Genomic DNA, 57,671 nt, shown 5'->3' on the forward strand with positions numbered 1-57,671 from the left:
AAGAGACAGGCGATAACGCTGGCTTTTTTGAGCAGTTTTAAACGGAGTGAAAAAGGTGACTAAGCTTTTCCTGTCCAAAAATAGTCCGTTTGAGTCATGCTAAAGCAGTCAACTGACACTAGGGGTCAATATCAGTTGTCTGCCATTTTCGCTTGCATCGCAAGGTATTCTAAACGGCCCAACTCATACTGAGTTTGGAAATCGTCTGACAGTTCGTCACAGATGCCATTGTAAATCTTACCTACCATGCCGACTTTATACGGGTCTTGGCTGCAGTATACTTTTTGGCCAACAACATAACCTTCTTCATAAAGTGCGTAGTCTTCAGCAGTAAACTCATTTTGTTCGATCATAACTTTGCCAGCAACTGCTTGGTCAAAGCCATATTTTTGCCAGTTGTCGACGGTATCCATTGAAGTGCCCGTTGTTGAGCAGCCCGCCAATACGAAACCAGCAATCAACAGTGATAGTTTGGCTTTCATAATTCTTCCTCGTTAAATTCTGTTAAGACACACATAAGAATGCTGCGCCTTTGACTCCGCTATCGTCACCCAGTTGAGCTTTTAAAATCGGGGTGGTGCAGTTACCGCCAAACACATATTTTGACAGTACAGGGGGCAAATCATCATAAATACCCGCTTCATTCGACATTCCACCACCCAACACGATAGCGTATGGGTCGAAAACATTGATCACTTGAGAAAGTGCTCTCGCTAATTGATCAATATAGTGGTTGTAGTGCGTTTTTGCAGACTCAGACTTATTACGCGCAGCCATGATTTGTTGACTTGTTAGATCGGTTCCATGTTGGGCATTGTATCTGGCCGCGAAGCCAGTGCCGGATAGAAACAACTCATTACAAGCCGTGCTTTCGCAATAACACGGTTTCGGAGCAAAATCGCAGTCGGTGTTAAGGTGAGCCAGTTGGTTGTGTCCCCACTCGCCCGCGATGTTGTTTGGGCCTTTGACTAACTGCTTATTGCTCACCACTCCACCACCGCATCCAGTGCCAATAATGGCACCGAAAGCCGATGGATAACCTTTTGCTGCGCCGAACAGAGCTTCACTCAACGCGAAGCAATCTGCATCGTTGGCTAAGAAAATGGTTTTCCCTAAACGCTGCTCTAAGTCTTGCTTGAGCGGCTGACCATTTATCACCAGAATGTTGGAATTCTTGATGTTATCGGTTTTAGGGCAAATTGCACCAGGTAGCCCAATACCAATATTGATGTCTTCTGCGACCTGGCTGATTGCAGTTTCAATGATGTCGATTACGTGACGTAGAAAAGCATCATAGTCATCCTTGATGGTTTCATAACGTTGGTAGTACAGCTGTTCACCATCGTCTTGGAAAAGGGCTGCGGAAATCTTGGTTCCGCCAATATCTAAGCCTAAGTACTGCATAACTCTACCCTTACTTACCCAGTGGTACGTTAATGGTTAGTGTTGCAATGGTTTCCATACGGCTGTAGTTGCCACCCACCCAAATGCTGTCGTTGTAGTGGTAATCATATAGGTCTTGGCCAACTAGGCCGCGCACTGTCACGCCATTTTCAAACGTTTTTCCGTAGCTGGCTTCTAGGCGCGTGTAGAATTCCACAAACTTGTCGCGCAGAACTTCACTTGAATCTTCCATACCGCCGTAGAACTCAAGTTTGTTGTGCCATGTGAACTTGAAGCCGCCGTTGGTGTAGATGTCGTACCAAGTTTCATTTTCAGAGCCGTAGTGGTACTTAATGCCATCTTTCGCCATGGTATCTAGGTAGTTACGGAAACTGAAGATCGAGCGGAAGTTGTCACTCCACTGAGATACTAAGAAGAAGTTCATTACCTGTTGACGATGACCGCGGTAGTTACCACCTTGGTGGAACTTACTGGATTCACCCAATACGATGTACTCGGTCAATAGCGGACGGAAGTTTAGAGTATGCGAACCGCTGTCCCATGGTGTGATGCCGTTAGGGAATGATGTCAGCATGTCAAACTGTAGATAGTAGTCGTTTGAACTCCAGTTCAGGTCACCGCTTGTGTTTTTGAAGTTCCAGTCACCTTCCCATGCGATTGCCGGACGGAATTTCCATTCACGGCCTAGCCATTCAATACCATCGTAGTGGAAGCGTAAGTGGGCTTCGTGATCCCAGTGATAACCATTTTTAAAATAGCCGTCGCCGTTGTCTGTGAAGTAGTCAATGCGGCGTAAATCAAGCCATAAGTCACTATCTTCAGTGAGCTGAAGCATACCTTGCAGTAGCTTCTTGTTAACTTCCACTTCGTCACGACTGTTTGGTGTCGGGGCGTTGTCAAAGTCGTAACTGAACGTTCTAAATTCAGTTTCGTTTTGAATCCAACCACCGCTTGCCATAGCGCCGCTCGCGAATAAGGAACACAGGGATAATGTTAGTAGAGTACGTTTATTATTTTGCATTTTAGTGTGATGTCCTATGAGCAATTTCGCAGCAGATTGTGAGGTATCGGAAATCGAAAATTGCTCCGAGAGGGCTGAATATTTACACAAAGAGAGAATAGTCACGCAAAATTCGTGTTAGCGGGCTAAGAGTTGTGCGCGCAATCACACTGATTAATAGTTTGATATAGTTCACATATCCGATCTGATATATGATTTAATTTGTTTAAAATCAGTAGCTTAAATTGTCTTTTTGCTCATGAAAGGCGTGGTGTCTTAAATCCTTAATCAGGCACTTAAAGTAATTGCTCTCATACCCCTTAAAATCATGTGTGATCTTGATCTTCCAAATGACCAATAATCGAGCATTTGGTGAGACTAAGATCACTCAATTGACAAAATTGGTCATGCTGTGACGTTAATCTGAAAAAAATAATTAATCTAAACCCAACGAAAAAATGCTCATCTTTGAGATTTAAATCAATATAAGTTGATGTATTAAAAAGTATTTTTAGTATTTATAGGGCTTAGATAATGTTAGCGGCACTGAAAGGCGAACTGATAGCTTCGGTACAAGCACTTCCTCACGAACCTCTATTTGGTTCAGAGACGATAGTGAAAATGGCAGCGGCGGTATTGGAAGGCGGCGCACAAGCACTTCGTATTCAGTCAACGGACGACATCAAAGCGGTGAAACAGGCATTTCCTACTGTGCCAGTCATCGGTTTAATCAAACAAGATTACAGTGATTCTGAAATTTTCATCACCCCAACGTCTAAAGAAGTAAAAGCGATCATTGATGCAGGTGCAGACATGATTGCACTTGATATGACAGGGCGCACTCGCCCAAGTGGTGAGACAATTGAAGACCTGATTGGCCAAATTCGTCAGTCTTCTTGCACGATCATGGCAGACATTGCCACGTTCGAGCAGGGCGTCGAAGCGCAAAGATTGGGTGTGGATTGCGTATCAACAACGTTATCGGGTTACACACCAGATACGGCTCACAACGGTGATGCGCCAGATTTCGCTTTGATTCGTCGCTTAAGTCAAGCGTTAACGATTCCAGTCATTGCTGAAGGGCGCGTTTCTACGCCAAACCATGTTTCACAGGCAATGGCAGCCGGTGCTTGGACAGTGGTTGTGGGTTCTGCCATCACGCGTCCACAGCTCATCACTCAAAAGTTCGTCTCTGCTATCCAAGCTGAGAAGGAGTTAGCGTAATGACTGAACTTGCACTTGGCCTAGACCTTGGCGGTACTAAGATTCGTGCAGGTCTGATCGACAGCGAAGGCCGTCTAGTGGTTGCGAATACCTCGGCGACGAATATCAGTGAAGGTCGTGAAGGCATCATGAACAGCATCATTGCGGCGATTGTCCCTTTGATTACCCGTGCACGTCGCGAGAAGAAGCTTCTGCTTGGTATCGGTGTATCGGCTGCGGGTGTTATCAACGTTCGCTCTGGCTCGGTCGTTGATGCGACAGACAGCCTTCCTCAATGGAAGGGCACACGTCTTGGCTACATGCTGGAAGAAGAGTTCGGCATCTTTGTCGGCACCGACAATGACGTAAACTGCGCACTGCTCGGTGAACAGTGGCTAGGCGGCGCGCAAAGCTATAACGATGTCGTGATGCTAACACTAGGTACTGGTCTAGGTGGCGCAATGCTAAGTGGCGGCAAAATGATGCACGGCTCTAGCTATTTGGCGGGTCACTGGGGGCGTATGGAAGTGCCTCATCCTTACCGTCCACAAATGACCGTACCCCTCGAATCTCTGCTATCTGGCACAGGACTTCGCGAAACGTTGTTGTTTCAACTTCCTGACAGCGAACATCACAAATACCCAGATGGGCTTAGCGTGATCCAAGCCTACGCAGAGCGTGATCCTAAGGTGATCGCAACGGTTGAAGATTTCATGCGCTTGCTTGCAACGACGATCAGCAACATTCGTTGGACGGTGGATCCACAATTGGTTCTGCTCGGCGGCGGCATGATCAACTCTCGCGAACATTGGTGGGAGCTAATGCTACAACAACTTCAGCAAAAAGGCGTGATGACGCCAGTTCGCCCAGCAACGCTGAGCAACGATGCCGGTATGTACGGCGCAGCGAAGATGGTGTTCAACCACTTCCAAGAACTTAAACAACAACGCGATGATATCTAACCGCGACAAGCACTAATCCGTATTTAGGGTAAAACTATGTCTAAAAAAATCTGTTCTGTCGTATTTCAAACTCACTGGGATCGCGAGTGGTACTTACCTTTTGAAACGTTTCGAGTTCGCTTGATCCGCGTAATGGAACGCGTGGTATCGGCATTAGAAAACAACGAGTTGGAAAGCTTCCTATTTGATGGTCAAGTTGTGGCTGCGGAAGATCTACTTGAAGCGTGTGAGCCTGAACTGGCTGAAAAACTGCACCGCCTAATGCAAGAAGGCCGCCTAGTGCTAGGCCCTTGGTATGTGATGGCGGATGAATTCCTATGTGGTGGCGAAAGCTTGATTCGTAACCTAGAGATCGGCCGCAAGCTGGCGAACTCTTTGGGTAACTACCAGCAAGTGGGTTACCTGCCGGATACCTTTGGTCATATCGGTCAGATGCCGCAAATTCTTTCTGGTTTCAACATCAACAATACAGTGCTTTGGCGCGGTATTGATGCGAACCAGTCTGAGCTCCGTTGGAAAGGAGTTGATGGTACAGAAATCTTCACTCTGTTCTTAACAGAAGGCTACTACCAACACCCACTAAATACTGACAACTTTGCAGACAACATCGACGTTTACCTAAACAAAATCACTGAACGTGCAACGACCGACGAGCTATTGCTGACTCAAGGTGGTGATCACCTACGCCCAGCACAAGGCAATATGCAAGAACGCATTGCAGAGTTCAACCACGGCCGTGACGACATCGAACTTAAGCAGAGCGATCTGGCGACTTACCTAGAGACGCTGCAAGCGAAATGCGATGACGCACTACCAAGCGTAGAGGGAGAGCTAAGAGGCAATGACCGCGCATTCGTTCTTCCAGATGTTTTATCGACCCGCCGCTACCTAAAAGCACTGAACCAAGAAGCAGAAGATACGCTAACGCGCAAAGTAGAGCCGCTACTGGCGATGGCTCCGGTAGAAAACTACCCGAACCGCCTGCTAGAACAAAGCTGGAAAACACTGCTGACTCAACACGCTCACGATTCAATTTGTGGCTGTTCAGTTGATGAAGTGCACCGCGAGATGGAAACGCGTTACGAAAAGCTAGCTCAGCGCAGCCAAGCGATGATGGACATGGCGCTGTTGTCTCTAGGTTGTATTACTGATGAGGTCAATGGTCAGTCGGGTCCAAGTCCGTTTGCGGATCACTCAGCTATCTCTCTATTCAACCCAAATCCAAAAGCGTTTGATGGTTGGGTAACCGAGCGCATCTTCGTTGCGGGCGATGAAGCATACGGCTTACAGATTAAAGATGAGCAAGGTGAGATCCTGACACCAGTTATTATCAAGACAGAGCCTGGCTTTAACTTTGAATCACCAATCGACGATTTCCCAGATCGCATTGAAGGTCACTGGTACAAGATTGCGCTGCAAGTTCAAATCGAAGGTCTTTCTTACTGTGCATTGAATGTTGAGAAATTAGAAACGGCATCGCCAATTATGGCTCGTTCAGCAGCCGTCATTGCGAATGACACGCTTACTGTTGAGTGGTGCAGCAACGCAACGCTAACGGTGACAATTAACCAAACGGGTGAGACGTTTGATGGCTTAGGTCGCATTGAATCTTCATTGGATTGCGGTGACAGCTACAACTACGCACCTGCAATGAACGATCGCCTAAGCGTCGCGAAATTGGTGGGCCCTGTTCAAACTCGCCAGCACACGGACTTCTCTGAAATGGTGGCACGTGTTGAGCTGATTCAACCAAGCGAGCTTAGCCTAGATCGCCGCAGTGCAAGTGGCGTTGATGTTCGCAGCTATGGCGAAATTACTGTGACGCTGATGCGTGACACAGACTACATCGACGTTGCAATTAACTGGACAAACAATGCGAAAGATCACCGCCTATCCATGCACTTCCCAACGGGTGAGAAGCTAGAAGTGAACGCAAGCGGACAGCGCATTTGAAGTGGCGACTCGCCCTGTTGTTTATCAAGACAACCAACGCGTTCTGCCAAACAAAGAAGCCAAAGTATCGGTGAACCCTAGCCAGTCGTTTGTCACAGCGGGTGCGGTTCAAGTTACCCACCTAGGTGTGACTGAGTACCGTGTGGTTGAAGCTCAAGCTGGTGATGAGCTAGCCATGACCCTGCTTCGTAGTGTGGGCTGGTTATCTCGCCGCGATTTCTCTACCCGTGGCAATGGTGCAGGCCCTGACTTGCCGACGCCAGAAGCACAATGCTTGGGCGAGCACGACTACCGTCTGCGCGTCCACTTAGGTCGCGTTGAAAGTGAAGTTCAGTGTCAGCGAGCTGAAGGTTTACGTTACGCCCCAATGCTAGTGAAAGGCCACAGCAACGCATGGCTAGAGCCTGTGAAACTGGGTAATGCGGCACTGCAAGTGTCTGCGCTACGCAAAGTAGGCAATGAGCTTGAGATGCGTATCTGGAACCCATCTAAGCGTGTTCAAAGCATCGAGCTATCACGCGAATACAAGGTGGTGAACTTCATTGGTGAAGCACAACCAATGCTGACTCAAGTCGAGCCTAATCAGATTGTTACGCTACGTTTGCCAGCTTAATTATTGGTTAGCAATAAGATAGCCAACGCAGCGTCTTTATAAAACTTTATTAATAACAACTACCTACGCCGGCACAGCGTGTCGGCATAACGATCCTACAAAAGTTGAGAATACCCATGAACAATATAGAAATTCTCCGTCTATTACTTATTTCAGGTGGCCTGATATTCTTCGTATACGCCATGATTACGAAGCGTATCTCAACCCTGATTGCACTGCCTTTAATGGGGGCGTTAACAGCGCTTATTGCCAGTGTTGGTGAAATTCCAATGCTTGGTCTATTTGCCCATGAAAATGCCGAAGGCGAAACGGTGCAAGGCATCATGAATGCCGTATTTGGTGACGGCGCACGTATGATGGCATCTACAATCGCAGCCTCGATTTTTGGTGGTGCGTTTGCCGTACTCCTTCGTCGTGTAGGTATCGCAGAAGCGATCATCAAGAAAGCCGCAGAGCTAGCTGGTGACCGCATTCGAGTCATCGCGTTTATCTTCTACGTCGCGACTATGGTGATCTTCTCGGCTATCGGCGGTCTGGGTGCGGTAATCTTGATTGGTTCTGTTGCGCTACCAATTATGATGACTGCGGGTATCTCTGGTGTGGTTGCAGGCGCAATCATCCTATTGGGCCTTACCACTGGTGGTGTAATGAACCCAGCTGGCTTCGCTTTCTTTGCAACCATTCTTGCGCCAGTAATTGATGGTGGCTACGAAGCGGCATACGAAATCGTTGCTCGCATGGCTATCACACTGTTCATTATCTCTATGCTTGTGTCGATTGCTTACATCATGCTGAACGTTAAGAACTCTCAACGTAGCGCATGGCATGCTCGCAAAACTCAGCCAGCTTACGAACTAAGCAACTGGGCACTCATTGCACCAATCGTTCCTGTGGCACTGGTTTTAAGCTCTATCTACATTCTTCCTCAGGTAATCACAGCTGAACTGGCGATCATCGTTGGTATCGCGTACACGGTTTACGTTTGTAAGATCAAAGACAAAATCAACGCTATCGCACAATCATTCGTGCAAGGCACACAAGAAGTGGCGGGTGCAATTGTACTGCTTATCGGCCTTGGTATTTTGATTCGCGGTGTTCAGTTCTACACAGTAACGCCAATCATTGCACCAGCGATTGAAGTACTTGTGTCTATGCTACAAAGCCCAATGACTTACGTTATCGCTTCACACTAGCAACGCCACTTGTTCTTTACCGTGGTCCACTTAACTCTTGGGGTATCGGTGGTTCGCTTCCAGCTATCTTTGCGACAGCAGGTTTCTCACCTATCGCGGTAGTTTGGTACTACGTTCAACGGGTATGATGCAAGGCTTCGGTGACCCAACGAACTCGCAAAACATCTGGATTGCAGACTTCGTTCAAGTTGACCCGAACGACATCACAAAGAGCCTATTCTGGGTAGGTCTAGTGATTACCTTTGTCGCACTTGCTACGCCATCCTTGTAGACCAGATTCCACTGATTTAACCACGGCTGGTGGCCGAATAGGCCACCTCATTTAAGAGTAAAGAATAGGTAAAAAACTATGCGTAAAGTACGAATTGGAATTGACGTTGGCGGTACGTTTACAGATGCCGTGGTTATCGACAACCAAACAGGTGAAGTGATTGCAAAATCGAAAAAACCAACCACTCACCACCACAAAGACGGTGTAGCGCAAGGTATCGTTGAGATCATCAATGAAGTGCTAGACACCAACAACATCTCGCCAGAGCAAGTTGTTTTTATTGCTCACGGTACCACTCAGGCAACGAACGCACTGCTAGAAGGTGATGTAGCGAAAGTTGGCATCATCGGCATGGGTAAAAGTAAAGCTGCCTTTAACGAGTTGAATGTAAAAGATATCGAACTGGCTCCAGGTAAGTTCCTACAAACAGAGTTCACTTACTTTGATGTGGATGAGATCACCAAAGAGAAGGCTGAAGCGGCTATCGATGAGCTAGTAAGCAAAGGCTGCGAAGTGATTGTGGCATCGGAAGCGTACGCGGTCGATGATCCGCACCTAGAGCAGCTAGTGACTGACCTTGCTAAAGAGAAAGGCCTGTACGCAACCAGCGGCCATGAGATCTCTCAGCTTTACGGTCTAAGAATGCGCACACGCACAGCGGTTGTGAATGCGTCTCTGATTCCTAAGATGATTGAAACTGCGAACATGACCGAGCAGGTTGTGAAGAAAGTGGGCATTCCATCTGAGCTGATGATCATGCGTGCCGATGGTGGTGTAATGTCTGTGAACGAAGTACGTCAGCGTCCAATCCTGACTATGCTTTCTGGCCTTGCTGCGGGTGTTGCGGGCGCATTGATGTACGAAAAAATCTCTGACGGCGTGTTCTTCGAAGTCGGCGGTACTTCAATTGATATCTCTGTAATCAAAGACGGCAAAGTTATTGTTAGCAACGCTCAGGTGGGCAAACACAAGACTTACCTTAAAGCGCTAGACGTTCGTACGCTGGGTATTGCGGGTGGCTCTATGATTCGCGTTGCCGATGGCAAGGTCATCGATGTTGGCCCTCGTTCTGCGCACTTAGCAGACAAGCACTATGAGTGTTTTGTGGATGCGCCAGTGACTAACGCGAAAATGAAAACCATCGTGCCAATCGAAGGCGATAGCCCAGACCACGCGATCATTACATCAGACCAAGGCGAGTACGCTTACACGCTAGCAGGCGCGGCCAACATTCTAGGTTACGTGCCAGAAGATGATTACGCTCGTGCAAATGTGGAAGCGGCCATTGTTGCTTGGCAACCACTGGCTGAATACTGCGGTAAAACCGTTGAAGAAGTGGCACGCGATGTCATGGACATTGCTTGTCAAAAGATTTGGAACATTGTTGAGCCAATGATCAAAGAGTACGAAGTGAACCCTGAGTACATCGAATTCGTTGGCGGCGGTGGTAGTGCGGCAATCACGACATTCGCACTGGGTGAGAAGTACGGCTTCAAAGCGAAAACAGCGAAGAACGCACCTTACATCTCAACAATTGGTGTGGCAATGGCGATGGTACGCGAGCAAATTGAACGCTCTGTGGTCGATCCATCGGCATCGGATATCCAAAAGATCCGTTCAGACATCATGGACCAAATCGTGGCTCAAGGTGCGAAAGAAGAGACGGTGGAAATCGCTATCGAAGTCGACAAGCAGCGTAACATTCTTATCGCAACGGCAACGGGCGCAACGGAATTTAGTAACGATGCGTCAACCGAGCAGCTATCAGAAGATGCGCTTATCAGCAAAGTGGGTGACGTATTCTCGGTAGACAAAGCGGCCGTACAAACTCAAGAGTCGGCAGGTGCCTTCCACGTAGTTAAAGCGCGTAAGCAAACTGGTAAGTTCTTCAATCTCTTTAAGAAAGAAGAAGAACACTACGCGATTGTTAAGTCAGACGGCATGATCCCACTGAAGCTGAAAAACGCGCAGCACATCAAGGTGCCACGCAGCGGTTACGGTGAAGCAGTCAACAAGCTGGTGAACGATATGTCTTCATACTCGGATGCGGGTCAGTCTATCCCTAAAGTATTCGCGTTCACGGGCTCTCGTATGTTCGATTACTCAGGCCTGTTTAGCTCGGATCAGCTAACTTCTATGATTGCGATGGATCTAGACCACTTAAACGCAGAACAAGAAGTTCTGCTTGTTGCAGCGAAAAAATAGGTAAAAGAGATGATGAAGAGCGATATTGAATACGCACAAATGCAGCTTGAGCTGGATAAGTACTTTCGAATGATTCCACAAGACGATCAGCAAGACATTATTCGTCGTGCCTTGGAGCTTGGAGAGCGCACCGCTCAGGAATATCGCTCTGAAGATCTCAAGCAAGCCTTTATTGATGCGGGCTATCGCATTGAATACACAAAAAACGTAGACCATGTGGTGAAGCAGGGGCTGTTGATGAGAGCCGAAATCATCGAAGACAATCTTGGCAAGCGTGTCTTGATTTACAAAGACAGCATTGAGCTAGCTCTTGCCGATTTAGCGAAGCAAGGCTTGAACTCAAATGCTGAGCAGATCGAAAACCTCTATTTAGCGCATGAGTTTTTTCATTTGCTAGAGATGGACGAGCACATCACCGATGATGTGCTCCATATCAAGGTTGAGCGTTTGAAGCTTTTGGGTAAGACCTTCTATGGTCGCCTCTCGTCGCCGTCTGAAATCGCGTCGAACCGATTCGCGCAATGTGTATGTCAATGCGACTTTAACCCACTTCTTATTGATGACTTATTTATCGGAGGTTGTGATGACTCCAACTAAAACTTATTCAGGCTACGACGTTGTTGTCGTGGGTGGCGGTACTGCAGGCGTTGCAGCAGCATTGTCTTCAGCAAGACAAGGTTTACGTGTGGCGCTGTTAGAAAAGCGTATCTCTCTTACTGGCACTCAAGCGAATGCAATGGTTACGCCATTCATGCCTTCGCATGTTCACGGCTCAGATACTGCCGATTTTCTAACACAGCGTTACCACGACCACATGCAGGGTAAAGGGAAACTCACTCTGCCGGGTAAGATGGAGCTATTCTCTCCTGAGTCATTCAAACTGCTTAATGAGCAAGTGTTGACGGAATGCGGCGTTGAGATTTTCTACGATGCAACGTTAGTCGCTGTCGACGCAGACAATGGCAATATTGACGCCGTTACTGCATTGATTTTTGATGATTTCTACCGTTTTGAAGGGGCAAACTTTGTTGATGCTTCTGGTGATGCAGTATTGTCACGCTTTGCCGGTGCGACAACCGTGCGTGGCGATACAGACGGGACGCGTCAATCAGTGTCATTCCGTTTTGAAGTGACCAACATTGACTTTGCACGCCTGCGCGAGTTCCTAGCAGAATCCAGCTATACCTTCTGTGACCCAACGGATACGACATTCATGGAGTTTGTCCATGTACCGGGTGTGGCAGCGTGTGGTCGCGTATTAGATGTGTTTGCTCACGGCATTGATTCAGGTGAAATTACCTCTGAGATTGCTCGCTATGTGCAAGGCTTCTCGATGCCGGGCAAGCCAAATACTTTGTCATTCAATAACCCGCAAATGCCAAACCTAGGCAACATTGAAGATCCGCAAATCTTATCTGAGTATGTGCGTTACGGTCGCAATATGCAGCACACGCTGATTGCCTTCCTATCGCGTCATATCCCTGGTTTTGAACACGCCTTCATTTCGCAAGAAGCGAACATGTTGGGTGTACGTGAATCGAACCGCGTAATGGGTAAATACATCATGACGGGTGACGACTACATTGCTCGTCGTAAGTTTGATGATGGCATTGCACGTGGCGATTGGTATATCGATATTCACAGTGACGATCTTGAAGTGGAAGGCGAAACCTTCAAGAAGAAATACGACAAAGGCGAATACTACGAAATTCCATACCGTTCATTGGTATGTGATGAAATTGCGAACCTTATTTTCGTTGGCCGCATTATTTCGTGTGACTTCAAGATGCAATCGAGCATCCGAATTCAGCACACGTGCCGCGACATGGGCGATGCAGCAGGCCGCGCTTGTGCACTAGCAAAAGAGCTTAACATGCCATTAAACGCGGTTGATGGTACCAAGCTTAAGACGCGCGTGAACGAAGAAGGAGCGAACTAGAATGAAAACGCTATTTATTCCTTTAGATGAGCGCCCTTGTAACTACGTTTATCCACAAAATATCGCCCAAACGGCCGATATCGACTTAATTACGCCAGAGATGGCGCTGCTGAGTAGCAAGAAAACACCCGCTAATACCGCGAATCTATGGCAGTTCATGTTCGATAACCTAGAGGGTGTCGATAACGTGATTTTGTCAGTGGATATGATGCTTTATGGCGGTCTGATTCCATCTCGCCTGCATCATCTTGACGAATCTGCGCTAGAAGAGTTTGAAGCTAGCGTTCGCAAACTGAAGCAGCTGAATCCAAACGCTAAGATCTATACTTACAACTGCATCATGCGTTGCCCAAGCTACAGCAGCAGCGATGAAGAGCCAGAGTATTATGATGATTACGGCAGTGAAATCTTCCGCCGTAAGTATCTGCAAGATAAGCAGGCACGTGAGTCGCTAAGCGAAGAAGAAGCACAGAAACTCGAATCACTGATGGATGCCGTGCCGCAGAACGTACTGGACGACTTTGAGTCTCGCCGCGCATTCAATGCCTCTGCAAACCTGCTGGTGGCGAAGTTAGTCAAAGAGAAAGTCATCGATTTTCTCGTTATCCCACAAGATGATTCAAGCCCATTTGGCTATACCGCGATTGACCAAAAGTCGGTGATTCATTACATCGAAAAAGAGTCACTGTCGTTTGATATCGCTATTTACCCGGGCGCGGATGAAGTGGGTGTAACATTGTTATCACGCGCATTTAATGAGTACCAAGGCTATAAGCCGCGCGTATTCCCATTCTACGCGTCGACCCTCGGCCCACAAATTACGCCGCTATACGAAGACCGTCCAATGAACGAGTCAGTGAAAGCGCATATCCGCGCTGCGGGCGCAGTTTGGGCGGATAACAGCGCCGATGCGGATTACATTCTAGCGATTAACTCGCCAGGTAAATTCATGCAAGAAGCGGCGATGCAATCGAAGAAGGATCTGACTTACAGCTCGGGTCGCAATTTACTCGATTTTGCTCAACGTATTGAAGAGTACGTCTCTGTGGGCAAGAAAGTGATGGTGGCAGACAGTGCGTTTGCTAACGGCGGTGACATCGAGCTTATTCGCTTTTTAGACAAGCTCAATGTTCTTGGCAAACTCACGTCTTACAAGGGTTGGAACACCAACTGTAATACGCTGGGAACCACGTTAGGTGCGGGCATGATTGCAGACCTAGCCAATCCAATTACGGTGCAAAACATCAGCTTCCATATTTTAGAAGATGTGTGTTACCAAGCGGTGGTGAGAACCCAATTGCTTGAGCGCTATTTCTCGGATGCTGCCTTTGGCCATACGACTTATCCGGCGGAGCAGTTAGATGAAGCCATGGCGACAGCCAAAGAAGGGTTGTTGAACACCTACCGCTCACTGACGGCCAACTCGTTACCGCAACAATTGGACATTGACGTGTTCTCACCATGGCAGCGCACGTTTGAGATTGGTCTGAACATCAACGGTGTAGGCTAATTATGGAGCCGACAACCGAACTGCTTGCTTCACTTCGGCTCTTGAAACCGAACCTGAGCCCAGCGTTGACGTTACTGGCAGACTTTATCGAAGACAACTTGTCTTCGGTATCAAGAATGACAGTGACCGAACTGGCGGATTTTGCTCAGGTGAGTGTGTCGAGTGTGAGCCGTTTAAGCCGTGAGTTGGGTTATCGCAGCTATGGTGACTTTAAGATGGCGGCGCACTTGTCGTCGCAATCGTCAGAAGTCAGCGCCGAAGACCTAACATTTGCGACTTTAAACGAGGCTGAAGAGCTGATTTCATTTATTCGCGAGCTTCTTAAAGGAGTGAATGTTGAAGAGTTGATCACCTGTTTAAGCCGTTGTAACACCTTGTTTGTCGTGACACCAAATGGCGACAATGTTCAGTATTTTGTGAATGGTTGCCAAGAGCAAGGTAAGCGCGTGGTGCAAATGGCTTCGTTAACTCAATGCGAAGCCTTACTGCCAAGCTTAGGCCACAAAGACGGTGTGCTGTTCGTCTCATCAACTGAAATGAGCGCGCATTGGCAGCAGCAACTTAAAGACATGTTGGAGCTGGATTGTGTGACGGTGTCGATTTGTCCACCAATGGCTGGAACCGACCAAGCAGTGGTCGCCGACTATTGGGTACCCACCATTAAATGTGATACTGACCTCTTTGATGGTTTAAATATTAAATTAGTGCTCGATGTTATTTTGAGAAAACTAGAGCACAAATAATAAATAGCTAACTTTTATTTATTAATAAATAAAACTGAATGTATGAATAACGCCACCTAGTGATAATTAGGTGGCTGGGTTTCTACACCCGAAATTTAATAAAAAAACTATTTTTAATGAAATAAGCGGGCTTGCAAATAAAGTCTGAGGGATTGTTATGTCTGTCGTTAATACTCAATTATCCAATGAACAAGCACCTAAGTTTTTAAAACTCAATAATCCTATTAAGAATTACGCATGGGGTTGCGCCGATCTGCTGCCCGATCTTTTTGATGTTGACAATCAAGCGTCAGAGCCGTTGGCTGAAGTATGGATGGGCGCGCATCCGGGGGGAAGCTCTACTCTAACATTGGGTAACAACGAGTTATCTCTTGCAGACTTTATCGCACTTGATAAGCCAGCCATCTTGTCGCCAGTGACCGAGAAGTACTTTGGTGAGCTGCCTTACCTTTTCAAGATTTTAACCGCGCAAAAAGCGTTGTCGATACAGGTTCACCCAGACAAGTCTACCGCCGAGCAAGGCTTCCAACGTGAGCAAGAGCAGGGGATTGAACTGGGCGATTTTCGTCGTAACTATAAAGATGCGAATCACAAGCCAGAGCTCGTCTACGCGCTTGGTGAATTTCAAGCAATGAACGGTTTTCGAAGCTTTGAAGCGATCATCAATAACGTGCGTGAGGTAAACATTCCTCAATTAGATTCTGCGCTGCAAGCGTTTGAATCTGACCTATCGGCAAACGGTTTGGAGCGCTTTTTCGTTCGTTTGTTAACAATGCAAGGCCAAGAAAAAGAGCTGGCGCTCGCTGCGCTAGTGGCGTATTCGACTCAACATCAACACGATGAAACCCACGCGCTTATTTGTTCTCTTGCAGAGCAATACCCAAATGACATTGGTTTACTGTGTCCGTTACTTCTTAACGTGATCACGCTGCAACCGGGTGACAGCATGTATCTTAGTGCTAGAACACCCCATGCCTATGTAAAAGGGGCTTGTTTGGAGATCATGGCGAACTCAGACAACGTACTTCGCGCGGGTTTAACGGCAAAGCACATTGACATTAATGAGCTGGTTAATGGTACAACGTTTGAACCACGCTCACTGGATTCCTTGTTGCTCCGCCCGAGCGTTGTGGATGGCAGTTGCTATTACTCGATTCCAGTTGAAGACTTCCGATTTGAAGTACACTTACCTGAACGAGGTAAAACTTGCCAAGTGCATAGTGCTGAAATCTTGTTGGCAATTGATACTGATGCAACGTTAACCCATAGCAATGGGGAGTCGATAACGATTGCGAAAGGCGAATCTCTATTTATTCCTGCCTATGCGGAGAATTATACAGTGATGTCTAATGGTCGAGTCGCGCGCGCATTTAGTAGTTAAGGAACTTTTCTTAAAATATACTGCCTGAATAAGCCCAAGAGTAATCTTGGGCTTTTATCTTTTAACAAAAAGTTACCAAGAGACAACTCTATCTATTATTTTTTGATTATTAATACTTATTGGGTATGTTATTAATTTTCAGTTTCTTGAAAGGTTTCATAACCATGAAATATTTCAATATCCCTACCTCACCTTGTGCACAAATGGTCAATAAATTCGTGACCACCACCTTCTAATTTCATGAAATGAAACCGATTTCAAACTGTTAAAAAATCCAAACCTTACTTTAAGTCTATGAAATTTATGGGCTTAGATAATGATGTAATTTTGCTAGAGTTTCATGACGTTTTGTTGCTTTTTCCTGTGTGAACTGGTCGTCCATTTTCAGTTGTTTCATTGCTTATTATTTTTTTCCGAAAGAGATTACCCAAATAAAATAATAGGGATATAACAATGAAAAACTTTAAGTTCTTACCTCTTAGTCTTGCAGTGGCTACTTCGCTTGCTTCTGGCGCTGCATTCGCATCTGACGCAGAAATCTCTGAGTTGGAGCAACGTATTGCTGAACTGGAAAAAGCAGTCGTGACACTCGATTACACAGATGATCAACAGCAGTCAGTGCTAACACCAGATACTGAAGTGCCACTAGGTATTATCTTCTCTGGTTACGCTCGCTACGGCGCACACTACGCAGCTGGTGACAGCGCATACGTTGGTATTGGTAGTACAGGTGCGGCAGTAGGTCGTTTAGGTAACGAAGCGAACGGCGGTGAATTCCAGTTCGGTAAGATCTTCCAATCGGAAAGCGGTGCTAAGTGGAACCTAGCCGTGATGCTTGACCATTGGGCGAGCAGCAACTGGGGATCAACAGACGGTGTAAACCTTAAAAAGTTCTATGCAGGTGTGACGAACGTATTTGAGAGCCAGCCAGAGCTTTACATCTGGGCAGGTCGTGACTTCCACCAACGTCCACAACAAGGTCTGAACGATTACTTCTGGATGTCGCATGATGGCCAGGGTGCAGGTTTCAATAACTTCGACTTCGGTGGTGCTAAGTTCGACTTAGCTGTTGTTGGCCAAGTGGCGTCAAATGACGGCGGTAACTCAGCTCTGGGTAACGATAACGGTCGCTACGCAGTAACGTCAAAGCTTCACGGCATTAATGCGGGCATCGGTAACCTAGACCTATACGCAAACTACGGCTTTGCTTCAGATGAAGCAGATGCGGATGTACAAGACGAGACAGCATGGTTAGTGGGTGCAACACTTGGCCTTGGTAGCGATCACCGTATTGTAATGAAGTATGGTGATGGCGCAGACAATGCGGCATTTGACCTAGCGGGTGATAAGCAAGTTTTCTACGTGAGTTTGGAAGGTGGATTTAATCCAGCTGACCAGTGGTACATTGATTACCTAACGTCATACAAAGACATTTCTGGTGATGACGTATCAAACGAATCAAGCGAGTACTCTGCAATCGTACGTCCAATGTACAACTGGGATGACACTCACTCTACTTGGCTAGAAGCAGGTCTTGCTCAAGTTGATTACGAAGACGATTCAAAACAGCAAGCTTGGAAAGTGACACTATCTCAAAACATCTCGCTAGGTGGTCTACCTTGGAGCCGTCCAATGCTGCGCTTCTACACCACAGTGGGTGATGTTGAAACGAAAGGTACTGGCGTTGAGACAACTAACGTAGATACAGTGAGCTTCGGTGCAATGTTTGAAGCTTGGTGGTAATCAGTTCATAACCTAATTGTCCATATTTGGCTCCGAAAGGCAGAGTAGGAGCCGTTTTATTAGTAACTCCCTTTCTTTGGGCACGATTCGTGCCCATTTTTTTACCTAATTTTCTGTAATTAGGAGCGTGTATGAATTTCAACTCACTGGTTTCTCGGCTCTATATGAGCTTCTCTATTCTGATTGTATTGATGCTAGGTTCCGCTTGGTTCGCTATTAACGGCAATCAAACCATTACTTCCAAGATCCAAACCATTACTCAAGAGTCGACGCCTTTAATGGTCTCTTCCGCAGAACTCACTATTGATTTTCTTAATATCAACCGTAGCTTAACGCCGTTCTTTTCCGCGATGTACATTGATGAACTTGAGCCTTTGGAAGCGGATATCCATAGCAATATTGACCAGTACAAGCTGCGTCAAATTGCGTTAAGTGAACTGGCTGATGATGACCCGTTTGTGGAGCGGTTGATCGAAACGGTGCAAACAACGGATGGTCTAGCTGAGCAAGAGATTGACACTGTTCTCGCTCAGTATGCGCATTATCTTGATAAGAAAGACCAAGATTTGTATCAACAATCTCAGTTTCAATCTCTGGCCTCGCAACTAAACACGCATCTTATCAATGCGTTAACACGTGCAGATACTAGCGCTCAAACGAGAGCCATTGAAGGCCTTCTATCACAAGCTGGTATTTTGATTGGTGAAGTGAGCGAAGTATTTTCTCTTCAAGATATGATTGAGCTTCGCGCCGTTGAGCGTCGATTTGAGAACAGACAGCGCTATTTTAACGAAGCGGTAGCGGCTTATAAAACCGCTGCGCCTAATCTGTATAGGCAAGGTGAGAGAACCATTGAGTTGTTGGCGTCCCAAGCGTTTACTGATAAAGGTGCGGTGAGAGAGCATGTCATTACGGTTGAGCTTTATGAATCACTTCGCGCCCAACGTTTTGAACTTGAGCAGTTGATTGATCAGCAGTTGGTGAACATCGATGCGCTGTCTGATTACGCCCTCGATACGGCGCAAACTTTATACACTCAATCTTATGATCAGTCTCGAAAACTATTGATTGCCCTAATTGTGACCTCTGTGGTTTCAATTTTGTTTACCGTGCTTATTGCGATATCCAGTGCTAACCGAATTCGACGACCAAGCAAGCAACTGCAAGCAGCACTCGCTCGCGTGGCGGAAAAAGATCTCACCGCAAACATCGATAACATGGCGCGTAATGAGTTTGGATTAGTGGGCCAGAAGGTCAATCTGGTGATCGAACATCTCACACACATTGTTGTGCAAATGCGCTCGTCTTCTCAGGCGCTCAATCGTGCGTCTTTAGACAATCAAAGCACCAGTGAGGCTCTAAATACCAGTATCTCAGAGCAGACCAATCAGACTTTGCAGGTGGCGACCGCGATGGAGCAGATAGAAAGCTCAGTCAGTGAAATTGCCAGCTCAGCCAATCTCACTTTGGATATGGTGACTGATGCGGTCGAGAATTCAGCGCAAGGGAAGCAAGTGATGGATGAAAACATTCAGCTATTGAACACCTTGTCTGAAGAGATGGAAAACGCCACAGACACGATACATGATCTCGAAAAAGAGACCGCAAGTATCGAGTCTATATTGGATGTGATTTCACTTATTTCTGAGCAGACGAATTTGCTTGCATTGAACGCGGCAATCGAAGCTGCGAGAGCGGGTGAACACGGACGTGGATTTTCAGTGGTCGCTGATGAAGTTCGTATGTTGGCGGCGAAAACGACGACATCGACTCAAGAGATTCAGAGCAAAATTGAACAGTTGCAATCACGCTCCAAATTGGCGGTTCAACAAATCGTTCAATGTACAGAAGGGGTTAGTCGCTGCGTTTCGCAAACCAATGATGTTGGCCAATCTTTGTCTCAAGTTCATCAGCGCTTGAATCAGATTGAAGATAGCAGTCACCAGATTGCTGCATCCACAACCGAGCATCAGTCTGTAGCCAGCGAAGTGACACAAAACGTCAGTCAAATTCACGATTTGGCTCAGCGTAACTTGAGTCGCTCACAAGCTCTTGCCTCTCACGGAGAGCAACTCGAGAGAATGGCTGAGCAGCAGGCAGGGCTTACAGCAAGTTTCAAACTTACTGATATCGCTGATCGCTAAGCCATTCGATTAAGCTGTGCGTTGCCAATGGGAGATTTTATCTTCAAGTTGGAAGTGCGTAATGATGTCCTCGTCGATTTCTTTGTTGTCGATGAGGCAGCGCGCAATATAGACCGCACACGCAGGGCCAAATGGCACTTCCATCAACTTTTTCGGCTCATTGATGATCAAAATGTTCTCAATGATGGTCAATGGAAAACCCCAAAAATGCAGTAGGTAGCCACCAAGCTGTTCAGAACGAGTATGGAACAGGTGTTTTTCTAAATGGGACTTATCTTGTCCCTTAGTTGCAGGATCTAGGTAGGCTTTCATTAGTTTGGGCGCAATTTTCATTCTTACCACTTCACCAACTTGGTGAAGAATACCGACCAAGAATGTTAAGTCTTTACTTTCATTATCGCCGAGCTTTTGAGCGAGTTTAGCGACCTGTAGACTATGATTTTGAATAGATTCTAATGGTTTACTTGGTTCGTTGAGTGAGACAGCATACACCTCAAGCATGGCGATCAGGTTGGTTACGATTTGACTACCTAAGCGGGTGATGGCCTCATCGATACTGCCAATCTCTTTTGTGCCTCGGAACATAGCGCTGTTGGCAACTTGAAGGACTTTGGCACAGATAGCGGGGTCCTGACTGATCGTTGTCGCAATCTCGTGCATTGATGAATGGCCATCATCAAGGAGGCGTTTGGTTTCAAAAAAGACTCTCGGCGGTGAGGGTAACGTGGTTAATTTTCCTATGGCCTGCTGGATAACTTTGTCGGGGAAGAGAGTGAGAATGTCGTTGATCTTTTTAATTTCGGCGATGATAACCGCTGGCTCACAAGGCTTCATGAAAGATTGGTGAGCGAAGAAGCCGCCTTTTATCGCCACTTTCGGCTCTGAATATCCTGACAAAGAAGCGCGGATTATTCCAGGATACTGTTCGCTGACCGCTTTGAGTAACTGCGAGCCATCCATACCCGGCATCATCATGTCCGAGATTATCATATCGACGCTTTCAACCTTAAGCATATCTAACGCGTCTTCACCGCTAGTCGCTGTCAGTATTTTCCAACCCGTCCCGAATAGAGCGCGTTTAAGCCCGTTAAGGATCATGACTTCATCATCAACCAATAGAATTTTCATGGACTGACTCCTTTTGGTCGACGGGTTGTGCAAGTTCTAACGGCAGACGAATGAAGAATTCGGTACCTTGACCAACGGTACTTTCGGTGTGAATGCTGCCTCCATGTAACTCGACAATGACGGAGTAGGCGAGGCTTAGACCTTGCCCTGTGCCTTTACCGACATCTTTGGTCGTAAAGAAAGGGTCAAAGATGCGGTCGACAATACGCTGAGGCATACCCGTACCATTATCTTTGATTTTAATCAGTGCGTACTGCTGCTCTAGTTGGGTTGAAATAGAGATAACCCCTTGCTCTTCGCCTTTGTACCTTTCTTCGATTGCATGGGCCGCGTTAATCACAAAGTTCAGGACGACTTGGTTGAATTCATCTCTAAAACAAGGGATAGGAGGGAGCATAGTGTCGAAACTAGTTTCTACAGTGGCCACATAACGCCATTCACCACGGGCAATGGTGATAGTAGATTCGATGGCTTCTGCAATATCGACTTTTTGTTTTTCGTGATTGCTTGAATGTGAGAAGGATTTCATTGCGCGTACGATCTTACTTATTCTTTGGAGTCCCTCTAATGACTGATTCAGTGCTAAAGGCACTTCTTGGGCAATAAAGTGAATGTCGTTCTCCTCTAAGATAGAGTTGAGTTTTTTATTGAATATGTCGCTCTCTTCGCTAGATGATAGTTGTTTGATCTGTTCCAAAATAGTGGCGTAGTTAGTGAAGGCATCTTTAAGAAAAATCGCATTGTCGGACACATATTGGGTGGGCGTGTTAATTTCGTGAGCGATACCGGCGGACAGTTGCCCTATCGATTCAAGCTTTTGGGATTGCCTTAGTTGTTGCTCTAGCTCCATTCGAGCTGTGATATCGCGTACCACACAGCAGAACAGACGTTTTTCGTCCTGCCGACTCGATATTGCCGATATGCTGACCTCAATAGGGAAGGACCTCCCCGATGCTTTCTGCCCTTCCATTGTGATGGAAGTACGGTGCTCGATGTCGTTTTCTGATGTATTTTTTACGGTCTCAGCATCAAGGTTCGGGATGATGCGGCTGAGACTTTGCCCGGTCATACAGCCATCTTCAAAACCAAACATTTGTGCCACCATTGCATTGGTACTATCGATTTTTCCCTCTTCATCGACGATGAGTAGCCCATCCGTGAGACTGTCGAGAATGTCTTTTTCTCGTCCCATACTGGCTTCAAGTGAAACATTGGCATTCTGCAGTTGGCTGTCGACAATCGAACTAATGAGAGTAGCGGCAAATACCATAATGACAAAAAAGGTCACAACTAAAGCCACAGTTGAGCTATTACCCATGTTCATGCCTGTAGAAACCCAGTCATTTTCAACGTGAAAGCGCACCGCTTCCATGGCGGTATAGTGCATGCCCGCGACGGAAAACCCCATCACTACAGAAGTGACGATACGGTGGAGTATGCTTTTAGTATTCGCCTTGTGGTGACGCTTAATCAGTAGAATGGCGACAGAGGCAAACAGATAAGCAACCATAATCGACAATGCGAACATTGGTAGGCTATACGTCATGGTGGCGTCAACCGTCATCGCTTCCATGCCTAGGTAATGCATGCTGCCAATACCCACGGCTAAACTTAATGCGCAAATTTGGCAATCAATAAACGAGAATCGCTGTTTGTGAAGTACGTCGAATACGACGTAGGCGCCAATCATTGGAGGAAAGAGTGAGATGAGAGTAAGGGCAATGTTGTAGCTCATCGCGACTGGCAACATGTAGGCCAGCATCGCAGTAAAGTGCATCGCCCAAACGCCCAAGCCAAATACGACGCTACCCAAAATCTTCCACACAGTGATGGTGGATGGTTGATTGGATTGCCAAATGCGGTCAATGATGATGAGGTAGGAGTAGGCAGCGATAATGGAGATGGCAACCGACAAACCAACTAAGCCGATGTTGAGATGCCCTTCAATCGGCATGTATAGCGTGGAATTTACACTGTGAAAACGCCAAAATTCGATCATGTGATTTATCCTTATCGTTCTTTTTCAACATGTCCTTGTCAAAAATAGAAAACCCTAGCCAACAGGGTTGCTTGTTAGATCTCATAATTCGGTGACGGAGTGGCTTGTGCTCCGGCTTCTTCAATAAGAGAAACGGTGACCGTTCCAGACATTGCTCGGTTCTCAATACAGTGGCAAATGATGTTGAGTAATGCTTCCGTTACGCGCTGCCCCTTGGTTGCGACAAGTTGTCCTCGGTCGGTAAAGAGCTCTTCTTCAATGATCATCTCAGTGGTTAAGCTGATTAGGTCGACTTTAACTTGGGTCGTGTTCGCGTCGAGGTATTTGAAAAACGCGGCGAGCAAATCTGGGTCGTAATGCACCGAAGCTTCCTGCATCTGTTCTCTAGCCTCGAGGGTTGAGTTTTTTTGCCCTTCAAGTCTTGCGTAGTCGCAGGTGATCTTTAGCATTCGGGCGCCGAGAGGAATGTCTTTTCCAGCGATATCATCCATGGGTAAGCCTTCCCCGTTAAAGCATTTGGATTGATACAAAATGGCGCGGCCAATAGATTCGAGGCGAGGAATTTTCTTAATTAGATCGGCAGCTAACTCGGGTGCATGTAGCTGCAAACCCGATGCGGAGGGCATCGGATTATCCGATGTTTTGTCAGGAAACAGTATGTGACCGAGTTGCGATAGCTCAACCATGGGTTCGAAACTCCAATGGGGTTTCATTCCAGCCGCGCGTGCTAAGTTTTGCATGTGAGAAATGACTCGGTTGCTGTACTGAGTTTGTTCTGGGTTAACCATCCGAATCACTTCGGTGAGGACGCTGATTACGCCTTTTAAGGTTTTGTTGAGCAGTACTTTTTCCGCCATGATCAGATCGTGTTGTTTTTGAGCGGCTTTCAAATGTGCTAACAAGTCTTGTGGCGAGCAGGGTTTGTTGATGAAACGGAAAATATCACCAATGTTAACCGCATCGACGGCGGTTTTTTGGTCTGAATTACCCGTAAACATCATCCTGACTGTATCGGGAGATTGGTTTTTAATTTTTTCCAATAGCTCTAATCCACTCATGCCGGGCATCTTCATATCAGACACGACCACTGAGTATTGCTTTTGCGCAAACTTCGCTAAGGCTTCTTGCCAGAGTTAGCTACCTCAAGTTTGACATGATTGCGCAGTGTTCGCCGGAACGAGTTGGTGATATTCACTTCATCATCGACCAACAAAACGGTATTGCCCATACTAATTTACTCAACAAGTTGCACTAATTTAAGTGTAGTACAGCTTGGTTTTGTTGTATGACCCAAAAAAGTGGATATAACGTCGTTGGTCGAATTGGATTTATCAAGATGTGGGCAAAGTAGAAAAATCAATCATGGTGGTCGGTTAATTGTTTATCTACTAGTAAGGCAACTTAGGATTGGTAAAGCGTTAGGTTGTTTGTTGGAGGGGACGTTCATGATAAAGAAATGCCTAGGAGAAGCGTGGTATTTCTCTAATTTGCTGTCGTCAATGCTCATTAGGTGTGTTGTGCTATATCTTCTTTCTATCTTTTTCGTTCTATTTAAACAGGCTGTAAATCTCTTTCAGGCCTTGATAAATGTGACCTTACGCCACTTTCTACCCTCTTCATGAAAGCGCTCTCATGAAACTGTTTCATGGCGAGAATCGAAACTGTTGGAGCTTTCAATCTTTCGAAAATTGGCGTTTTTCACTCAAATTGGACTGTGATTGGACTCACATACCCTATTGGCTGTTTTGACAATACTGCCCCTGTAAGCGGTTTCAAGTTAAGTCAGTATTGAGGTTCCTTTGGCAACAATTAAGCATGTTTCTGAGTACGCAGGTGTGTCTCAGGCAACCGTATCGCGAGTCATTAATGGTACGAGCCGAGTCAGCCACGACAAAAAGCTCAAAGTGGAAAAAGCGATTAAAGAGCTGGGCTATCGCCCGAACTCCATCGCACAAGCTTTAGCCTCAAGTCGCACTGGGAGCGTAGGCATTGTTGTACCAGAGCTTGGTGGTCCCTTCTTCTCAGGCATTTTGCACTGTTTGGAAGAGAACCTAAGACGCTTTGGTTACCACGCGGTGGTGACAGCGGGATCCAATACAGAGCAGGGGCAACGTGAGTCTGTAGAGTTTTTATTAGGGCGAAGGGTGGATGCGCTAATTCTGCACGCTCAGCACCTGAGTGACGACTATTTAATCGCTTTAGAAGAGCAGGGCATCTCGGTGGTTCTTGTAAACCGATTTGTACCTGAGATGGCGTTGAGCTGTATAGATATTGATAACGAACTTGGGGGAAGCTCGCGACTCAACATCTAATCAACATGGGGCACAAAGAGATCGCTTGTATCACTGGGCCGCTCGATAAGTCAGATGCACGGGGGCGTCTGCAAGGTTATCGAAAGGCATTAGAAGAGGCGGGCTTGGAGTATAACGAAACACTGGTTTCTGAGGCGGGTTTCACCGAAGAGACGGGTGTGAGTGCAATGAAGAAATTGCTTAAACGTGGCTGTGATTTTAGTGCGATTTTCGCATCGAATGATCACATGGCGTTTGGCGCATTTGAAGTGTTGCGCAGTGAAGGAGTTTCGGTTCCAGAGGATGTGTCGCTCGTAGGATTCGACAATATTCTTTTCGCTCGTTATTTAACCCCTGGCTTAACGACCATCAACTTCCCTATCGAGCAGATGAGCATTGAAGCGGTACAGCTCACTATTCAAAAACTTAATAAAAATAAACGTGATGTGAATTTCAAGCTTTCGCCATCGTTGGTGACACGGAATTCGGTTCAGAACCTACTCAATACCCTATAAAAACATTAAGGATAACAAATGAAATTCAAGACTTTAGCGCTAACAAGTGCTGTTGCTTTAGGACTTGCTGCAACAGCGACGGCTGCCGATAAACAGATTCGTTTTGATGGATTTCCAGACTTTGATAGCAGCCTGAAAGTGCTACTTCCAGACTTCGAAAAAGAGTCAGGCATCAAAGTGGATTACCTGATGAACAACCATGGTGACCACCACACGAAGCTGACAACTAACCTTGCGACAGGCTCTGGTGCAGGCGACGTTATTGTTGTTGATGTTGAGAAAATTGGTCCTTTCGTAGCATCAGGCGGTCTCGTTAACCTGTCTGAGCAATACGGTGCAGACAAATACCAAGAGCGCTTTGCGCCTTACGCTTGGGCACAAGGTAAAGGTTCAGATGGCGACGTTTACGGTATTCCAGTAGACCTTGGACCTGGTGTGATGTACTACCGTACAGACATTTTTGAAAAAGCAGGCATCGATGTTGAAGAAGCAATCAAAGATTGGGATTCATACATTGCGGCGGGTGAGAAACTAAAAGAGCAAAACGTTCAACTGATTGCTTCGGCAGCTGACGTAGCACAAGCGATCATCTTCACAACAGTACCAGAAGGTGAAGGTCTGTACTTCGATATGGACGGTAAGCCGGTAGTGACTTCTGAGCGTTTTGTACATGCCTTTACGGTTGCAAAAGAGATCCGCGACAAAGGCCTAGACGGACGCATTCTAGCTTGGTCTAACGAATGGTATGAAGGTTTCCGTAACGGTACATTCGCAACTCAACTTTCGGGTGCATGGCTACTGGGTCACCTAAACAACTGGATTGCGCCAGACACTGCAGGTATGTGGGGCGTTGAGAACCTACCAGATGGCATCTACGGCAGCTGGGGTGGTTCATTCCTATCTATTCCAACTCAATCATCAAACCAAGATGAAGCTTGGCAGCTGATTGAATACATGACAACGGATCGCGATGTTCAGCTAAAACACTTCGAAACGATCGCAGCATTCCCAGCAAACACAACGACTTACGACGACGACTTGTTCCAAGAAGAAGTGGCGTTCCTAGGTGGTCAGAAAGCGCGCTTGGTATTTGCTGAAGTAGCGCAAAACATCAAGCCAGTTCAGCCAGCGAAGGGCGACCACGTTGCACGTTCAATCATCCTAGAAAACGCACTAATGGAAGTGCTAGATGAAGGAAAAGACATCGAAACAGCACTGAAAGAGGCAGAACGTCTCATTCAGCGTCGCACACGTAACATGTAATTTTATTGGTAAGTTTGGAGGCGTGCAAACGCCTCCTTTGTAAGAGGTCGTTCACATGAATCACGCAGCGAGCAATGTCATGGAAACTAATGAGCGTAAAAGCCTTTTTTCTCGTCTGAGTTTGAAAGCGCTTACACCGTATGGGTTCCTTCTGCCGTTTCTGGTCATCTTCTCGGTATTTGGGATTTTCCCATTACTGTTCTCTGTTTATCTATCGTTTCAGATGTGGAACCCGGTTGAGGGTATGGATGCGATGGAGTTTGTTGGGTTTGAAAACTACCACATCGCACTGACAGACCCGTGGCTATGGCGTTCACTCAAGAATACGGTATGGCTAGCCATCACATCAGGTGTTGCGCAGCACTTAGTCGCGATTCCAGTGGCTTACATGTTGGTTTCAATGGGCGATCGCCTTCGTCATTGGCTAACATCGGCGTATTTCCTTCCGTTCATCACTTCAACGGTCGCAGCGTCGCTTATCTTCTTCAATATGTATTCGCCAAATTCGGGCATCATCAACCAAACCTTGATTGCTCTGGCTGACAGCACCTTCCTAGGTTGGGCTTTTGGTTGGGTACATGAATTCCAGCCAATTCGTTGGCTAGACGATGCCACCATGATCAAACCGTCAATCGCGATTGTGATCTTCTGGAAGTACACAGGTTTTAACATCGTACTATACACAACGGGCTTGATGACGATTCCAAAAGACATCTTAGAAGCGGCTCGTATGGATGGCGCTAACGCGTTCCACCGTTTCTGGCACATTTCATTACCAATGATTCGTCCATTTATCTTCTTCGCCATCACCATGACCATCATTGGCAACTTACAGCTATTCGAAGAACCGTTCGTTCTAACTCGTGGTAGCGGTGGTACAGGTCAGTCTGGTCTAACAATCTCAATGTACCTATACAAAGTGGGTTGGGAATGGCTAGAGATGGGTACGGCATCGGCAATTTCTTGGTTACTGTTTGCGCTTATCGCAACGTGTACCGCAGTTCAGTTCTTGTTCTTTGGCAAGAAAGGCTTAGGGGAGCAATAGGAATGACGACTTCAACTAAGACAAATTCATCGCCACTGGCTGCTCTGATGCCAAGCGATCGCACCATTTACATTCTGACTAAGATTGCGATGGTGTTTCTGGCAACAATTCTGATTATTTCAGCGATTGTGACGGTATTTCCATTTGTTTGGTCGGCACTGCTTTCAACGCGCGACCGCTCGGAAATCTTTGGTACAGGCATTAGCCTAGCAATTGGCGATAGCTAGCGTACAACTACGCTCAACTGCTTGAAATCATGCCTTTCTGGAGAGCAATGTTTAACTCTATTTACGTTGCATTCCTAGGCACAACTATCTCGCTGCTGTTTTGTAGCATGGGTGGTTACGCGTTCGCGGTTTACAAGTTTAAAGGTAAGAACATTCTGTTCGGTATGTTGGTTGGCTCTATGGCGATTCCGCCTGTGCTTAGCCTTATCCCATACTTCATGATTGTGAAATTCCTAGGGCTACTGGATAACCATATTGCGGTTTGGCTTCCATTCACGGCAACGCCATTTGGTATCTTCCTAATGCGTCAACATGTGATTGCTTCGATTCCAAAAGAGCTACTGGAAGCGGCCAAACTTGATGGTGCAGGCGAGTTCAGAACGTACTGGAGCGTGGTCCTACCGCTGATGAAGCCGGCTTTGGCAACACTTGCCATCGTACAGTTTGTCTTCTTCTGGAACATGTTCATGCAACCGCTGGTGGTACTGAACTCACCAGATAACTATGTGATTACACAGGCACTACGAAGCGTACAAGGTATTCCAAACACGCCTTGGGGCGCAGTAATGCTCGGTACCACTATCTCAATCTTGCCGCTTGTGATTACGTATCTGTTCGCCTCTAAACAGATGATCAGTGGCTTAACCTCTGGCGCAGTGAAAGGTTAGGGTTTGATATGAACAAGTTTGAGCTTCCAAATCATTCTCTAATGAAACAGCCTGAGTTCGTATTTGGTGTGGCGACGTCGTCATACCAAATCGAAGGGGGCGTTGAAGAAGGCGGTCGAACGCCTTCTATCTGGGATACGTTTTGCAAAGTCCCGGGTAAGGTAGATAAAGGCGATCACGGTGATGTTGCCTGCGACCACTACCACCTTTGGCAGCAAGACATTGAGATGATCCAAGGGTTGGGTGTCGATGCATACCGTTTGTCGATTGCATGGCCACGTATTGTTCCCCAACAGGGGCTAGTCAACCCTGAGGGCCTTGCTTTCTATGAACGGATCATCGACGAGTGTCATGCTCGAGGTCTGAAGGTATACGTTACGCTTTATCACTGGGATCTTCCTCAATACCTTGAAGACAAAGGTGGTTGGTTAAACCGCGAAACGGCGTACAAGTTTGCCGACTATGCAAAGGTCGTGAGTGAACACTTTGGTAATAAAATTGATGTGTACACCACGTTAAATGAGCCTTTTGTGTCGGCATTCTTGGGCTACCGCTGGGGCCATCATGCCCCTGGTATTGTGGGTGAAAGAGAGGGCTTTCTCGCCTCACACCATCTGATGTTGGCTCATGGCCTAGCTATGCCAGTTCTGCGTGAGAATGCACCGCTGGCGCAGCATGGGATAGTGTTTAATGCTTCGCCTGCCTATCCGCAGGCTGATAAAGACCAGTTGGCAGCTGATTATGCCGCGGCCGAGAATCACCACTGGTTCATCGATCCTGTGTTGAAAGGCGAGTACCCACAAATAGTGCTAGATCGAATTTTAGATAAAGCGCCGATGGTACTTGAAGGCGACATGGACATTATCAGTGAGGCTGTTGATTACATCGGTATTAATTACTACTCACGTGATGTAGTGCGCTTTGATGAAAATGGCGACATCGAAAAAGTGCAAATCGAAGGTGCGGAGCACACTCACATTGGTTGGGAAATCTACCCACAAGGGTTAACTGACCTGTTAGTTAGCCTGAAAGATCGCCACGACAACTTGCCTCCTATCTACATTACAGAAAATGGTGCGGCTGGTGATGACCAGTGCAGCGGTGGAGTCGTGAACGACGAGCAACGAGTGCGTTACTTTCAAACACACCTAGAAGCACTCGACAACGCAATGAACGCGGGCGTAGCCGTTAAAGGTTACTTCGCATGGAGTTTGATGGACAACTTTGAATGGGCATTTGGCTACGAGCAGCGCTTTGGCATTGTCCATGTCGATTATCAAACTCAACAAAGAACCCTAAAACAGAGCGCCATTGCTTACCGCAACATGTTGATTGAGCGCGCTGAGGAGAACAAATAATGGCTAAAGTAGAATTTAAAAACATCAAAAAATCATTTGGCGACGTTGACGTTGTTAAACACTTTGACTTCACGGTAGAAGACGGCGAGTTTGTCGTATTCCTTGGTCCATCTGGCTGTGGTAAATCGACCACGCTGCGCATGCTAGCAGGTTTAGAAACCATCTCTTCGGGCGACATCTACGTGGGTGATAAACTCATGAACAAGATTGATGCGAAAGATCGTGACTTAGCAATGGTATTCCAAAGCTACGCTCTTTACCCACATATGACGGTTTACGAAAACATCGCATTCGCGCTAAAGCTAAAAGGCATGCCGAAAGATGAAATTGATGTTGAAGTGCGTAAAGCGGCAAAAATGCTTGAGCTAGAACCACTATTAAGTCGTAAGCCAAAAGAGCTTTCTGGTGGTCAGCGTCAGCGTGTTGCCATGGGCCGCGCGATGGTTCGTACACCTAAGGTATTCCTGTTTGATGAGCCGCTATCGAACCTTGATGCTAAGCTTCGTGGTGTGATGCGTGAAGAGATCAAGCAGCTTCACCGTGAGCTTAAAACAACCACAATCTACGTGACGCACGACCAAATCGAAGCGATGACACTGGCTGACCGCATAGTAATTCTAAAAGATGGTTATGTAGCGCAAGTCGGTACGCCGACAGAAGTGTTCCAACGCCCTGCGAACAAGTTCGTGGCCCAGTTCATTGGTAACCCATCAATGAACATGCTGGATGCAAAACTGATCGACAAAGACGGCGAGTTCTTTGTTGAGCTAGGTGATGTTCTTATCCCACTGCCAGAACGTTTTAAAGCCTTAGCTTCGAAAAACCTAGCGCTACACTTTGGTGTTCGCCCAACCGATGTTCATCTACGTGCAGAGCAAGTGGATCATGACCGCGTGTTGCCATTCAAGGTGAAAATCAAAGACAAAGAGCTACTCGGTGCGAGCATCCTACTAAAAACAGAGATTGCCGGTCAGCCACTAATGGTTGAAACCCAAGCAGCAGAGTTGGATGTGGATGAAGTGACCTTGTACCTCGACCTTGATTCTATTCACTTGTTCGATGCATTGAGTGAGAACTCTTTGGCGAGCTAAGTAACTCAGTTCCCTTTTTTTAACGCTTGTTTATTTTGATTCAGCTTCTCCCTCCTTTTCTGGCTAGGAAAAGGAAAAAGGGAGAGGCTAGGGATAGTGACGATGAAATTCGGATATTTTGACGATAAAAACAAAGAATACGTAGCAACAACGCCATGCACACCAATCAAATGGTGTAACTATGTGGGTACCTTGGAGTTTGGCGGTTTGGTCGATAGTAATGGTGGGGTGCTGCTATGTAAGGGCGACCCTGCGCTTAACCGCATCACTAAATACATTGCTCAGTTGCCAAATTCAGACTTTAAAGGCTCGACTTTATACCTAAAAGTGACCGACGAATCGGGTCAATTTGAGGTTTTTTCACCTTTCTACACGCCAACTCTAAAGCCATTAGACAAGTTCGAAAACCATACTGGTTTGTCTTACACCACTATCTTGGCAGAAGCTTTTGGTGTGCGCTGTGAAACCACCTTCTTTGTGCCTAAGTCTGATCAAGTTCTTCTACAAGATATCAAAATCACGAACATTTCAGACAAACGTCTGCACGTTGATGTAGTACCGGTATATGAGTTCACTCACTTCGATGCGCTAAAACAGCTGCTAAATGCGGACTGGGTGCCACAAACGATGACGTTGAAGGCGCATCAGAATGAAACAGGCCACACGGTACTTGAACAGTACGCGTTCATGAAGCGTGACTACGCCGTGAACCTAATGACCGCGGACCGCTCAGCCACATCATTTGATGGCGACCGTCAGAAGTTCCTAGGCAACATGGGGTATGGCAGCTGGGCTGCACCGCAAGCGATTGAAGCTAAAGAACTGGGTAACAATGAGTGTTTGCGTGGCGACAACATCGGCGCATTGAACTTGCGTCTGGGTTGGCTAGAGCCAGAGCAAACCGAGCGCACAGTTGTGCAGCTGACTCAGATGGAAAGCCTTGAGGCGGCAGAGCCAATCATGGCGAAGTACCGTGATTTGGCGAATGTGGATGCTGCCTTCCAAGAACTCGGTGAGCACTGGGATGACTACTTAGCAACGGTTCAAGTTGAAACGCCTGACGCTGCTATGAACTCAATGCTCAACATTCATAACCCACGTCAGTGTCATACGACTAAGAACTGGTCGCGTTACTTATCACTTTACCAATTAGGCTACGGGGCTCGCGGCATCGGTTTCCGTGATTCATCGCAAGATACGTTGGGTGTGATTACTCATATGCCAGAAGAAGCGCGTGAGTTCATTGAGCGCTTACTGTCGGTGCAAAATACTGATGGCTCGGCAATGCACCAGTTCTTCCCATCTACGATGGAAGCTAATGCAGGTGACTCGCGCGAAGAGGAAGATCGCCCGGATTACTATGCGACGATCACCTGTGGATCATCTACGCGGTGACTCAATATGTGAAAGAGTCAGGTAATGCTGACTTCCTAAACAAAGAGATTCCTTTCTATCAAAAAGATAAGCAAGGTAACCCAGTTGAAACGGGGACAGTTTGGGATCACCTATGCCGCTCAATCAACTTTACCTACACCAATAAAGGCCAACACGGTTTACCTCTTTTAGGCTTTGCTGACTGGAATGACACAGTGAATCTACCCACGGGCGCTGAGTCTATGATGGTAGCGAACATGTACGGTAAAGCACTGCTAGATATGCTTGATCTGTGTGAGTTGCGCGGTGAGTCAGTACTTGCTCAGCAGTTCAAAGATCAGTATCAAGAGATGCAAAGCACGGTGAACGAGTGTGGTTGGGATGGTGAATGGTTCATTCGCTATTTTGATGAGAAAGGCCAACCAGTTGGCTCGCATATCAATGAGCAAGGTCAGATCTACACTAACGGTCAGAGCTGGCCTGTGATCTCTGGTTTTGCAACCGAGGAGCGTGCAACACAAGCGTTAGATTCGGTTTACACTAAGCTAAACACCGCAAACGGTATCAAGCTGTCCACACCAGGCTACAACGGTTTCGATCCTAACTTAGGCGGCGTATCAACCTACCCACCGGGTGCAAAAGAGAACGGCGGGATCTTCCTGCACTCAAACCCATGGGTAATGATTGCAGAAGCCAAAATGGGCAATGGTGAACGCGCTTACGAATACTACAAGCAGATCAACCCGGCATCGAAGAATGACGATATTGATACGTTTGAATCAGAACCTTACTGCTACCCACAAAACATTTTGGGTGACGAGCACGAGCAGTTCGGGTTAGGACGCAATGCATGGCTGTCGGGCACATCTTCATGGACGTATGTCGCAGGTACCCAGTGGATTTTGGGTGTACGCCCTGAAATCGATGGCCTAGTGGTAGACCCATGTATTCCGGCTGATTGGCCTGAGTTTAAAGTGCGTCGCCAGTTCCGTGGTGCGACTTACCACATTAGCGTGAGCAACCCGAACGGCGTTTGCAAAGGCGTGGTAGAGATGCGTGTAGATGGTGAAGTGATTGAGGGCAATAAAGCGCCAGTCTTCACCTCAGGTGAGCACACTGTAGAAGTGACTTTAGGCTAAAAAGAGCGGGAGAGCGTGAACAGCGCTCTCCCTTTTTTAACGACAAATTTTGTAAACGACAAAGATATACCCAAGTAACCTCAAGATGTGTGGTTACTTGGGAATAAGAAGCTCGAAAGAGCAAAAACGGACATTAACCTTGGTAACGAGCCAATACTTGCCACTGGAAGCGGCGAGTTTCGTTTGGTTGAAGAACAATGAGCCCTAGTTGGTTGTTAAACGCATCCGCAGGACAGGTCATAGGTTCAATTGCAATGCTGGCTTCGTTGTCTGGCGTGTAGAGCTGAACAAACGGATAACAAGCATCTTGCTGGTAAGACAGTGAAGCGAGGTTATCTTGGCGAGTGAGTTCAATGCGGGTAGCTTGTTCACCATCGAAGTAATAACAGTGGTTGAGCTTGCGGCCTTGCAGAGATGCTGAAGATTCAAACTCGCTGAATGGCGTGAGTTGGCTAGTAGGCAAATCGTTGTCATGAATGACTTCTTGGCCGCTTGGCATGGTGATAGCGCAGGCATCAAGTGTCGTTCCGAGAGTGAAATAAGGGTGCCATGCATCTCCCATAGGGAAAGCGCAGTCACCTGTATTCGTGACTTGAGTGGAACACGTAAGAAGGCCTTCGTTATCGATTGTGTATGTCACTTCAAGGCGAAAGGCGAAAGGAAAGCCTTGATGTAATGAAGGGGTCTCAAAGGCGAGTGTGATTTTGGCATGATCTTCATCGGCATGGTTATCCATCAGGTCAAAGACTTGGTTGTAGAGCAAACCATGGACCGCATGATCAGACCAAGGAAAGTTAGCCGGAAGCGAGAACTGTTTGCCATTGAATGAGTACTGACCAAGGTTGAGACGATTAGGAAAAGGAAAGAGTTTAGCGCTGCGAGAGAAGAAAGGATGATGGTTGGTTAGTTCGTCAGCATCTTGATAGCCTGTAATAAATGAAAAAGGGCTATGCTTGATCTTATATTCATTAATAATTCCACCAAATTCAGGAATTAATTGCAGTGATATGCCACTTTTATGATTGTTTATTGAAATTAAATCTAAATGGCCGAATTTATCTTTGTCGATTTTAAACATGTTATTATCTCCGTTTGATGTTGATAGTAACAAGGAATATAAATAATTCAATAATGGATTTAAAAATGATTAATAAAATTCCATATACTAGTTACCAAGGGAAAGCGAGTGATCTGTGCCGTAAAGGTGACGCTGTTGAGTTTATCCAACCTTGGTACACACCGATCTCAACAACACCTGACAACACAGGTATGGCGGTGGGTGGCGTTGGTAGTGCATTTACCTTGACGCCAAATGGTGATACGCCGAACTTCAGTTTTATTCCCGGTATCTTTATTGATTGTTCTCAAGATGATATTCATTTCAATGATTTCTATGTTTCAGTGATGAATATACCTTCTATTGATGATCTTAAAATAAAAGATTCTGTAGATATTGGTAACTTTTTAAAATATTACCCTGCCAAGTTGTCTCAGGTTGAATATGATTTGTGTGAAGTTCTTGATGTTATTAAAAATAGTCTTTCGTCTGGAGATTTTTATAAAACAAATAAATCTTCTTTTGACAAGTGGAATGTAGAATTCTCTTCCAAAACCAAACTCGCTCTGAAGCAAAACCCAAATGCGATCAGCACACAAATACTGGTCGCGTTGGATTTCTTCAACGGACTACTGGTTGTTCGCAGTGCTGAGATGACGTCTCTTACTGCCGTAACTGAATCGGCTGTAAATGAATCCGTTGTAAATGAGCTGGCCGCGGCTGATCAGAACTCATCACAAATCGATTCGATTTCAGGCAGTCAGGTTGAGTACAAAGCACTCTATCCAATGGCGGAGTATGACTACAAAGCATTCGATGATGTCGTCATTGAAAGAAAAGTGGTTTCTCCTATCGTCAAAGGCGACAAGAAACTTTGTTCATTACCTTTGCACTGGAACCATTTTGAGCTGAAAAATACGGGTTCAGAAACCCGCCAAGTGACCCTTGTTCAACCACTGAAAAACCTTATTGGTTCGACTTATCGTAAAGGCCGCGATGGCATTCAAGATTCTGCATGCTACCTGACTCAAAATCCGATTTCGCAAAAGCATCAAATCGTTCGTCGCCAAGAAGGTGAGATGCGTTTTGAAGGGGTGAGCTTATCTAGTGAATCACCTTATGGGGCGGATATTGAAGGCGAAGTGATTTACGGTGTGCGAGCAAAAGAATCTTTGTTAACTAGCGGAAAAGTAACGGTTTCGTTGAAGTCCCAGATGTACTCGACTCAGGCTGATGACCAAGTTGTGGCTGCGTTGCAAACCGGGCGTACTAATGATGCGTTTGATCGTGGTATTTACAGTGGCCGCGAAGGATTATCCGCCTTGTGTGTGTGCAAGTAGAACTTGAGCCTGGTGAAAGTGTCGACTTAAGATTTGTTCAGGTGATGGATCACAGCAAGATTGCGCTTAACAGTTGGCAGTCGGATAAGGCGTACACGCAATTCTTTGCAGAGCAGAACCGAGCGGATGCGATGCTGGGTTACGTACTGCCTAAGTTAGAGACTATTGAGCAACAGATCGCCCAGCAGCAACACGACTACCTAGAACAAACCAAAACCAAGATCGAAGACCCACGCAGTGCTGAGCAGTTTGCGACCAGTGCGATGAACACTTTGTCTTTCTTAGCAGAAGCGACTGTGTGGGATAAGCAGGACAAATTCTTGGTGAAAGAGTGCGTGGATTACCCTTTCTTTAACTCGTTGGATGTGTATTTCTATGGCTCTTTCTCTTTGCTCTACTTGCTGCCTGAGCTCGATGGCTGCGTGATGAAAGAGTTCGCCAAGGCGATCCTTGCAGAAGACGACACCAAACGTCGTTACTGGGAATACGAAGACAAGCCAAATGCAGAGTTAGTTGATACTAAATATGAAGGTGTTCGTGCAGTTAAAGGCGCGGTAATCCACGACTTAGGCAGCCCGTTTGACATTCAGCCTGACGCGTACAGCTGGCATAACGTCAAAGAGTGGAAAGACCTTGCACCTAAATACATCCTGATGGTGTATCGCCACTATCAATTAACCGGGAATCGTGAACTAGTTGAAGCATGTTGGCCCGCGGTGAAAGAGAGTATCGACTTCTTGTCTGACTTAGTTGAAGAAGGCGATACCTTACCGCTAACGCGAGGCACGGATGATACCTTCGATAATCTCTCATCTCATGGCATCTCAATCTACTGTGGAAGCCTTTGGGCTGCTGGCCTTAAGGCGGCAGCTAAGCTGGCGAACTTGATGCAAGAAAGTGAATTAGAGAGTGATTACAACCAGCGCTCTCGTGTGGCACTCACCACGGTGGAAGAGAGCTTGTGGGATGAAGAACTTGGCTACTACCATTTCTTCGTGACGCCTGTTCAAGCCAAGCACCTTACAGGTGTGGGCTATGAAGCTCTGACGCAGCTTGGACTGCAACTTACAGGAAATAGCATTGATGACAAAAACCAACTTAACGATTTCTTAAACAGCGCAAAGGCTGAAGGGCAGTTGAGTAAGGTTGGGGTTAGAAATAATTTAAAACAGCGACTCATCGAACTGGCTCCTCAAGCCTTTACTCCCGAGTTTAGAAACTTAGTACCAGACTCAGACAACAGCTTTGGTGACTCATTACTGGCAGACACTTACCTAAAGCTGATTGGTATGGAAGGTTTGTTTAGCCCTGAACGAGTTCAGCGCTGCTTAGATTACACCTATCGAACTAACTTCGTGGCCAACAGCCCTAAGCTCGGCGTAGCAAATATGACTTTGGCAGATGGTAAGCCACATGAGGCTTTCCAAGCGCAGGATGTATGGATTGGTGTGCAATACAGTGTGGCAACGGCGATGAGATTAGCGGGTAAATCTCAGCAGTCAACAACACTGATGGATACGCTTTATCAGGCTCTGTATCACTTAGCTAAGATTCCATTTGCGGCCCCAGAGGGCTTCAACTGCTCAGTGGCTGTAGATGAATTATCGCTCAGAGATGAGTTCGCAATTAGCGAGGCTGAGGCGAGCCAGTGGTTTGCAACCTTAGTGGAAATTCAAGCTCTACTTACTGATGGCCGCGTAAATCCTGACTTAGCAGTAAGCCTAGAAGCATTTTCAAAACAGCTGTCAGGTTCGATTGATCCTGAAAAGCATGCTGCGCTTCTTCAATGGTTACTCAGTACTGGCTTGAAGTATACCGCTGGACGCTACTTTAGACCGGGAATGATATTCGCTTATCTGTATAACTCATTATCTGTATAAGAAAGGGCGGAATAATTCAGAGCTGTTTTGAAAAAGGTGAGCTGCCTGTGACGGCGGTTCACTCTTTGTATATCGGGCTTGGTATGAGATTGAGGCAAAGCCAGAGTTCAGTACAATGTCGGCTCATAATGATAAAACTATAATAAAAGTATATTGGTCGGTAGATAGCGATATCTACAGCCAAGTACCTTAAATGTTGGAGTACTTTGCCATGAGCAAAAAATCAAAGTCACCGACAGTTTACGATGTTGCAAAGCTTGCTAATGTTTCACCGAGCACGGTTTCACGCTTTTTGAATCGGACGACCTATGTCTCTGATGAAAAGAGCCAGAACATAGAACGTGCGATCAAAGAGCTGTCTTATAAGCCCAATTACTCTATGGAGCAGGGCACAAATCGTCGTTCAATGACGATTGGGGTGTTGGTGCAACACCCCGATAGTCCCTATACCAGTCGTATTCTCAATGACATGGAGAAGACACTGATATCTTTGGGCTATTCCTTGGTCATTGCGACGGGGCACTGGCAAAAAAGCTAGAAGTACACGCGCTAGAGTATCTTGCGCGAAGTAATGTCGATGGCGTCATCATAGTCACGGGCAGCGTCAAGGGTGAGGATATTATTGAATATGCTCAGAAAATTCCTGTCGTTGCGGTTGGGTATGATGTGGAAGGGCCAAACGTCCGTAGCTTAAACATTGATAACGTGTTGGGTGGGTATATGGCCACCTTGCATTTGCTTCAGCAAGGGCACGTAAACATTGCCCATATCAAAGGCTTGTCGAGTCAACCTGATGCGGGGGCACGGTTTGATGGCTACAAGAAAGCGCTGAATGAAGCTGGCATCAAAGTGTTGCCAAAACTGGTTAAGCAAGGCGATTTCAGCAGTGAGATGGGCTACGACAAAACCGTCGAGCTGATAGAGTCAAAGGTGCATTTCTCGGCACTATTTGCGGCTAATGATCAAACCGCTTATGGGGCGATCAAGGCGTTGCATGACCATGGCATTCGCGTTCCAGAAGACGTGTCTGTCATTGGGTTCGATGACTTGCCGACGTCTAAATTTTTCACGCCGGCATTGACGACTTTGCGTCAGCCAATAGAAGAAATTGGCGTAGTGTGCGCGAAATCGATTCTTAGCTTATTGAATGGAGAGCCTTCCGAGGAGAGGTTACCTCCTATTGATTTGCTCGTTAGAGAGTCGACCGTTTCAAAATTTCGCCAACTGTAGGTAAACATTCTTGCCTAACAGCGCTGGAAAACTAACCACAAAAAGAGCCGCATTCGCGGCTCTTTTGTTTTTTTGGGGGCTGTAATCTACGGTTAATTTAGGACGTTTAAACTCTCAGTCGCTGCCTAATACTCACGCCACAAGCTAATGTTATGTGCGTAACCGTCATACATGACTTATCAAATGTTAAGCGAGTGAAACGATAATGGGCTCACAAAACTTAAATCAAAATAGGATGGTGGTAACTGGTTGATTTTTGGTTTGAAAAATTTCGTGCTCATGAAACTGAAATAACGAATTTCATGGATTATCGATTGTCCGTGATTGCTTAATGAGTTTGGGAAATCGCGTATTGAACCGACAAGGTGAAGGGATAATATAAGTAAAAGGAAGTGCTTTACTAACCTTGTAGATGGGCTTTGGGAGATTAAACATATTGGCGAGTCGGGGACAACCAGTAGCGTTTAATCTCCATTTTTTAACCCCTCAAGAAAGCGCTTTCACGCCCTAGAAAAATTCAAACTAAAACGTGGAACATAATAATGACAACTGAACACCTTAACTCGGATGTGCGAGGGGAGTTTGTCGACTTTGAAGGCGAACGCTTCTACCGAATTTCAAATGCAGACCAAATGGCACCGTTTTTTATCAGTGTGGTTTCGGCGAGCGATCATTGGTTATTTATTTCATCGACAGGATGCTTGTCGGCAGGTCGAATTCGTCCCGAGAATGCACTATTTCCTTATCGATCTGTTGACCACATTCACGAAAGCGCGGATAACACCGGCAGTAAGACGGTGGTTAAAATTCAGCAAGGCTTGACGACGTTATCTTGGGAACCTTTCAACCCAAGCCATGACGGAATCTATCGTGTAGAACGCCACCTGTACAAAAACGCGATTGGCGACAAGATCGTCTTCCAAGAAGTGAACCATTCTCTGGACCTGATGTTTCAATACAGCTGGAGTACCAGTGAAGCCTTTGGCTTTGTCCGGGAAGCCAAGTTAACCAACCTAAGTTCGGAGCCTTGCCAAATTGAAATTCTCGATGGCATTCAAAATTTGCTGCCATCGGGCGCTCCGTTAAGTGCGCTACAAACGCGCAGCGCATTGGTCGATGCCTACAAATGGAATGAGCGTGTAGAGGACACAAACCTAGCGCTCTACACCATGTATGCGAAACTGAGTGATCGGGCAGACCCAGCCGAATCTCTTTTGGCAACCACGGTGTTTAGTGTCGATGACGATGAACACACGGTTTTACTTTCCAGCAAACAGTTGGCTGCGTTTAGAAAGGGCGTTAGCCCGTCTCAAGAGCACTTAACCAAAGGTGTTCGTGGTAGCTACCTGATTCATAAAACGGTGACACTTGCTGAAAATGGCGACAACAGCTGGATGATCGTTGCGGATATCGACAAAGACCATAAAGCGGTTTGTGATCTCCAAGCAGTGCTTCAAGAGCAGCAGGACCTATCAACTGTTATTGAGGCGTCCGTTAGGGCCAATCAACAAGAACTGATAGGATTAATGTCTGGCGCAGATGCATGGCAGCTGACGGCAGAAGAGACAACCAGTGTCCACCATTATGCCAATGTGCTGTTTAACAACATGCGTGGTGGCGTGTTCGAAAACCATTACCAGTTGGATAAGAAGGATGTGCTAAACAGCATCAACGCATCCAATAAAGCGGTATTTGCAAGTCACTCATCGCTATTGAACGGATTGCCAAACTCATTCACTCATCAAGAGTTGGTTCGTGTGGCAAAAGAAACCGAAGACGCACAGCTGATTCGATTGGCTTATGAATATCTGCCCCTCACATTTGGCCGCCGCCACGGGGACCCAAGCCGCCCTTGGAACCACTACGAGATTAAACTTAAAGACGAAAATGGTGAGCGCTTACTCTCTTACCAAGGTAACTGGCGCGATATCTTCCAAAACTGGGAGGCGATTGCGTTAAGCTACCCGGGCTTTATCTCCTCGTTTCTAGCCAAGTTTGTTAATGCGTCGACGGCGGATGGCTATAACCCGTATCGTATTACCAAAGAAGGTATCGACTGGGAACTGCTGGAACCTGATGACCCGTGGAGTAATATCGGTTATTGGGGCGACCACCAAATTATCTACTTGCTGAAGTTCTTAGAGCTTGCAGATAAATACCAAAGCGAAGAGCTGGTTGAGATGCTAACGGCGAATGTCTTTAGCTATGCCAACGTGCCTTATGAGATTTGTACGGTTGAGGAGCTGTTTTCTAATCCAAAAGATACCGTGTCTTTTAATGACCAGAAGCAGCGATTTACCGAAGAGAAAAGCGCAGAGCTGGGCAGCGATGGACGCCTGCTGTTGGATAGCGAAGGTCAGGTATACAGCGTCAACTTAATGGAAAAAATCTTGGTTCCATTGCTGGCGAAACTCAGCAACCTAGTAATTGGTGGCGGTATTTGGTTGAACACGCAAAGGCCTGAGTGGAACGATGCGAACAACGCCATTGTTGGCAATGGCCTATCAATGGTGACTTTATACTATATGCGTCGCTATGTTGAATTTACTAAAGCACTTCTAGCAAAAGCGCCTGAAAAATATTCAATGTCTCAGCAAGTCAATGACTGGTTAGTGGATGTGAGTGCTTGTCTGAATACGATTTGCGGCGAGCTCAACGTTGGGGCAGTCTCTGATCAAATGCGCTATTCACTGCTGGTGGAACTCGAAACCGTCGCAGAGCGCTATCGCAATCGAGTCTACCGCGATGGCTTGCAGGGCAAAGTGGATTGCAGTTCGAGTGAGATCGACTGTTTGTTGGACGCGAGCCTAGCCGTGCTTGACCATTCTATCGCAGCGAATTTACGTTCCGATGGCCTGTACAACGCCTACAATATACTTGGCTATCAGAACGAGACAGCAACGGTCGAAGAGCTGTATCCAATGCTTGAAGGGCAAGTCGCCGTACTGAGTGCGGGTGTATTGACACCAGAGCAAGCGGTCACGTTACTGGATAACCTGTTCTCTAGCGAGATGTATCGAGAAGATCAGCATAGCTTTATGCTCTACCCAGATCGGGAACTGACTCGATTCGTCGACAAAAACTGCATCCCGAAAGAGTCGGTAATGGGCTCCTCTTTGCTGGCATCGATGCTTGAAAATAAGACTACAGAGTCATTTGTGTCGATGGTAAGGGCCGTTATCACTTCCATTCAGAATTCGAAAACAGCGGTTACTTGGCGCAGCGAGTTGAGAAAGTTAAAGCCGACTACGTAAACGCGACCGAGCAAGACTGGGCGGCTGTTTTTGCGCTGTACGAAGAGGTCTTCAATCACAAAGCATTTACTGGCCGCTCAGGGACCATGTTTGGTTATGAAGGGTTAGGATGTATCTACTGGCACATGGTTTCCAAGTTACTGCTTGCTGTTCAAGAGAATTACCAACGTGCCCTCAATACAGCCCCTAATAGTGAAGCGTGCAAACAGTTGGCAGAGTATTACTATCGAGTACGTGATGGGATTGGTTTTAATAAGACTCCGCTAAACTATGGTGCGTTCCCAACTGACCCATATTCACATACGCCAAAAACAGGGGCGCTCAACAGCCGGGTATGACGGGGCAAGTGAAAGAAGAAGTCATTACTCGATTTGGTGAACTTGGATTACAAGTAAGCAAGATGGAATTGTAGTGATGCCAACACTGCTCAATGCGACTGAGTTTCTTCAACAGCCGGCTTTGTTCCACTACCAAGACATTCTAAAGGGCAATCAGTCCATTGAGGTATCTAGAGGTGAGCTGGCTTTTACCTATTGCCAAGTGCCGTTTATTTACAAGCTGGGAGAGAAGAACTCAACTACGGTTGAATACCGAAATGGTAATTCTATCACTAGGGATAACCACAATATTGGGGCGGTAGAGGCTGAGGCTCTTTTTGAAAGAACAGGGGAGATTTCTTGCATAAAAATGACGATAGAATCTTCGTTAATTCGCGACGAAGGTTAACTTGTTTGTAATGTTAAATATGGACTAACAAACGCAATTGAATCGAGTGATGTCAGGTCGCTTCGATTGCTAAAATTCTACCAAATTTGACCACCTTAGCTTGTGTAAGCTTGATAGATACACAGTGTTCGGGTGGTTTTTTTATGCATGGTGGAGAGTATGTAACAGAGTGATTCTAAGCAAATAGCCTTTAACAAAGTGCTGCGAAAATCAGCTTGAAAGGTCAAAGTAACGAGTAATACGGAATAATTTTGCAAATAATTATCGGTTACGTCGAGTTAATTAACTTTTATAAAACAAAACTATTGAAAAATTTATTTTAAGGATGGTGTTTTGTAACCACTTGTAACTGGGTAGTTAATGATCTGATTGGTCTCTGTTTGTAAAAATTTGATCTTGGTGCATTATATCGATTGGTATCATCATTTATACGAATAAGTGATTGTTTTTTGGTTACTTTTATCATCTTGTGATTATATCCCCTTATTTATCGATAAAAATTTATTATATGAAACAAGTTTGACTGAATGCGGTTCTAGGGTCTAATCTAAGTTCTAGCTAGGAAGGATTAATTGCTAACAAAGGGGGAATTAGCATGGAAAAGGCTTACATCACACAATTGGCTCATTCGGCATTGAAAGCTCAAAAAAGAACGCTTGTTACCGATGTATTTGTGCGTCAAGGATTTACAATTCAAAACACCGACTTCGATGATGTCACTTTCGCGAGCAAAGGTGTTTCTGCAACCGTAGCGTTCGATCGTCACTCAAACGCCACTCAGATCTCGGTGTTAGATTCACACGCGGATAGTCTCTCGGCAAAACCTTTGACATTTTATTAGTCGTCGGCGCAGACTGGCACTAAATCAAAAATAACAATAACAACGTCCGTTCCAAGAAAAATAACAACGAATAAATCCGTTTTTCTATCTATGTGAATGAAAAAACGTGAATGGAAAACTCTGACCCTTTCGAGCTTTTAGCCGAGAGGGTCATTTCGTTTTATGGGGAAAAGATAATGGTTAGCCCGCGGATTCGCTGATTTTCTCTATAAACCAACTCCCTTTACATGGACCGTTGGTTAAATACCACTCTCCCGTGAAGCGTGTATTGGCTCCAGTAGCTGAAAATCGATAATCCCAATGGCGATTGCTTGCATACAAGACCAGATTACCTTGTTGGTCTACCCAGCCTTGTAACGGTGTACCATTATAATCCAGTCTCAATGAAGCCTTGCCATCAACAATTTTTCCCGTGATGGTTGTACGCTCACACAGGTTGTTATTAGTTACATTAATGCGTCTGCCGAGCCATTCGCCATCAAAATGTGTCGATACTTCAAAACCTGGCTCTGCTGGCAGTTTAGGAAAGGAATCCTCGGAACTTAGGCCTAATAAACCGTATTTCTTGCCAACAATGATGAAAACCACAAAGCTGATCGCGATAAGTCCGAGTGTTTTTTTGTTCATTGAGCGTCCCTCGGCCCGATAAAGAGTGAATGCCTAAATGGATAGAAAGTAGCTGTAATATTCGTTATCACGCTGATAGCCGAGGGATTCATACAGCTTCTGTGCGGTATGGTTGGTGTGAGCGGTTTCCAGCGCTAGACCTTTGGCTTGGGTATCAATCGCGTGTTGCTTTGCTGCGTTCATCAATGCTCTTGCTACGCCTTGGCCTCTCGCTTGCTCAGTAACAAACAGGTCATTAAGAATCCAAGAACGCTTTGCTGATACGGATGAAAAGGTTGGATAAAGCTGAGTAAAACCAAGGGGTGAGCCTTTTTCATCGATTGCAAAGAAAATGACTGACTCTTGATTAGCTAATCGAGCGGTAAGAAACTCTTCAGCAAGCGTTAAGTCGCTCTCTTGTTCGTAGAAAACACGGTACTGATCGAAGAGGGTGGCAATGATTGTGACATCTTGAGCTGTGGCTTGTTTTACTTCCATGTAAGCGATTTACCTTATGTTTTAATGGTTTGATGAAAAGTATGAGAATTAGGAGCATACCGTAACATAACTAAACTATTGGCTTAGTTAACATTAAAAATGTTTAAGCTTTAGTTTTCAGCTTGTTGGTAGGGATCGGGCTGCCAAATTTGCATTAACATTTCCGGCTGTTGCAGTGGTTTGAACCCAAACTGTTGATATAGGCCATGGGCGTCAGCAGTACCGAGCATAATGCGTCTTAAACCTTGAGTCTCAGGTTGATTGAGGATGAAATCAACCAAGAGCTTGCTTAGGCCTTGGCCGCGTTCTTTCTCGGTGATGAACACATCGGAAAGGTATGCAAAAGTAGCGGTATCTGTAATTATACGAGCGAAGCCCACTTGCTGATTGTTTGCGTCGAGCACGCCAAAGCAAAGAGAATTAGACACTGACTTATCAAATGTGTCTCGCGGGATACCTTTTGCCCAATAGCTGGTCGAGATGAAGTCATACACAAAGTCAAAGTTCATTTCACTTTGGTTGGTGGTAATACGGTATCCCTGCATGGTATAACTCCTTGTTTAATATGGTACTTTATGAAGTTATAACAAGTATACACTTAAGGTCTAGCTTTTATTTGTTTAGCTTATGCAATTAATGAGTTACACAATAGAAAATACGGTGCGTTCGTGAGATTGATGTTCTTCAATCTCAAGTATGATGCCTGTGAACGTGTCATCATTAATGGCTTGAGTGGTCATCTCGGCATGGGCTGGCGACACATTGTTAAGCATTGTGCTAGATGCCAACTTGGCGAGCCCAAGAGGCACACTGATGGTTGAATCGATGACGTCGTTTTGAAAGGTCTCAATGGTCAGTTTTCGCATGGTTTGACTCCTTGTCTGATGTTCAAACCAGCTTGTATAACTTGCCTAGTTTGTAATGGGTTTGGGTTACTGGTCACATCAAAAAGGTAGCGCAGCTTATTAGGCGAAAAATTGCTGCAACTCAATGTGCACTTAGTTGCGCTTTATTTCTTAAGAAGCTGCTGCCAAGGTCAAGAAAGGAGCTGGTTAAGTTCTGCCATGTGAGAAAACTGAGGCTTTATTGTCTCTACACTTTCATAGTCGGGGTTCTCAGGTTCTCCACCTACAGCGGGCTGCTTTGAAGGATTGAACCAAATTGCGCTAAGGCCAGCCTTTTTCGCAGGAAAGATATCTTTTTCAAGTGTGTCTCCCACCATGATGGCTTGCTCTGGTTCAATGCGTAGCTCTTGGCAGATACGCTGGTAAAACTCGACACTGCGTTTTGCGAGGCCAAGGTTTTGTTGGCAGAAGTAGCCCTTAATATAGTGGTCGAGACCGACGCGAGCGAAGGCCTGTTCAATCTCTTTAGGGGAGGACTCAGCCGCACTGGTGGCGATGTAGATATCATAGATAGCGCTTAATTGAGATAGGGCTTCTTGCGCCCCCTCTACTGCCTCGACAACTTTCCAATCACACATCTTTCCCTCTATGCCGAGCTCTGGTTGCGTGGAGAAGTCGACCATTAAGGTATCTCCCCAATCAAACAAAATTATTGGTTTCATGAATTCGCTTCCTGTCTAACTTTCTTTAAACAAAAATTTTTCCTTTTAGGTACAGCTTACCCGTTCCTGATATTTGGATACGATCTTTCTGAATAGCGCAATGTAAGTGCCCACCTCGCTTTGACACTTGAAAGGCCTTTAACTCGGTTTTATCGAGTCGCTGTGCCCAGTATGGGGCTAACCCTGAATGTATCGAACCCGTCACCGGATCTTCTTCCCCTCCATTGGCGGGCCAAAAGTAGCGAGAGACAAAGTCATAATCGTCATCTTGAGTCGTTTCGCTGCTATTGAGTTGCGGGCTTTTTTGAGCGGTCACTACCACATCCAGTGGGGCAAGCGTCTTGAGTTTTTCTGCGTCATAGCTCACGTTCAAAACATCGACTTCGTTGTCGTAGACGGCAAAGAAGGCTTGACGGTTTTTTAATACAGCTTGGGGTTGGATGGACAGTCCAGACTGCAAAGCTTGCGGTATCTGCGCAGGCACTGGCGCTTGATTTGGAAAGCTCATGACAATCTGTTGCTCGTCTGACTGACTCACAAATAGGTTACCGACTTGTTTGGTGCTGTATTCGATGGTGTCTTTCACACCTAATTGATTAAACAACACATAAGAAGCCGCTAGGGTGGCGTGGCCGCAGAAATCGATTTCGGTGATAGGAGAGAACCAGCGAATCTCATAATGGTTGCTCGACAAGGGTTTGATAAAAGCAGTCTCAGAGAGATTATTCTCTATTGCGATATTTTGCATCAAGTCTTCGCTCAACCACTCGCTAATAGGTACAACCGCTGCTGAGTTCCCTTTAAACTGCTGGTCGGTAAATGCGTCGACCACATAAATATCCAGTTCCATTATTCTTGTCCTCTTTGGGCTTGCTTCATCATAGCTGCAACGTCGCGCGCTGTTGAATGTTCGAAAGCTTCTAGTGCGTCAATGACACCAGTTTGATTGGGTTCGGGTTGGTTCTGACTAAGCTTCCATTGCCCTTGGAGTGACTCGACAACGAGCTCAATACCAACAATCGCCGGTAACATTTTATCGATGTAAGCTTGTGGCGCATCGGCCACGGTCCAAGGATTAGGTTCGTGCCGTTCTTGCTCTTTGGTTAAGTCATGTATTAGCTGCTGAAGCCATTTGGCATCGTGTTCAAATCGAAGTCGACCTTTTACGTGGACAGTCACATAGTTCCAAGTTGGCACTGCTCGACCGTGTTCTTTTTTGGTCGGGTAATGATTTGGAGAAATGTAGTGATGAGGCCCATGAAAGATCAACATCGCTTCCTTTTCTGTATCTGTGGTTTTCCAAAGTGGATTGGCTTTAGCGATATGGCCTTGAAGGCGAAGGGAATGTTCATCGCCTCGAATGATAACCGGGAGATGCATGGCCTCAATACCGTTCTCCGCGCCTTTCTGTGTAATTAGGGTCGCAAACGGATATTGTCTGATGACATCCAATAGCTGCTTGTGATCTTTTTGCTCAAATTTTTTCGGTATATACACTGCTTCATCCGTGGTTGGTGTTGAATATGCTGTTTAATATGTCCAGTTCTCGCAAATATGCGGAAGTGACTTATATTTGTTAGTAGTACAGAGTTTTTTAAGGAGATTCCATGTACTTAACACGGCTTATTTATGTAAGTACCATCTCAGAGGACTGCTCGCCGAATGATATTGAGCGGATACTGACAACATCCAAGAAAAACAACGTGAATCACCACGTGACTGGGATGTTGAGCTTTAACCAGCACTTTTTTTTGCAATGCTTGGAAGGCTCAAGGACAGAAGTTAATCGCACTTATCAGCGAATTTTACAAGATAGACGACACTACAATGTCACTATGTTGTACTTCCAAGAGGTTAACAGTCGCTCCTTTGGTGATTGGTCTATGGGGCATATCAAGATAGGTAAGATAACGGATATGCTCAGTATGCAGTTTTCAAGTGGCCCGGAATTCGATCCGTATCACTTAACGGGAGAGAGTGCTTACCTCATGCTTCTAGAGCTTAAAAAGCAGCTTCCTTCCACTTAAGTGACTTGCTTAAACTGACTAAAACGAAGAGTCTGGCTGCTTAAGAAACTCAATTTCTTCTTTGGTTGACGTGCGGCCCAGAATCTCATTTCTGTGCGGATAGCGTCCAAAGCGCTCAATGATCACCTTGTGTTTGATCTCAAAGTCCAAGTTATTCTCTATGCCGTTTTTAGTAAAAAGAACGATGGCCTGCTCATGTATCGTCAAAGACTCGCTGTGCATAAAAGGCATGTAAAGGAAGCTGCGCTCTATTGGTTCGAGTGCTTGATCGTCGCCAGTGCGAATGGCTTCTTGCGCAAGGCCTAGAGCAAGCGCGTCATAGGCAAAAGCACTCGGCGTGTCGCGATACAGGTTCCGAGAGAACTGATCTAATATGATGATCTCTGCCAAGCGGCCTTTTGCTGTTTCGCGCCAATCGGAGAGTTCGCAGACCGCAGCTTGCGTGTGCAGATTATGAAAGCGTGAGCGAATCGTCTCATCGAGATTTGTATCTTTAACCCACCATTGCTTGGGTTCTAGCTCCTTAAACCAAAAATCGAGTACATCTAAATGATTCATTTTCGTTTCCTTGAATGCGCTAATGAAGACTATTGAGTTTAATCCACTTCTTCGTGAATGGAATAGAATCGGGCAACGTCTTGAGTAACGTCTCCCCAATGAGATTGTCCAACGCGCTTTTGATGTAATTCAAAAGCGGTCTTGCTGACAAACTCTTCATAAACGTCATATCGACATGGGTCAGTTAGAGATTGTTCAACGTTAAATACGAGACATCCAACTTCCTTTCGTGTAAGTGCGATATGTTCCACTAACGCTGTTTGCACTTGTTCCAGTTGGCTCTCGGGAATGATTATGTGCCCAGATAGGGTAACTTTTGCCATCGTTAAGTGCCTATCGCCCGCCAGCAATATCAATGAAAGAGCCAGTTACGTATGAGGCTTCATCAGACAGCAGCCACGCAATAGATTGGGCTACCTCTAACGCTGTGCCTCCACGCTTAAGTGGAATGTTAGGCGCTAGGCGCTTCACACGATCTGGCTCTCCACCATCAGCATGCATCTCGGTTTCAATGAACCCTGGGCGAACACCGTTGACGCGGATATTGCGGTCAGCCAGCTCTAATGAAAGCCCTTTAGTGAGTGAGTCCATCGCCCCTTTGGACGCAGCATAATCGACATATTCGAATGGTGCGCCCGTTCGAGAGGCGGCGGAGGAGACATTCACAATCGCTTTTGGATTCTGACTCGTTTGCAAAAAGGTCTTACAACACAAAAAGCAGCTGCTGACATTGGTCGTCATCACTTGGTTGAATCGATAAAGGTCGATGTTTTCAAGCGTTGACTGCGCGAACAAGACTCCCGCATTATTGACTAAATGGGTCGCAGCACCGAGCTCTTTAGTCGTAGTATCAAACAGCCGAGTTACGTCTGCCTCAAGTGAAACATCAGCTTGAACGGCAATGGCTTTCCCGCCTTGTTGAATGATGCTGTCGACGACTTGATCTGCTTGTGTACGATTACTTTTAAAGTTCACGCAAACTGCGTAGCCATTTGATGCTAAGAGCTGAGCAGTCGCAGCGCCAATGCCGCGGCTGGCCCCTGTGACAATGACGACCTGAGTCTGTGACATAGTTGTTCCTTAATGCGTTACTTTGATTTTTTGATGAAATGTTCTTTTGACTCGGATCTGATGATGCTATTCAAAACTGTTTAAATCGATGTCGTATTTATCCAACACTTCTTGCATTTGAAGTTTCTTTTGTCCGGCAGCAACCGCCATGACTTTGGCCGTTACATCTGAAATTTCGCCCTTTGTTATTCCCGCTTTCTTACACTGTTTTAGGTAGTAGTTGGTGCAGGGCAGGCAGTTCATCGCCATTCCCGCGGCTAAGCCAACCAATAGCTCGGTTTTGGTGTCTAAGTGTTCATTGGTGTGCGTGGAGTGATAGAACTCGGTATAAGCGCGTTGGTGTTTTCCTAACATACAGCCTCCATGAGGAAAATTAAGGATCCGTGGCTTCTACCGCTAACGACGACACATGCGGTAAATCTTATGCCCGCATGCAAAGGCCAATACCGCGACGCATACAACGATGAATAATGCGTAGAGGTAACCAATGGTCGTGGAAACGCCAAAGCCCCAAACTAAAGAAAATACAATGCCCTGGAAAGCCTGATAAGGCCACTGATAGATCGGAAAATGAGAGTCAGAACTCATGAGATAGCTGAGCGCTAGCAAGCTCAATAGCGCAGCCATCAAACCCGATATCAAAGGTGCATTCTTATGCATTGTTTGATGACCAACTCATTGGGACGAAGCGAATTCCATGAACTTGGTCTTCCGGTCCCGTCGCGACAAAGCCATGCTTTTGGTAAAAACTGACTGCGTTAATAGATGATCTCAGTGTTACCTGCTCGTTTTCGGTACCAGACAATAGTGCCTTAAGTAGCGCCTTTCCTAACCCACTTCCTTGAGAAGACTTACTGACGAAAAGGTGGGTTAAGTAGTTTCCGTCACGAAGAGACGCATATCCGACTAGTTGTCCATCAAGTTCAGCTTTTATCGATACATACGTTTTAGGATCTAAAGTCGACGCTAAACTTCCCACGACATGCTCTTGATAGACTTGGCGACCCTCTTCACTGAGCAGTGGCAGTACATCATGTTCAGAAGTGTCGGCAACCAGTGCTTGGATGTTTGCTAGATCAGTTTGTTGAGCGGTTTCAATTTTCATTTATGTCTCCTGTGTCGGTTAGCAAAAGGGCTTAAGGATGGATTTTGATGAACATAATGTGTTGAGGCCCGACGGGCCCCCTAAATAGGGCTCGCTTTGACTCTTAAATCCGGCTTTCTCGTAGCAGGTTTTAGCTGAAGGGTTTCGGTAGTTGACGGTTAGATAGATGTTTTCTTTCTCTGGAAAATGCACAGCAACAAAGGGTGCGAGTGCTTTCATTGCTTGCCCTCCAAATCCTTTACCTTGATGCTTTTGGTCAATCACAAAGGTTCTTAATCCAATATCATCGGCAGTGCAAAAGCTATGCGCTACCGAAAAATTGAGATCAAGCCGGAAGTAGCCAATTACCTGATCGCCTTGCTTAACCACAAAGCGTGGTATGGTTGGGTTGTCGGCCGCCAAGAACTCTTGCGCGGTGCCGGCAAAAGGGATCTGACTGTCATGCAGGGTAATGGCTGCTACTTGTTCAAAGTCATCTTGCGATAACGGTGAGATTGATAATGTCATCCTTGATACCTACTTCTAGCTTTACACACTCGTCAGTATTTAGTTTGTTCGAGTTACTGGGTGAACTTTAGTCGCGACATAAAGTGCAAATCGCAGTATTTGCCAGCTTTGAATGTACTCATTCGCTTCGTCCCTTCAATTTCAAACCCTAGGGCTTGATAAAGGCCAATCGCTGCTTCATTGTCCGTTTGAACTTCAAGCTCTAAGCGAACTAGATTCAACCAGTTATCGGCTTGGTCAATGGCCTCTAAGAGTAGTGCTTTACCAATACCTTGCCCGTGTGAATCTGGATGAACCGCAATTGCTACTCCCGCGCTGTGTCTGTCACGCAGCTTATGGCTGATAAACAGCGTGACATGGCCGAGCACTTTGCCATCAACCTCAGCAACGAGCGTGTAATGGTCTGGGTTAGAAAACAGACCGGAAATCGTATCTGAGCTCAGATAAGGGACTTGAGACGTGTTCACTGTGACGGAAGTAAAGCTGTATAGTTCGCACAGATCGGCTAAGTCTGAAGATTCTAAGTGTCTAATGTTAATGTCGTTTTCCTTTCGTACTACTGATCGTCCATTATTTAGACCTTATCATAACTAATATCTATCGTATTGAGATTTATAGACTTTAATTGAAAATCGTTTTCTGCCCTTGTTGGGCGGTCTTAGTAGGGCGGTTTGATTCCATATTTCTCTTGTAGCGCTTTGACTTCGCTAGAGTAGGTGGCGAGGTAGTTGTTAAAATCTCGGATAATATCGGGATTGTTGATGTTGGATAGGTGATAGCTGCCTCCTTCCGATTCAAGCAATCGAGTGTTGACCGCCAGGCTGATATTGTCATCCATTTGAGAAAGCAAAAATCGGCCAACGTTTTGGTCCATAATGACGCCTTGAACTCTCCCTTTAAACACCATCTCTAACAGTCTTTCTGGGTTGTCGGCTTCGACGACTTTGATTTGGCCACTTTCGATCGCAGGGGAGAGTTTCCATGGGGTGACGCCTCTTATTATTCCGAGTTTATTAAAGTTACTCAGCTTAAGCTGTTTGTCTTTAGGCTGGACAAACATAACCTCTTCAAGCTCGATGACGGGTAGAGAGTAGCTAATAGCGCGACCGGCTCTAGACTCTAAATTCCATAAATTGCTGTCGGGGAACTTTGCATCGACTTCTCCACTGTAAAACATTTTGTAGAGACGTTTGATTGGCAGGGCTTTGTAGGTCACTTGATATCCGTAGACGTCGCCAAACTGGCTCAGTAGCTCCGGAACGTAGCCTGTGTAGGAGTCCTCCGTTTCGTTGTAAGCGTAGAGTGGATAGTAGTTAATATTTTCAATCCCAATAGTGATGGACTTAGCTGTAGTATTATTTGAAGAAGCGAAGGTTGAGACAGATACGCTGAATGCTAAGCAAGCAACAATGAAGAACTTCATGGCAACCCTCAAGTCTAAATACACATCTATAACTATAGACATTATGACGTTGGTCGCGTTGAGGAAATATATTACCAGCCGCAGGTAAAGGGTCTACTTTGGTTTCTTACTGGATTGATGAGGAAATGCTGCACGCGAGTCGTTGTGATTACTTGCGTGCAGATTGGAACTATTTGCCGTGTCGAGTCAATCGGTGCGTCAGATGATTTTTTACCGCAGGCCACTCTTGATTGATGATTGAGAACACTACAGTATCTCGATACGAGCCATCCGGCATGCGTTTGTGATTACGAAGTATGCCATCTTGTTTTGCGCCGAGTTTAGCAATGGCTTGACGTGATGCTTGGTTGTGCCAGTGGGTACAGAACTCGACTGCAATGGCATCTAATGATTCGAACGCGTGTTGTAGCAGTAGCAGTTTACATTCGGTGTTCACTGCTGATCGTTGATAGCTTTTCGCATACCAGGTGTAGCCGATTTCAACGCGTTGGTTCTCGCTGTCTGCATTGCAATAGCGAGTCGCACCTATGATCTTCCCTGTTGCTTTATCGACGACTACAAATGGCATAGAGAGCCCTTGTTTCTTGGTTTCTAATGCCATTGCAACGTAGCCTTGTACCGTTTCATGGTTGGGAACAGAGGTATACCAAAGATCCCAAAGTTCACCATCTGACGCCGCTTCCACGAGGGCATCGGCATGTTCTTCTTTAAGCGGGATAAGCTTAACAGTGGTTGATTCTAACTCTATTTCTTTTAGCCACATGACGTTACTCTCTTTCTAATTTTATTCTGGGGTGTATTGAAGATCTACCAAGGATGAACGTCACCTTCCCAAGTGAAGAAGGTGCCTGATTGGTCTAAAGTCAGACCTTGAGTGAGTTTGATGATGCCGGCAGCACTCTCTTGAGCAGTAATGTCGGCTTCGTCACCACCCATATCGGTTTTCACCCAACCTGGGTGAATAGGGCAAACCGTAATCCCTTGTTCTTTGAGTTCTAGCGCCATGACTTGCATGACTTTGTTTACTGCTGCTTTTGAGCTTCTGTAGGCATACATACCCACCGCGTCTCGATTGAGTGCACCCATCTGGCTCGAGATAGTCACAATGCGCGGGTTGGCGGCGTTTTGCATTAGCGGGATGATTGCTCGGCTAACGAGCAAAGGCGCAATAGTGTTGACTGAAAAAGTCTCTAACCAGTTTGGCGCGCTGACGTTGTCGCGATCTTGCTCATCAGGGCCAATGATACCCGCGTTGTTAATCAAAACATCAATTTGCTGACCTTCGAGTGATTCTCTTAGCGCCTCGATTGAGCTTTCGTTGGTCACTTCTAGCTCTACTAAGGTTAAATCACCATGGTCTTTTAGACTTAATTGATCATTTGAAGGTGCGTTGCGGTATGTAGCTATCACCTTGTAATCCAGTGCTAGTAGCTGCTTTGTGAGCTCAAGACCGATGCCGCGCGAGGCACCAGTAATCAATACGGTTTCCATTTTCTCTACTTCCTTTTTGTTTTCGTTCGGGGATAGCGCTTATCTTTGCTTCATGAAGCGACGGCTAGTCCTGATGAGACGAACGTCAATCCCGCGCCAATATTCAGGCCAAGAATGAGCCTTGGTTTTGCCTTTAGCCAAGCGGCTAGCTGGTGAGAAAAAATGCCCATCAAGCTGAAACCAAGCGCAGTAAGAACAGCGAACCAAACCCCGTATCCCACCATTTGCACCGTAACAGAGCCGAGACTTGGGTTAACGAATTGAGGGACAAACGCTAATACAAAAATTCCCGGCTTAGGGTTGAGGGCTGCAGACAGAAACCCTGTAGCGAAGATGTGTTTGAGCGGCTGCTTTTTGGCTTCTTCTAGAGAAAATAGCTGACGAGATCGAAGCACTTTGATACCTAACCAAATCAGATACCCCGCACCAATAATTTTAACGGCATAGAACGCCAGTTCTGAGGTTTGAATAAGCAAGGTTAAACCGAAGGTAGCCGCCATTACGTGAAACAGTATTCCACTTCCTGACGCGAGCCCCGAAACCGTCGCAGCCAGTTTGCCTTGGCTTAAACCTCGTCCCATGGCAAGCAGGTTATCTGGCCCCGGTGAGATAACGAGTAGAAAACAGGCGAGTGTATAAGTGATAAAAACTTCTAATGGAAACATGATAACTCCTTGTTTTTCTGCTTCTTTGGGATTTAAATGCAATCTGTTCTGAGCTTCGATTTAATCACTAGTGGTTAGGCTAATTCTAAAGTCATAAACTGGCTGTTTGGATCTAGGTCGTAGTCGGCAAAAGGGCCGCAGATCTGAAACCCAAACTTAGTGTAGAGATGATGCGCGGCATTGAAATAGGCTTCTGTGCCGGTTTCTAAGCTTAACCTCTGGTAGCCACGCTCTTTAGCGACATCCAAAATATGCTTGAGAAGGCCGGTCGCGACGCCGGATTTACGCGCGGATGATGAGGTTCGCATTGACTTAATTTCAGCATGGTTAACGTCCAACTGTTTAATGGCGACACAGCCGAGCAGTTGATTCTCTTTCCAGCTGCTAAAGAACGTGATTTCTGGGGCTTTAAGTGCATCGACATCCAGGGCATGAACACTTTCTGGCGGTGAGGTGGCGTACATATCGGCTAAATGCTCCTCGAGCAGCTTGATCACTTCCCCGCCTGAAAGGTTATCGGTTTTGATTTCCATATCCCATTTCCTTATTGTTGAATTTGAACACTTTATCGTCAATTACTGCTATTGGAAAGATGTAATCCACTTTATAACTTACTGTTTTTATTGTTAGTTTATACGGTAAAGGCGCGGCTGACTTTTCCGAAATTAAGGAAAGAGTGTACCAAAAGTGATTGTTTTACTGGTGCCGTTAACTGTAAACCGCCGCACCTTCTGGAACAATGATAGGTAGATCCGTGCAGCCAAAATCGACATTCATTTGCGCTAATAGGCAGGTCATCTGCCACGATGATGGGTTTGATGATTGAAAACATGTTGGCAAAATTCGCCGACTCTACGCTCAATGACTTGTCCGGCAGTGGTAATGTAGCGGACGGTTTTATTACAATCTTGGTCGGTGAAGTTTTTGGTCATGGTTAGATAGATGTCATCGACTTTGGTGCGTAGTGTTCGGAGTTCATCCATGGTGGTAACGAAGGTGTCGGTAATTCGTTTAGAGGTAGGAAGCTCTGCCAGAAGTTGCGGATCGATAGTGACAATTTCATTGTCGACAAGGCGCTGCAACATGATCAGATCACCGAACAAGATGTGATTCCAATGAGCCATGATGCTGGGGAAAAAAGCCTGACGATCTTGGTGAAGCTGCTCTTCACTGAGCTGTTGGCAAACGTCTAGTAACTGATTGTTCATACGCTGGTTGTAGCAGGCCAGCATTCTTAAATTCGAAGATAAGTCCATTTATTGCATTCCAGTGTTGAGGGGGCTTAGCCCCAGTTGTTGTTATATTTCTTATTAAAGGCTCGAGTTCTTAAGTAGAGGTAAAGGGGTAAGCCGCAAGACACACCAACGCTGAGCGTACCGATTACCGCAAGGTATCGGAGCTGTACTTGGTGCTGTTTACCGTCCACAGAAATAAAGACCAGCAGAGCCACTGCCGCGACAATA

50 protein-coding genes and 6 pseudogenes (1 of these 56 running past the window's edge) are annotated in these 57,671 nt (G+C 46.1%); 27 read left to right on the forward strand and 29 right to left on the reverse strand.

Going from position 1 to position 57,671, the window contains the following annotated elements; translation table 11 throughout:
* Positions 1-131 precede the first annotated feature (131 nt).
* Genes UA76_RS13185 through UA76_RS13195 form a run of 3 tightly spaced genes read right to left on the reverse strand, consistent with a single transcriptional unit; the run spans position 132 to position 2,425 of the window.
* Positions 132-482 (reverse strand): DUF2799 domain-containing protein, encoded by a 351-nt coding sequence (locus UA76_RS13185; RefSeq protein WP_047046917.1) that lies wholly within the window; start codon positions 480-482, stop codon positions 132-134.
* Positions 483-504: 22 nt separating this feature from the next.
* Positions 505-1,404: an ROK family protein gene (locus tag UA76_RS13190; RefSeq protein ID WP_047046919.1), complete on the reverse strand. Its 900-nt coding sequence runs from the start codon at positions 1,402-1,404 to the stop codon at positions 505-507.
* Positions 1,405-1,414: 10 nt separating this feature from the next.
* The gene (locus UA76_RS13195) at positions 1,415-2,425 is read right to left on the reverse strand and encodes a hypothetical protein (RefSeq protein WP_047046921.1); all 1,011 of its coding nucleotides are present in this window, start codon (positions 2,423-2,425) and stop codon (positions 1,415-1,417) included.
* A 513-nt stretch (positions 2,426-2,938) separates the two neighbouring features.
* On the opposite strand from UA76_RS13195, the gene UA76_RS13200 reads away from it, so the two are divergent.
* From UA76_RS13200 to UA76_RS13255, 14 genes are all read left to right on the forward strand, one after another.
* Complete coding sequence (locus UA76_RS13200; RefSeq protein WP_047046924.1) at positions 2,939-3,628, forward strand: N-acetylmannosamine-6-phosphate 2-epimerase; 690 nt, start codon at positions 2,939-2,941, stop codon at positions 3,626-3,628.
* Entirely contained in the window at positions 3,628-4,569 is a 942-nt protein-coding gene (locus UA76_RS13205; protein ID WP_047046927.1) for an ROK family protein, read from the forward strand. Before UA76_RS13200 ends, UA76_RS13205 begins: the two co-directional genes overlap by 1 nt.
* A 36-nt stretch (positions 4,570-4,605) precedes the next feature.
* Positions 4,606-6,522: a glycoside hydrolase family 38 N-terminal domain-containing protein gene (locus tag UA76_RS13210; protein WP_238322293.1), complete on the forward strand. Its 1,917-nt coding sequence runs from the start codon at positions 4,606-4,608 to the stop codon at positions 6,520-6,522.
* 1 nt (position 6,523) lies between these two features.
* A complete protein-coding gene (locus UA76_RS24765; RefSeq protein ID WP_238322294.1) occupies positions 6,524-7,135 on the forward strand; it encodes a hypothetical protein in 612 nt (203 codons plus the stop codon).
* A gap of 116 nt (positions 7,136-7,251) precedes the next feature.
* On the forward strand, positions 7,252-8,328 hold the full coding sequence (locus UA76_RS13215; protein ID WP_238322295.1) for a transporter: 1,077 nt from the start codon (positions 7,252-7,254) through the stop codon (positions 8,326-8,328).
* Between the two features lie 103 nt (positions 8,329-8,431).
* Positions 8,432-8,599, forward strand: coding sequence for a hypothetical protein (locus tag UA76_RS24770; protein WP_238322296.1), 168 nt, complete (start codon positions 8,432-8,434; stop codon positions 8,597-8,599).
* Positions 8,600-8,677: 78 nt separating this feature from the next.
* Positions 8,678-10,804: a hydantoinase/oxoprolinase family protein gene (locus UA76_RS13220; RefSeq protein WP_047046930.1), complete on the forward strand. Its 2,127-nt coding sequence runs from the start codon at positions 8,678-8,680 to the stop codon at positions 10,802-10,804.
* A gap of 9 nt (positions 10,805-10,813) precedes the next feature.
* Positions 10,814-11,401, forward strand: a complete 588-nt coding sequence (locus tag UA76_RS13225; protein WP_238322297.1) for a hypothetical protein — start codon at positions 10,814-10,816, stop codon at positions 11,399-11,401.
* Entirely contained in the window at positions 11,388-12,743 is a 1,356-nt protein-coding gene (locus tag UA76_RS13230) for an FAD-dependent oxidoreductase (protein ID WP_047046934.1), read from the forward strand. Before UA76_RS13225 ends, UA76_RS13230 begins: the two co-directional genes overlap by 14 nt.
* A 1-nt stretch (position 12,744) precedes the next feature.
* A complete protein-coding gene (locus UA76_RS13235; protein ID WP_047046937.1) occupies positions 12,745-14,253 on the forward strand; it encodes a DUF4127 family protein in 1,509 nt (502 codons plus the stop codon).
* A 2-nt stretch (positions 14,254-14,255) separates the two neighbouring features.
* A complete protein-coding gene (locus UA76_RS13240) occupies positions 14,256-14,996 on the forward strand; it encodes a MurR/RpiR family transcriptional regulator (protein ID WP_047046940.1) in 741 nt (246 codons plus the stop codon).
* A gap of 157 nt (positions 14,997-15,153) precedes the next feature.
* Positions 15,154-16,377, forward strand: coding sequence for a mannose-6-phosphate isomerase, class I (gene manA, locus UA76_RS13245; protein ID WP_047046942.1), 1,224 nt, complete (start codon positions 15,154-15,156; stop codon positions 16,375-16,377).
* A gap of 453 nt (positions 16,378-16,830) precedes the next feature.
* Positions 16,831-18,120: a carbohydrate porin gene (locus UA76_RS13250; protein ID WP_047046945.1), complete on the forward strand. Its 1,290-nt coding sequence runs from the start codon at positions 16,831-16,833 to the stop codon at positions 18,118-18,120.
* A 131-nt stretch (positions 18,121-18,251) separates the two neighbouring features.
* Complete coding sequence (locus tag UA76_RS13255) at positions 18,252-20,264, forward strand: methyl-accepting chemotaxis protein (protein WP_047046948.1); 2,013 nt, start codon at positions 18,252-18,254, stop codon at positions 20,262-20,264.
* A gap of 9 nt (positions 20,265-20,273) precedes the next feature.
* Here UA76_RS13255 and UA76_RS13260 read toward each other — a convergent pair whose 3' ends face one another.
* From UA76_RS13260 to UA76_RS13270, 3 genes are all read right to left on the reverse strand, one after another.
* On the reverse strand, positions 20,274-21,392 hold the full coding sequence (locus tag UA76_RS13260) for an HDOD domain-containing protein (RefSeq protein WP_047046951.1): 1,119 nt from the start codon (positions 21,390-21,392) through the stop codon (positions 20,274-20,276).
* Complete coding sequence (locus tag UA76_RS13265) at positions 21,373-23,391, reverse strand: MHYT domain-containing protein (protein ID WP_047046954.1); 2,019 nt, start codon at positions 23,389-23,391, stop codon at positions 21,373-21,375. Before UA76_RS13265 ends, UA76_RS13260 begins: the two co-directional genes overlap by 20 nt.
* 74 nt (positions 23,392-23,465) lie before the next feature.
* Entirely contained in the window at positions 23,466-24,479 is a 1,014-nt protein-coding gene (locus UA76_RS13270; protein WP_238322298.1) for an HD domain-containing phosphohydrolase, read from the reverse strand.
* Between the two features lie 711 nt (positions 24,480-25,190).
* Between UA76_RS13270 and UA76_RS13275 the strand changes: the two are divergent.
* The 7 genes and pseudogenes from UA76_RS13275 (at position 25,191) to UA76_RS13305 (ending at position 34,362) form a co-directional block, all read left to right on the forward strand.
* Positions 25,191-26,197: pseudogene (locus UA76_RS13275) on the forward strand (LacI family DNA-binding transcriptional regulator).
* Between the two features lie 18 nt (positions 26,198-26,215).
* Positions 26,216-27,460 (forward strand): ABC transporter substrate-binding protein, encoded by a 1,245-nt coding sequence (locus tag UA76_RS13280; protein WP_047046957.1) that lies wholly within the window; start codon positions 26,216-26,218, stop codon positions 27,458-27,460.
* 55 nt (positions 27,461-27,515) lie between these two features.
* A complete protein-coding gene (locus UA76_RS13285; protein WP_047046960.1) occupies positions 27,516-28,505 on the forward strand; it encodes a carbohydrate ABC transporter permease in 990 nt (329 codons plus the stop codon).
* Between the two features lie 47 nt (positions 28,506-28,552).
* Positions 28,553-29,400: pseudogene (locus tag UA76_RS13290) on the forward strand (carbohydrate ABC transporter permease).
* Between the two features lie 8 nt (positions 29,401-29,408).
* Positions 29,409-30,758, forward strand: coding sequence for a GH1 family beta-glucosidase (locus UA76_RS13295; protein WP_047046962.1), 1,350 nt, complete (start codon positions 29,409-29,411; stop codon positions 30,756-30,758).
* Positions 30,758-31,849 (forward strand): ABC transporter ATP-binding protein, encoded by a 1,092-nt coding sequence (locus UA76_RS13300; RefSeq protein WP_047046965.1) that lies wholly within the window; start codon positions 30,758-30,760, stop codon positions 31,847-31,849. The genes UA76_RS13295 and UA76_RS13300 overlap by 1 nt, the downstream gene beginning before the upstream one ends.
* A gap of 102 nt (positions 31,850-31,951) precedes the next feature.
* A pseudogene (locus tag UA76_RS13305) lies at positions 31,952-34,362 on the forward strand (glycoside hydrolase family 94 protein).
* 133 nt (positions 34,363-34,495) lie between these two features.
* Here UA76_RS13305 and UA76_RS13310 read toward each other — a convergent pair.
* On the reverse strand, positions 34,496-35,440 hold the full coding sequence (locus UA76_RS13310) for an aldose 1-epimerase (protein ID WP_047046968.1): 945 nt from the start codon (positions 35,438-35,440) through the stop codon (positions 34,496-34,498).
* Between the two features lie 65 nt (positions 35,441-35,505).
* On the opposite strand from UA76_RS13310, the gene UA76_RS24775 reads away from it, so the two are divergent.
* The 5 genes and pseudogenes from UA76_RS24775 to UA76_RS13330 all read left to right on the forward strand — a co-directional run bounded on the left by UA76_RS24775 (position 35,506) and on the right by UA76_RS13330 (position 44,690).
* Entirely contained in the window at positions 35,506-36,759 is a 1,254-nt protein-coding gene (locus UA76_RS24775; protein WP_238322299.1) for a GH116 family glycosyl-hydrolase, read from the forward strand.
* Positions 36,744-38,639 carry a GH116 family glycosyl hydrolase gene (locus UA76_RS24780; protein ID WP_238322300.1) on the forward strand — a complete coding sequence of 632 codons (1,896 nt, stop codon included), beginning with the start codon at positions 36,744-36,746 and terminating at the stop codon, positions 38,637-38,639. Before UA76_RS24775 ends, UA76_RS24780 begins: the two co-directional genes overlap by 16 nt.
* 211 nt (positions 38,640-38,850) lie before the next feature.
* Positions 38,851-39,869 (forward strand): annotated as a pseudogene (locus UA76_RS13320) (LacI family DNA-binding transcriptional regulator).
* 542 nt (positions 39,870-40,411) lie between these two features.
* A pseudogene (locus UA76_RS13325) lies at positions 40,412-43,849 on the forward strand (hypothetical protein).
* Positions 43,850-44,444: 595 nt separating this feature from the next.
* Positions 44,445-44,690, forward strand: a complete 246-nt coding sequence (locus tag UA76_RS13330) for a hypothetical protein (RefSeq protein WP_337588538.1) — start codon at positions 44,445-44,447, stop codon at positions 44,688-44,690.
* A gap of 180 nt (positions 44,691-44,870) precedes the next feature.
* Here the strand turns inward: UA76_RS13330 and UA76_RS13335 are convergent, their stop codons facing one another.
* The 7 genes from UA76_RS13335 to UA76_RS13365 form a co-directional block, all read right to left on the reverse strand.
* Positions 44,871-45,317 carry a hypothetical protein gene (locus tag UA76_RS13335; protein WP_047046970.1) on the reverse strand — a complete coding sequence of 149 codons (447 nt, stop codon included), beginning with the start codon at positions 45,315-45,317 and terminating at the stop codon, positions 44,871-44,873.
* Positions 45,318-45,350: 33 nt separating this feature from the next.
* Positions 45,351-45,794, reverse strand: a complete 444-nt coding sequence (locus UA76_RS13340) for a GNAT family N-acetyltransferase (RefSeq protein ID WP_047046972.1) — start codon at positions 45,792-45,794, stop codon at positions 45,351-45,353.
* A 110-nt stretch (positions 45,795-45,904) separates the two neighbouring features.
* Positions 45,905-46,339 carry a GNAT family N-acetyltransferase gene (locus tag UA76_RS13345; RefSeq protein WP_047046974.1) on the reverse strand — a complete coding sequence of 145 codons (435 nt, stop codon included), beginning with the start codon at positions 46,337-46,339 and terminating at the stop codon, positions 45,905-45,907.
* Between the two features lie 96 nt (positions 46,340-46,435).
* On the reverse strand, positions 46,436-46,660 hold the full coding sequence (locus UA76_RS13350) for a hypothetical protein (RefSeq protein WP_047046975.1): 225 nt from the start codon (positions 46,658-46,660) through the stop codon (positions 46,436-46,438).
* A 170-nt stretch (positions 46,661-46,830) separates the two neighbouring features.
* The gene (locus tag UA76_RS13355; RefSeq protein WP_047046978.1) at positions 46,831-47,361 is read right to left on the reverse strand and encodes an HAD family hydrolase; all 531 of its coding nucleotides are present in this window, start codon (positions 47,359-47,361) and stop codon (positions 46,831-46,833) included.
* A 25-nt stretch (positions 47,362-47,386) separates the two neighbouring features.
* Positions 47,387-48,211 (reverse strand): PhzF family phenazine biosynthesis protein, encoded by an 825-nt coding sequence (locus tag UA76_RS13360; protein WP_047046980.1) that lies wholly within the window; start codon positions 48,209-48,211, stop codon positions 47,387-47,389.
* Positions 48,211-48,858, reverse strand: a complete 648-nt coding sequence (locus UA76_RS13365; RefSeq protein WP_047046983.1) for an FMN-binding negative transcriptional regulator — start codon at positions 48,856-48,858, stop codon at positions 48,211-48,213. Before UA76_RS13365 ends, UA76_RS13360 begins: the two co-directional genes overlap by 1 nt.
* Before the next feature lie 110 nt (positions 48,859-48,968).
* Here UA76_RS13365 and UA76_RS13370 point away from each other — a divergent pair, with 110 nt between their 5' ends.
* Entirely contained in the window at positions 48,969-49,388 is a 420-nt protein-coding gene (locus UA76_RS13370) for a BLUF domain-containing protein (RefSeq protein WP_047046986.1), read from the forward strand.
* Between the two features lie 18 nt (positions 49,389-49,406).
* Here the strand turns inward: UA76_RS13370 and UA76_RS13375 are convergent, their stop codons facing one another.
* From UA76_RS13375 to UA76_RS13445, 15 genes and pseudogenes are all read right to left on the reverse strand, one after another.
* On the reverse strand, positions 49,407-49,946 hold the full coding sequence (locus tag UA76_RS13375) for a DUF924 family protein (RefSeq protein ID WP_047046989.1): 540 nt from the start codon (positions 49,944-49,946) through the stop codon (positions 49,407-49,409).
* 38 nt (positions 49,947-49,984) lie between these two features.
* Positions 49,985-50,269: a putative quinol monooxygenase gene (locus UA76_RS13380; RefSeq protein WP_047046992.1), complete on the reverse strand. Its 285-nt coding sequence runs from the start codon at positions 50,267-50,269 to the stop codon at positions 49,985-49,987.
* A gap of 10 nt (positions 50,270-50,279) precedes the next feature.
* Positions 50,280-51,017, reverse strand: a complete 738-nt coding sequence (locus UA76_RS13385; protein WP_047046995.1) for an SDR family oxidoreductase — start codon at positions 51,015-51,017, stop codon at positions 50,280-50,282.
* 66 nt (positions 51,018-51,083) lie between these two features.
* Entirely contained in the window at positions 51,084-51,371 is a 288-nt protein-coding gene (locus UA76_RS13390) for a carboxymuconolactone decarboxylase family protein (protein WP_047046997.1), read from the reverse strand.
* A gap of 42 nt (positions 51,372-51,413) precedes the next feature.
* Complete coding sequence (locus UA76_RS13395) at positions 51,414-51,677, reverse strand: hypothetical protein (RefSeq protein ID WP_047047000.1); 264 nt, start codon at positions 51,675-51,677, stop codon at positions 51,414-51,416.
* A complete protein-coding gene (locus UA76_RS13400) occupies positions 51,670-52,122 on the reverse strand; it encodes a GNAT family N-acetyltransferase (RefSeq protein ID WP_047047004.1) in 453 nt (150 codons plus the stop codon). Before UA76_RS13400 ends, UA76_RS13395 begins: the two co-directional genes overlap by 8 nt.
* 18 nt (positions 52,123-52,140) lie before the next feature.
* The gene (locus UA76_RS13405) at positions 52,141-52,629 is read right to left on the reverse strand and encodes a GNAT family N-acetyltransferase (protein WP_047047006.1); all 489 of its coding nucleotides are present in this window, start codon (positions 52,627-52,629) and stop codon (positions 52,141-52,143) included.
* A 53-nt stretch (positions 52,630-52,682) separates the two neighbouring features.
* Positions 52,683-53,168, reverse strand: a complete 486-nt coding sequence (locus UA76_RS13410; RefSeq protein ID WP_047047009.1) for a GNAT family N-acetyltransferase — start codon at positions 53,166-53,168, stop codon at positions 52,683-52,685.
* A 119-nt stretch (positions 53,169-53,287) separates the two neighbouring features.
* Positions 53,288-54,052, reverse strand: coding sequence for a substrate-binding periplasmic protein (locus UA76_RS13415; protein ID WP_047047012.1), 765 nt, complete (start codon positions 54,050-54,052; stop codon positions 53,288-53,290).
* Between the two features lie 169 nt (positions 54,053-54,221).
* Positions 54,222-54,815, reverse strand: a complete 594-nt coding sequence (locus tag UA76_RS13420; protein WP_047047015.1) for a GNAT family N-acetyltransferase — start codon at positions 54,813-54,815, stop codon at positions 54,222-54,224.
* A gap of 44 nt (positions 54,816-54,859) precedes the next feature.
* Positions 54,860-55,543, reverse strand: a complete 684-nt coding sequence (locus UA76_RS13425; RefSeq protein WP_047047019.1) for an SDR family oxidoreductase — start codon at positions 55,541-55,543, stop codon at positions 54,860-54,862.
* Between the two features lie 50 nt (positions 55,544-55,593).
* A complete protein-coding gene (locus UA76_RS13430) occupies positions 55,594-56,208 on the reverse strand; it encodes a LysE family translocator (protein WP_047047022.1) in 615 nt (204 codons plus the stop codon).
* 74 nt (positions 56,209-56,282) lie between these two features.
* Positions 56,283-56,741: a GNAT family N-acetyltransferase gene (locus UA76_RS13435; RefSeq protein WP_047047025.1), complete on the reverse strand. Its 459-nt coding sequence runs from the start codon at positions 56,739-56,741 to the stop codon at positions 56,283-56,285.
* A 175-nt stretch (positions 56,742-56,916) separates the two neighbouring features.
* Positions 56,917-57,464, reverse strand: a pseudogene (locus tag UA76_RS13440) (DinB family protein).
* A 26-nt stretch (positions 57,465-57,490) separates the two neighbouring features.
* Positions 57,491-57,671, reverse strand: partial view of a DUF2834 domain-containing protein gene (locus UA76_RS13445; RefSeq protein WP_047047027.1) — the 3' portion only. Its footprint extends 152 nt past the window's final position; the window shows 181 of its 333 coding nt (coding positions 153-333); the start codon falls outside the window, past its right edge; the stop codon is at positions 57,491-57,493.

It is taken from the genome of Vibrio mexicanus, assembly GCF_001012815.1.
Classification (GTDB): domain Bacteria; phylum Pseudomonadota; class Gammaproteobacteria; order Enterobacterales; family Vibrionaceae; genus Vibrio; species Vibrio mexicanus.

What these genes read in the sequence shown, in the direction of transcription:
- UA76_RS13185 (WP_047046917.1), bottom strand. Translation starts at nt 482, where the DNA reads ATGAAAGCCAAACTATCACTGTTGATTGCTGGTTTCGTATTGGCGGGC.
- UA76_RS13190 (WP_047046919.1), bottom strand. Translation starts at nt 1,404, where the DNA reads ATGCAGTACTTAGGCTTAGATATTGGCGGAACCAAGATTTCCGCAGCC.
- UA76_RS13195 (WP_047046921.1), bottom strand. Translation starts at nt 2,425, where the DNA reads ATGCAAAATAATAAACGTACTCTACTAACATTATCCCTGTGTTCCTTA.
- UA76_RS13200 (WP_047046924.1), top strand. Translation starts at nt 2,939, where the DNA reads ATGTTAGCGGCACTGAAAGGCGAACTGATAGCTTCGGTACAAGCACTT.
- UA76_RS13205 (WP_047046927.1), top strand. Translation starts at nt 3,628, where the DNA reads ATGACTGAACTTGCACTTGGCCTAGACCTTGGCGGTACTAAGATTCGT.
- UA76_RS13210 (WP_238322293.1), top strand. Translation starts at nt 4,606, where the DNA reads ATGTCTAAAAAAATCTGTTCTGTCGTATTTCAAACTCACTGGGATCGC.
- UA76_RS13215 (WP_238322295.1), top strand. Translation starts at nt 7,252, where the DNA reads ATGAACAATATAGAAATTCTCCGTCTATTACTTATTTCAGGTGGCCTG.
- UA76_RS13220 (WP_047046930.1), top strand. Translation starts at nt 8,678, where the DNA reads ATGCGTAAAGTACGAATTGGAATTGACGTTGGCGGTACGTTTACAGAT.
- UA76_RS13225 (WP_238322297.1), top strand. Translation starts at nt 10,814, where the DNA reads ATGATGAAGAGCGATATTGAATACGCACAAATGCAGCTTGAGCTGGAT.
- UA76_RS13230 (WP_047046934.1), top strand. Translation starts at nt 11,388, where the DNA reads ATGACTCCAACTAAAACTTATTCAGGCTACGACGTTGTTGTCGTGGGT.
- UA76_RS13235 (WP_047046937.1), top strand. Translation starts at nt 12,745, where the DNA reads ATGAAAACGCTATTTATTCCTTTAGATGAGCGCCCTTGTAACTACGTT.
- UA76_RS13240 (WP_047046940.1), top strand. Translation starts at nt 14,256, where the DNA reads ATGGAGCCGACAACCGAACTGCTTGCTTCACTTCGGCTCTTGAAACCG.
- manA (WP_047046942.1), top strand. Translation starts at nt 15,154, where the DNA reads ATGTCTGTCGTTAATACTCAATTATCCAATGAACAAGCACCTAAGTTT.
- UA76_RS13250 (WP_047046945.1), top strand. Translation starts at nt 16,831, where the DNA reads ATGAAAAACTTTAAGTTCTTACCTCTTAGTCTTGCAGTGGCTACTTCG.
- UA76_RS13255 (WP_047046948.1), top strand. Translation starts at nt 18,252, where the DNA reads ATGAATTTCAACTCACTGGTTTCTCGGCTCTATATGAGCTTCTCTATT.
- UA76_RS13260 (WP_047046951.1), bottom strand. Translation starts at nt 21,392, where the DNA reads ATGAAAATTCTATTGGTTGATGATGAAGTCATGATCCTTAACGGGCTT.
- UA76_RS13265 (WP_047046954.1), bottom strand. Translation starts at nt 23,391, where the DNA reads ATGATCGAATTTTGGCGTTTTCACAGTGTAAATTCCACGCTATACATG.
- UA76_RS13280 (WP_047046957.1), top strand. Translation starts at nt 26,216, where the DNA reads ATGAAATTCAAGACTTTAGCGCTAACAAGTGCTGTTGCTTTAGGACTT.
- UA76_RS13285 (WP_047046960.1), top strand. Translation starts at nt 27,516, where the DNA reads ATGAATCACGCAGCGAGCAATGTCATGGAAACTAATGAGCGTAAAAGC.
- UA76_RS13295 (WP_047046962.1), top strand. Translation starts at nt 29,409, where the DNA reads ATGAACAAGTTTGAGCTTCCAAATCATTCTCTAATGAAACAGCCTGAG.
- UA76_RS13300 (WP_047046965.1), top strand. Translation starts at nt 30,758, where the DNA reads ATGGCTAAAGTAGAATTTAAAAACATCAAAAAATCATTTGGCGACGTT.
- UA76_RS13310 (WP_047046968.1), bottom strand. Translation starts at nt 35,440, where the DNA reads ATGTTTAAAATCGACAAAGATAAATTCGGCCATTTAGATTTAATTTCA.
- UA76_RS24775 (WP_238322299.1), top strand. Translation starts at nt 35,506, where the DNA reads ATGATTAATAAAATTCCATATACTAGTTACCAAGGGAAAGCGAGTGAT.
- UA76_RS13330 (WP_337588538.1), top strand. Translation starts at nt 44,445, where the DNA reads ATGGAAAAGGCTTACATCACACAATTGGCTCATTCGGCATTGAAAGCT.
- UA76_RS13335 (WP_047046970.1), bottom strand. Translation starts at nt 45,317, where the DNA reads ATGAACAAAAAAACACTCGGACTTATCGCGATCAGCTTTGTGGTTTTC.
- UA76_RS13340 (WP_047046972.1), bottom strand. Translation starts at nt 45,794, where the DNA reads ATGGAAGTAAAACAAGCCACAGCTCAAGATGTCACAATCATTGCCACC.
- UA76_RS13345 (WP_047046974.1), bottom strand. Translation starts at nt 46,339, where the DNA reads ATGCAGGGATACCGTATTACCACCAACCAAAGTGAAATGAACTTTGAC.
- UA76_RS13350 (WP_047046975.1), bottom strand. Translation starts at nt 46,660, where the DNA reads ATGCGAAAACTGACCATTGAGACCTTTCAAAACGACGTCATCGATTCA.
- UA76_RS13355 (WP_047046978.1), bottom strand. Translation starts at nt 47,361, where the DNA reads ATGAAACCAATAATTTTGTTTGATTGGGGAGATACCTTAATGGTCGAC.
- UA76_RS13360 (WP_047046980.1), bottom strand. Translation starts at nt 48,211, where the DNA reads ATGGAACTGGATATTTATGTGGTCGACGCATTTACCGACCAGCAGTTT.
- UA76_RS13370 (WP_047046986.1), top strand. Translation starts at nt 48,969, where the DNA reads ATGTACTTAACACGGCTTATTTATGTAAGTACCATCTCAGAGGACTGC.
- UA76_RS13375 (WP_047046989.1), bottom strand. Translation starts at nt 49,946, where the DNA reads ATGAATCATTTAGATGTACTCGATTTTTGGTTTAAGGAGCTAGAACCC.
- UA76_RS13380 (WP_047046992.1), bottom strand. Translation starts at nt 50,269, where the DNA reads ATGGCAAAAGTTACCCTATCTGGGCACATAATCATTCCCGAGAGCCAA.
- UA76_RS13385 (WP_047046995.1), bottom strand. Translation starts at nt 51,017, where the DNA reads ATGTCACAGACTCAGGTCGTCATTGTCACAGGGGCCAGCCGCGGCATT.
- UA76_RS13390 (WP_047046997.1), bottom strand. Translation starts at nt 51,371, where the DNA reads ATGTTAGGAAAACACCAACGCGCTTATACCGAGTTCTATCACTCCACG.
- UA76_RS13395 (WP_047047000.1), bottom strand. Translation starts at nt 51,677, where the DNA reads ATGCATAAGAATGCACCTTTGATATCGGGTTTGATGGCTGCGCTATTG.
- UA76_RS13400 (WP_047047004.1), bottom strand. Translation starts at nt 52,122, where the DNA reads ATGAAAATTGAAACCGCTCAACAAACTGATCTAGCAAACATCCAAGCA.
- UA76_RS13405 (WP_047047006.1), bottom strand. Translation starts at nt 52,629, where the DNA reads ATGACATTATCAATCTCACCGTTATCGCAAGATGACTTTGAACAAGTA.
- UA76_RS13415 (WP_047047012.1), bottom strand. Translation starts at nt 54,052, where the DNA reads ATGAAGTTCTTCATTGTTGCTTGCTTAGCATTCAGCGTATCTGTCTCA.
- UA76_RS13420 (WP_047047015.1), bottom strand. Translation starts at nt 54,815, where the DNA reads ATGTGGCTAAAAGAAATAGAGTTAGAATCAACCACTGTTAAGCTTATC.
- UA76_RS13425 (WP_047047019.1), bottom strand. Translation starts at nt 55,543, where the DNA reads ATGGAAACCGTATTGATTACTGGTGCCTCGCGCGGCATCGGTCTTGAG.
- UA76_RS13430 (WP_047047022.1), bottom strand. Translation starts at nt 56,208, where the DNA reads ATGTTTCCATTAGAAGTTTTTATCACTTATACACTCGCCTGTTTTCTA.
- UA76_RS13435 (WP_047047025.1), bottom strand. Translation starts at nt 56,741, where the DNA reads ATGGAAATCAAAACCGATAACCTTTCAGGCGGGGAAGTGATCAAGCTG.